Source organism: Desulfatitalea tepidiphila, assembly GCF_001293685.1.
GTDB classification, from domain to species: domain Bacteria; phylum Desulfobacterota; class Desulfobacteria; order Desulfobacterales; family Desulfosarcinaceae; genus Desulfatitalea; species Desulfatitalea tepidiphila.
In genome coordinates, this window is sequence record NZ_BCAG01000003.1 from 1557133 (window position 1) to 1614803 (window position 57671).

Genomic DNA, 57671 nt, shown 5'->3' on the forward strand with positions numbered 1-57671 from the left:
ATGATGATCGCCTGACCGATGGCATTGCAGAACACCTGGTCGGTCGTGAAGTCGTGAATATCCGCCTTGGTGTAGAGGGGACCGCTTTTGAAGGCGATGATCACCTTGTCGCCCTGGGCCACCAGATGGCGAATGACCGCCAGGTCCACGATGGCCTCGCCGGCCTCGTCGGCCAGCCAGAGGATTTTCCGCCGCTTGGGCGGATGTTGCTTGCCAAACCCCAAAAAGGCCAGCAAGGGCTGTAGCCCGTCACCGGTAAAGGGCTTTTCGAAAATGGCAAGATAATCATCGACGCAGCGCTTCAATGCCCCATCGCTCTCCCACAACTCGGGCGTGTTGGACAGACAGATGAGTCTCTGAAATTCGAGTGACGCAATCTGACTCTTGATGTCGTCCAGCGTCCTGGGTGGATTTTTCAGTGCGGCTTCGTCGACATGATTGAGTGCCTTTTTGAGCGCCGGTGAGTCCAAAAGCGCTTGGGCGTTCGCATTGCGTTGGGCCTTCTCGAACATGTAGGGATCTTCTATATGGGTCCGGTTGAGGTAGATGCGCATGAGGCGCTTTTCCAATCGGGATGGAATCATGATTTCGTCGCGGGTCTCATGTTGATATTTGTTGATAATCAACGACTCCAGGTAGGTTTTTTCCCAGGGGTCTTCGATCTGTCTGTCGATCAGGGCCAGCAGGCGCTGCAGGACCTGGTTGTAGGCTTTCTGGATATGGGCCGAATTCTTCCGGTGAATGATGGCATCGAACATCTTGTCAGAACAGGGGTAATAGCGTTCATTGGGTTCGGTGTACACCATGAAACGAACCTGCTCCTCGGTCGCCGCCTTTTCCGGATTGCTGAAATGGTCGAGGTGGTTTTCGATAAAAAACGAGGTAAACCAGGCATCCATCTGGGGGCTTTGGCCGGGAACGTAAACCGGTTGCTTTTCAGGAGCGGCAAATGGGGTGGTTTTCTTGCTGCTGGCGGTCTTGGGCGCGGTCTTGGGCATGGATAGGTTCCTTTCTCAACACGACATCACAGGATAGGATCAAGGAAGGGTATCACTTGAAGCAGATCGGTGACAACCAAATCCGGGTCCGACGTTTCGATTGAATTGGTTTCGCTGTTCAATCTCAACGATCGGGCGTCCCCGGCGAACAATATGGTTTGGAATGCGTTGCGCTTGGCCGGTGCAATATCCTTGCGCATATCGTTTCCCATATACACGGCATGCTCGGGGGCGATCCCCAGTTTTTTTAGTCGATCCGAGGCCATACGAAACAAACCGTCCGCCGGTTTGGCGATACCGTGGCGGTAGGAAAGAAACGTCAGCTCTTTTTTGAAACCGAGTCGGGTCATAGGGCTACCGGTCAACAATTCGAGCAGATGCAGGGTAAAAAACTGGGCGTTGGATATGATGCCAAGTAAAATGTTCCGTTCCCGGCAGGCCGTCAGCAATTCGGACAGGTGTGGCATGGGCCAGACCGGGTTGAGGAGCATTTCGAATTCGACGGCCAATCCGGTGATCTCCTCGCTGCTTTTTAGAGGCAGGAGCGATTGCCAGATGTTTTCAATGCACACCTCCGGACACTCAATTCCCATACTTCTGGCCTTGTGGTGTGCTTCTTTAATCGCGCCATGCAACTCCTCGATCAGTCGTTCTGCTGTCATCGGTATGGCGTAACGTTCGAGCAATCGGGTCATCTGATGGATCGGCCACTTCTGCTGGCTTGACTGCCCCACGTCACCGCTGGCGCTGATCAGCAACGTTCCGTAGATATCGCACAACAAACACCGAATCGGTGGTGTTAGACGCCCCTCCGGTGTCACATTGGTCGGGAGGGGTTCGAGGGGTTTAAGATAGGGCGTGATCAATTGTTTGGGGATCACATTCATCTTCGAATCCACGCCATTTAAGCAGGCTGAAGCGCTCGGCGGCCATAAAGGCCCAGAAGAGGGCAGACTTGTCAATATGTTGCCTGACCGGACGATTGCACACGTTTTGGTACAGTTTCATCAACCGTTTTCCATAGTCTTTCAGGGAAAAATGCGCTGAAATGGCGCTTCTATTATGATCCAATGCATCCCGGATCCTCTGCCGCGAACCAAAATCCTTCAATACAGGATTGATCTCCAGCAACCGTCGGCAACTACCAGCATCCGACAGGAGGTGATCCAGGACCTGGCGTTGAAAGGGCTCCGAAAGCAGACCGAAATCGATTACCCCATTTTTTGTGATTCGCAACCAATCGGACCTAATTTGCTGATCGTCGATCTTCATGCCGAAGTGCGCCGCAGCGTGCCGGCGAACCGTTTGCCACTGCCGCTGGAAATCATCGACAGCTATCCATGCGTCGGGTATTCCCAATTGAGGATAGAGGTGTTCCAGGTGAATACCGAATCCGATGAAATCCTGGCAAATATCGGGCAGCAGACGACCCCATAGCGCCTTGCCCGCGGTCCAGGCCTCGAGAAAAGAAAAGCCGAAGCCTTCATTGATGCTGGTGGTGATCACATAACGCGCTTCGTTCATCAATTGTCGGAAATCGCCTCGGATCCCGGCTTCGAAAACCACGGGCAGGTCTTTATCGGCTGTATAACGGCGCCACATAAGGTAGCTTGTCGCATCCGAAGGGCTGGTCGGCGGTAGGGTGATGACCAAGGGGGAACCAGGAAAAGCGCAATGTTGAAGCAGAATGGATTCCCCGATATTCTTTCTTCGTATCGCGCGCACCGGGTAAAGGACATGGCCGGTGGCACCATCGGGTTGCTGCCCATGCAAAGACCATGGTCGAACGGCGTTGGGCAGATGATGAACACCTTTTTCCGTGAGGCCGCAGGCCATCAATATGCGTCGATCCCGCCCATTGACCACGGCATAATGGCAATCCGACAGATAGGGTTCCTGGAAATAGACATTTGGCCGTCCATCCTCGGCAAAATCGTGGATCTGGCAGAGCAGCGCCAGGCCTGACTGCTGCAACTGCTTGAGGACCGCCTGTAAGCGCCTGTTTTTGGCCAGGGTGGGATTGTGAACATGGATTACATCCGGATGTCCGCCTGGCCATTGATGCCGCAAGCTCGCCAGGATGGCGTCTGTCGTTTCAGAAACACCGGGGGCGGCCTGCGGCAGAGCGGTAGCGTACGCCAAACCCGGCACGACAGACACCGGCACAGGCCATCGAGCTATCGGTTTCTCCCCGCACAGGATCAGGACGTCATGTCCCCGGGCCATCAGGATTTCCGCCTGTTGCCGGAGAACGGTCGTGACCCCGCCGGTGTTAAGATGAAAATGCATCAGGGCGACACGCATGTCCCAAAAAACACCCCTGAAAAAACCTCTCTATAAATTTCTCTATTGATAACGCGTCGGGTCGTCGATACCAGCTTCCTGGAACCCCTTTCTACGCAACAGACAACTGTCGCATCGCCCGCAGGCCAACCCTTCGGGTGACGGATCATAACAGCTGTGCGTGATGCCGTAGTCGACGCCCAATGCGGTTCCCGCCTGGATGATCTGGGCCTTGGTCATGTGGATCAACGGCGCATGGATCGATATGCCCACCCCCTCCTGAACGGCGGACCGGGTGGCAAGATTGGCCATGGTCTGAAAGGCGGCGATAAATTCGGGGCGGCAATCGGGATACCCGCTGTAGTCGACCGCATTGACACCGATGACGATTCGGGTGGCGCCGAGCACCTCGGCCCAGGCCAGTGCGTAAGAAAGAAAAATCGTGTTGCGGGCGGGCACGTAGGTGACAGGAATATCGGCAAGCATCTCATCGGCAGCCCGACCCTTGGGTACCTGGATGTCGCCGGTCAATGCCGAACCGCCGATGGCCGTCATATCCACATGAACCACCAGATGGTGTTCGACATGAAAAAATTCGGCCACCCGCCGGGCGGCCGCAAGTTCGTAGACATGCCGCTGGCCGTAATCGAAACTGAGGCTGTAGAGGCTGAAACCCTCATTCTTGGACAGGGCCAGGGCAGTGGTGGAATCGATGCCTCCACTGGATAAGACGACCGCTTTTTCGGGAGTTTTCATTTTTGCAAAAAATGCTTCCATTCGTGGGCTCATGCGACGGAATAAGGTCACACGCCGCGTTCTATATCCGGCCACAAGTATTTGTGGAGTTGAATCTGCAATCGCGCATCCGTTCCGTGCTTCAGCATCCAATTGGCCAACTGATCCGGGCCGAGCCGTCGGTATGCCGGCGAAAAGAGGATGTTGCCTCTCGGGAAATCTTCGCCCAATCGCTCCATCGCCATACGAGCGAACTCAAAATCGGTCCGATCCGTGATGACAAACTTAACTTGATCGGTTGCTGTAAGATGCGTCAGATTGGACCACAGGTGATGCAAATGCATCCCGCTCGAAGGGCACTTGATGTCCATCACTTTGGTGCAACGCGGATCCAGGCAGGAAACATCGAGACTGCCGTTGGTTTCGATCGAAACGTCATAGCCATTGTCGAGTAGATCGACAATTAAAGCCGGCGTTTCGGCCTGGGTCAGCGGTTCCCCGCCCGTCACGGTGACCCGTCGGCACCCGAATGCGGACGTCCGTTGGACGATGGCGTCGATTTGCATCCAATCACCGTCATCATAGGCATAGCGGGTATCGCAATAACTGCAACGCAAATTGCAGCCGGTCAGGCGTATGAAAATGAATGGAAGGCCCGCGCCGGTGGATTCACCCTGAATGCTGTAAAAAATCTCGTTGATTCGCAAAACCATGCAGTTCACATATTCTGAATAAAATTTGACAATTCCATGCGTTGCGCTAAGGTATAGCATGCTGTTCCGGGCAGGTAAACCGGCTTGTGCAGCGCCCCGTAAATCCCATAGCGGACCCCAAACCCAACACATAAAAGCGACCGACATGTTCAAAGAACCGCTAAAAATGAAAAATGCCATCCAACCCTATGCATGGGGGTCGGTGACCGCCATCGCCGAACTGCTGGGACGGCCCGCGCCTGGCAATGAGCCAGAGGCGGAATTGTGGATGGGGGCCCATCCCAAAGCCCCTTCACAAGTGTGGTATCAAGATCGCTGGCAATATCTGGATGAATTGATACGAAAAGATCCACTGCCCATCCTGGGCCGGATCGCCATCGACCGTTTTGGCCCTCAATTGCCTTTTCTTTTCAAGGTATTGGCCGTGCAGCACCCCTTGTCCATCCAGGCCCATCCCGATAAAGCCACGGCGAAACAGGGGTTTGGCCGCGAGAACCAACTCGGCATCGCCCTGACCGACCCCCGTCGCAATTACCGCGATGTCCAGCACAAACCGGAATGCGTGGTCGCCCTGACGCAATTTACCGCGCTTTGCGGTTTTCGCGATGCAGCGGCCATTCTCGATCTTCTGAACCCGATTTGGCCAAAGCATCGGCAAGACGACCTCGATTCGCTCTATTCGGAAAAAGAAGCAGCCGGCCTGCAGAAATTCTTCAACTACCTGATGACATTGTCAAAAGATCGACAACGAGAACTGGTCGGGGATTTGGTGTCCGCGGCCAAACAACGCCGTTCCACATCCCCGAGTTATCAGTGGATGGTACGGCTCCATACCGCGTACCCGGGCGACATCGGTGTTTTGAGCCCTTGCTATTTGCATCTTGTAACCCTTGAGGCCGGGCAGGCCCTTTTTCTGAAAGCGGGGAAGCTGCACGCCTATCTCAAAGGGGTTGCCATCGAAGTGATGGCCAATTCCGACAATGTGCTTCGAGGCGGACTGACGCCTAAACATGTGGATATCGACGAACTGCTCAATGTCGTCGACTTTACGCCGGAACCCCTGGAGATCCTGACACCGGATCCGATCGGTCCAGCGATCAAGCGTTACCCAGGCTTTGCCGATGAATTCGAACTGGAGACGATGGATATCCGACCTTCAAATCCATACGACAGCGGCCCGCGTGTCGAAGCGCCCGAAATCGTGTTGTGCATCGAAGGCCAAGTCAAGATGCAGTGGGGTGGTAACGGATGCGACACGGCTCTGGCGCGTGGCGAGTCGGTCATCGTGCCTGCCCAGCTCGATCGATACAGGCTGGCGGGAGATGGTAAACTATACAAGGCCGGAATCCATCACCGGCTGTTCGGACAGCAATCATGATCCACTACAATGGTATCAATCATCTGGCTATGGTCACCGGCGATATGACGGCCACGATTCGTTTCTGGCGTGATCTGCTCGAGATGCGCCTGGTTGCGGGCCTTGGGCGTCCCGGATATCGACACTATTTTTTTGAAATATCCCCTTACGATATGATTTCCTTTTTTGAATGGTCCGACGCGCTCCCCATTCCAGAAAGAGATCATGGTGTGCCGGTAAAAGGCCCCGTGGCGTTCGATCATCTATCCATCGGCGTGGACACCGACGATGATCTGTGGACCCTCAAGGAGAGATTGGAGGCCGCCGACATTTGGGTGTCTGAGGTGATCGATCATGGTTTCATCCACTCGATCTATAGTTTCGACCCGAATAACATCCCCATTGAGTTCAGCGCACCGGTGGCATCCGTGAATCTACGCCAAAAACCGCAGATGAGGGACAAAGACCCGCTGCCGGCCGCACGCGAGGGTGCGGATCCCCAAGCCGGGCATTGGTCGGAACAAGCTCAATCTACCCCCCGGGATCAAAGAAGGATGTATCCAGGGGAGGGCACCATATTTGTCGGCCCCCCTCATAAAGCGTAGCCGCTTGCCAGAGCATGAATGTGGACGATCGGTCGATCAGCGGCACCTATTCATCCTTCTGTTGTCCCTTGAGGATGATTCGGGCGTCGACGATCGTGGCGCCTTTCTCGTGCAGAATGATCGGGTTCAGATCCATCTCCTCGATTTCGGGATAAGATTCCACCATATCGGAGACCAGCAGCATCAGGTTCACCAGCGTTTTCTGATCGTATGGGGGCGTACCGCGCACGCCGCGGAGGAGCGGGGCGGACTTGGTATCCTCGATCATGGCTTTGGCGGTAAAACGCGAAATCGGCAGGACCCGGAACGACACATCCTTCAGGATCTCGACCATAATACCGCCCAGACCGTACATGATCACCGGCCCGAATTGTTCGTCGATTTTGGTGCCAATGATGATTTCGATCCCCGTAGCCGCCATGGGCTCGACTAAAACGCCTTTGATTTCGGCGTTGTCATCGAAACGAGCGGCATTTTCCACGAGCCGGGAGAAGGCCTGACGAACCTTGCTTTTGCCTTGGACATTGACGATGACGCCGCCGGCATCGCTTTTGTGCAGGATTTGCGGCGAAACGATCTTCATGGCAACCGGTGCGTCGATCTCGGCTGCCATGGCGGCTGCTTCATCCGCTGTGGTCGCCAAGCGGGCTTCAGCAACCGGTGCGCCGTGCAATTTGAAAAGCCGTTTGGCTTCGTGTTCCAACAGACCCTGTCGCCCCTCGTTGAGAGCGTTTGAAATGATCTTGCGGCCTTCGGGTTTAGCCTTTACACCCGTTTTAAATACGAAATTGGTCTTAGCGTGATAACTTTTCAGATAGTTGCCATATTCGGCCAGAACAGCGATGCATTTACTCGCCACATCGAGTGAATCGTAAACCGGTAGGTTGTAATACCGACAAAGATTCAGTGAATGCGGTTTCTCGGAATTAAACAGGCTATGGATGACGATGGGTTTGTTTCGCTTGGCGGAGATCTTGCCCATCTGGTGCGCGGCATCCTCCTCCTTGAGGGAGAGAGATTCGGCAAACCGTATGCCATATCCCCCAAAAAGACCGACCAGCAGCAATCCACCGACCTGGGGATCGTTGAGAATGATGCGGGCACAATCGGCGAACAGGGAGGGGTCTGAATCGGTGCCGCCGGCTACGTCCACCGGATTGGTCACCGCGGCAGCGGCGGGAAGTATCTTGCGCAGATTTCGCTGGGTTTTTTCCTCCAAGGTGGGGAGCTCGATGCCGAAATCGGTCAAAATATCGGCGGCGATGGTGGCATGACCGCCGCCGTCGGCAAGAATGGCCACCTTGTTGTTGCGAATGGGGGGACAACTGGAGAGGGTTTCAGCGGCAGGGAAGAGTTCGTCCGAATTTTCGATGACGATAATGCCGGCCCGTTTGAATGCTCCCATGGCCACCTCGGACATGCCTGCCAGGGAACCGGTGTGAGAACCGGCCGAACGTTTGCCAGTAACCGAGCGTCCGCTTTTCAACAGAATGATCGGTTTTCCCTGGGTGGTCAGGTAGGCCTGTTGTAGAAAAGCACGCCCCTCGCGCATTCCTTCCACATACATGATAATGGCTCGGGTGTGGGGGTCCTCCCTGAAAAACTCCAGATACTCGTGAAAACGAATATCCGCTTCGTTGCCGACGCCCACATAATAGGAGAGTCCTTTGCGGCTTTTGAGTTTCGCCTCGGTGATGATGCTCAAAGCCATGTTCCCGCTCTGACTCAACAGGGCGATGTCTCCCTTGGGGACATCGCGCATGCCGACCAGGTTCAAATTGTCGACCAGATTCATCATTCCGGACGTGTTGGGGCCGATCAGACGAATGTTATGCCGTCTGGCCACCGCCACCATGGCATTTTCGAGCTGACGGCCTGCGTGACCGGTTTCCCTGAAACCACCGGCAAGAATGACAGCCCCGGCAACCCCTTTTTGCCCGCACTCCTCCAGAATTTTGGGGACCGTGGCGGCCGGTGTCGCAATCAGCGCCACATCCACGGGTTCCTGGATTTCTGAAATATCCTTATAACAATGAATCCCCAGGATGTTGGTCTCTTTGGGGTTGATGGGATAAATTTGTCCTTCGTATTTCTCGTTTAGCAGGGATCGAATTGTTTGATAGCCGCGCTTGGTTTCGAGTTTTGAGGCCCCCACCACGGCCACCGATCGGGGGCGCATGACCTTTTCAAGTCCCATTGTGTATCATTCCTTTTCTTTCCGCTTTTCAAACCGTTCCAGTGCCTCGCCGCGTGAGCTGGAAGAGACACATGCCAGGCAACCTTCCACTTCGAAATCCATCAATCCTTCCAGACTGATTTCCCCCTGGGCCAGATGCAAACCGCGTTTGATCATTTTAAGCGAGAAGGCGGCGTTCTGAGCGATTCGGCCTGCCATTTCATAAGTTTTCTCCATCAATTGATCTGCTGGAACGGCCTTGTTGACCAGTCCGATGCGTTCGGCTTCGCGACCGTCGATGGATTCTGCGGTGAATAATAGCTCTTTTGCTTTTCCCGGCCCTATCAGGTCTTGAATTAAACGGAAAGCACCTCCGGTGATCGATGATGCCACGCGTGCTTCGGGAGAACCGATCGAGGCTGTCTCGGCGGCAATCCGAATATCGCAGGCCAGGGCCAGTTCATAGCCAGAGCCGAGGGCATAGCCATTGATTGCGGCAATCGTGGGCTTGTCGAAGCGAATGATTTGTCTCGACACCTCTTGAAGCGCTTCCAGATAGTCCCGATACTGCTCGATGGTCCGGTTTTTTGAATCTTTAAGATCGGCGCCGGTGGAAAAGGCGCGGCCCTCCCCGGTGATCACCACCACCTTGATGCCACTATCCTGGCGCGCATCGCTTAAAGCGGCTTGCAAATCGAGCCAAAGCTGCTTGTTCATCGCATTGAGCACTTTGGGTCGGTTCAAAATGATGGTGGCGATCCCCTCAGACTTCAGGTAGCGGACGGTTTCAAAATCCACGAGTCTCTCCTTCTTGTCGATGGATTAATTGTGATAAAAACCGTAAAAAGTCCCAGAGGCGTCATGCCGGTGTACGCCGGCATCCAGAACATATTGAAAATACTGGACCCCGGTTTCCGCCGAGATGATGGGAAACGCACAAACCGGACTTTTTACATAGTCGTCAATAATCACAACGCACTAGTTCGAATTTTCAATCGCATAATTATCCAAGTTGCTCACAAAACCATCAAAATCATGTACTTTTAGAAAGCGCGTGACCATTTCGCTGACCTTGTCGGCCGTATCGATGTGGTAAGATCCATTCGCAGCCCTGGGCGCCAGGCGTTTGGCGTTGGCGACAATTGTTTTCAAAGCATAGGAAGAGATTTCAATGTTGACATGAATACGAAGCGTTTCTTTTTCCTGGCTGGGCATGGTCATACTCCTTGATCAATTTGATCAACTGGCTTGATCAATAGACGTGAAGATCGGCAGACGTGAGGATCGGCCTCTGAGCAAAAAAATCATAATTGTCGATGTGTCTGAGCACCACAAGTGACAGCACTCTATCAAGCCGTGAAATTGAGGTCAAGAAGGGGCGGCCGCATAAGGCCAATCATTCGCTGGCGGTATTCTTGAAACAGGTTCGCACATTTGCTACAAGACATGACCGATCCATTTTTCAGGATGACATGTCATCCCAAGCCTAAAGAAAACGGCCGGAAGGCCGAAAAGTCCTTGTGACGCATTGCATTTGCATTTTCATGAAAAGGCACACCGATGGAGACCGCTTTTCCCATACTGGTTGTCGACGACGATGTTGTATCGCGTTCCCTGGTGGAAAGATACCTCAAGAAGTCTGGCTTTGATGTGTCCTGTGCCTCCAACGGCAAAGAGGCGCTTCATCTGCTCAGCAACCAGTTCTACCCGATCGTCGTGACGGATTGGATGATGCCTGAGATGGACGGCCCCGAGCTCTGCCACATGATTCGGGACCAGAAAACCGAAGGATATGTGTACATCCTGATCGTCACCGCCCGTGGCTCAAAGAGCGATATCGTATCCGGGTTGGAAGCCGGCGCCGACGATTACCTGACCAAACCGATTCATTCGGCCGAATTGCTTGCCAGAATCAACACGGGTATCCGTATTCTCAATCTGGAACAATCGCTCAAAAGCGCCAATGAAGAGATCCGGCTGCTTTCGATTACCGATCCGTTGACCGGATGTTTCAACCGGGCTTATCTGAATGAACGATTTCCACAGGAGTTCACTCGAGCCCAGCGCTACAGGCACGCCTTATCCGTGTTGATCGCCGACATCGATCACTTTAAGAAAATCAATGACTCCTATGGCCATCAGGTGGGTGATCTGGTTCTGAAAAGGGTGTCGCGTTGCCTGATGGAGCAGGTCAGGGAAAAAATAGATTGGGTCGTCCGCTATGGTGGTGAGGAGTTTCTCTTCGTACTGCCCGAAACGGATTGTAACGGCATGCGAATCCTGTCCGAGCGACTGCGTCAATCCGTATCACAACTCAGCATCCAACACGAAAACCACACCCTGCATGTCACGGCCAGTTTCGGAGGCGCTTGTAAACCTGTGTGCCCGCCGGGCAATGGAGGTGGTTTCCAGAACATCTCGATTGACCATCTGATCAATAAGGCCGACGCCCAACTCTACCGATCCAAAAGAGGAGGCCGCAATCGTGTCAGTGTCGAGGAGATCTCTTTGGAAAAGGTTTAGCCGGACGATACAGCTTCTTTTCCTCTCAGTCGCCCACCTGCCTGTCGAATATCTGGGTCACCGCTTGTGAAGCAAGGGCCGTTGTAGAAGGCTTGACAGGCCCTTCGAAAACCGACAGATCCTTGATCTGCGAAAAGCATCGAGAGATGAAAATTTTTCGTTGGCTTTCAGATCGCAAAACACCGAATCGAAGTCGCTCGAGATCCTTTTGCGGCAGGCGCTGAACGAACTCTTTCGTGGCCCATATCTGTCCGTCCATGCCGATGTTTGAAAGTTGGCTGGCCACCTCAACCGTTTTTCCGAGTGTCAGGAGGTGGTTTCCGGCCGCCGAAGCCACCGAGGCAATGAATTCGGTCCCGAAATGAATCCCGATATTGAGCGCGATATTGTGCAGCCAACCTTTTCGAATTTTCCACTCCCGCCCCAGATGAGACATCCGTTGCTTCAATTCCAACGCACATCGAATGGCACTCGATGGCGCTTGGGCGCACGCGTCATCGGCCAAAAAGTATCCAAGGAACATCATCGTGCCAAATTGGCCGATAAAGCCGCCGTTTTCATCCAACGTTTCCGAACTGATTTGCCAGACGCGCAGCGCCAGTTCACTGAACTCTTCATCGAGCATCTCGGTGCGCAGGGTTTCGGCGTCATCGAGCGTTGCCGACAAAACACAGACGGCTCTTTTCGCGGGTTCAAGCTGTTGAAGCGCCACCTCCCTTAAATTGCCGGATGAAGAAAATTTTAGAAGCGGTATGGAGGTCACGGCCGCCTGGCCACCATTTTTTTCTTCTGCTGAATCATTCTGTTCTGGGATATAAAAATCTTCACCCGACTCAGATTCGGTCGGCCGGAATTGATCGGCAATGGCATTTAGGGGATGGATCGGGGCGTTGGCACGTTCATTCATGAGTTTCTCCCGAATTCAAGGGCAGTGTGAATTTTGAAAACAGAGCGGGGCAGATCGATTGCTTTTGAAACCCACCGTCTTGATTCAATTGCGTCTCGTAGCGGCAAGCATCAAAAGTGTCGGGAATGGGATCTTTGTAACAGGCCGACTTTGATTGTCAAGGGAAATCCAAGGGGAGGCAAAAACCCATTGAAAAGATGAAATATTTTTTCTATACGAGACAAAATGATTCACAAGGGGTCAAACATATGAACGATTATCAGCAAGAACAGTGGGATGCCTTGCAAATGGCCGTCGAGCAACTGAGCTTGTTGAAAACAGGCGAGCGCCAGGAGTTATTCCAGGAGTTGGTGCCATACCTTGCATTTCGATCAGAAGTGGATCGTTTTCTGGACCTTCACTTCAGTGCCCATTGTACCCGCAGCTGCTATTCCAATCAGCTCAGTGCGTGTTGCAGCAAAGATGGCATCGTCGCTTTCTGGGCAGATATGGTCGTCAATGTGTGCTGTTCGAGCGAAGCGGCGATTGAAAAGATGTTTGAAGCGTTGCGGTCTCCCTTCAATGATCGCAAGTGCACCTATCTGCAGGCCGATGGCTGCTGTTGGCAGGTCAGGCCCCTGATGTGCGCCATGTTCCTCTGCGAACCGGCGCAGGAGAAGGTGTTCACCCATGACGAGTCGTGTAAGATCCAATGGGATACTTTGAGAAGCAGGGCCAAGGCATTCCGATGGCCCACGCGTCCCGTTTTGTTCGATCGGCTGGAAACCTTTTTTTTGGACCGCGGATGCCGGTCGTCCCTGATGTTTATCAACACCAGTCCGGCGCTTTTGCGCATAAAACAGAAAGCCCGTATCAAGGAATCTGGAACCCTCAGGCGGCTTTGACCCCAAAAGCCTTGAACAGATTCTGGTCCATGACCGCTTCGTAGCCGGTCATGCAAGCGATGACCTTTTTTTCCTCATCCAGAAATGTAAAATCGGCCGTCAATTTTCGGTCGGTCGTCCTGACGACTTCCATGACCGCGGTGACCCCCTGTGAGGGGAAACGATCACGATATTGGCGATATGTCGCCGCATAACTCGGCAATGAGACCAATTGCTGATGCTCGTAACACCAGATGATGGCCATTTGAAACGCGCAATCCATTACCAGCGGGTCTGCGATCCAGCGACTGCGCATGGGATCCTGAAGCCACTGTTGCGGTGCCGGGGCGGAACGTACCCTTGCCGTCAATCCCTTGCCCGAAAAATGGATGATTTTTTCAATGCCTCGCAGGGCCTCTCCGTGAAACAGGATATGCTCATAAATCTCGCCGAGGCTTCGCTGGTACGCCGTGGCCTTGAAGTGCCCGTTCTCCTCGAACGAGGGCGGGGCAGGCAAACGATCGGCCAGCAGGGCGGTGGCACTCGAATGAATCTGGCAGGAACCGTTTTGCTGCCCGTCACGCACTTCAACATCCACTGCGTACATCCCATCTTTGCGTTTGGCGGCAGCAGCCATCAACCGGATGCTTCTGCTTTGGTCGTCCAGGACAATGCCTTTGAACAACCTCAGATTGTCGATTCCGTATAAACACAACCCTGGATTGGCGTGCAGTGCGCCATGGGCCAACCACTCGGTCATGAGCGCAAACGGCACGACCGGTCGGCCGTCCAGGCGGTGGGACTCCAGTATGGGATATCGATGAAGGTCGATATCCCGTTTGGCCGCCAGTGACATGCCTTCGTCTCTATTGCAGGTGGCCGCTACATCTTGGCCATCATCCGGCTGTTTCGAGGCCGATGGCAACGGTCCGCCGATGACAATCTCAACCGATGCGTCGAGCGGTTGGCCCATCTCGGCCACCATGGCCCTTGCCCCGGCTTCGACGGGAATCAAAGAAATGCCTGCGCATTCGAATACCCGTTTCAAGGAGGGGGTGACCATGCCACCGTCCCAAGGTCCCCAGTTTATAGCAAGGACCTTGCATCCCGGCCTATGGTGGGCTTGTTGTACCGCGATTTTGTTGAGCGCTTCGTTGGCCATGGCGTAGTCGGCCTGACCGGTGTTGCCCATTCTGGCGCTGATCGATGAAAAGAGCACCAGATATTTGAGTTCATCGTTATCAGTGGCCTCCAACAGTGTATTCAAACCTTTTACTTTTGTGTCATAAACCACTGAGAATTGGTTTAATTTTTTATCTACGATCAGCCGATCTTCGAGGATGCCGGCCCCATGAATGATGGCTTTGATCGGCCCGTGCTCCCTGCGCAGTTTCGACATCACGACACCGACGGCTTTATCGTCACACACATCGACGCTGAAATAGAGCACATCGATTTTAAGACTACGTAAACGCTCGACCGTGGACAGGACTTCCCGGTTGGCCATCCATTGACGATAGATTTTTTCAAGGTCCCGGGGCGCGAGCGCCTTGCCTGCGGTGGAATGGGTCAGGATCGCTTTTTTGATGGCAGACTCTTCGGAAATCCCGTGCAGCCATTCAGGTTCGCGCGTCGGTTGCGGTGATCTTCCCAGCAGAACCAGACGACACGGCGCCTCCATCGCCAGGGCCGTTGCGGCCGCAGCCGTCACACCGCGTGCGCCGCCGCTCACGACAACCACGTCATCGCGATTCAGACTGAGCGTCGTCCCCGAGACGGGTGCTTCGGCAACCATTTGAAGGCCTACCCGACGCCGGGGACCAAGTCCGATTTCGATTCCATCGGCCGGGTCTAGAAAAGCCACCTCTTCGATCACGGCACCTGCGGCCGCACCGACATCATGCCATTGTGGATCGACATCCAAGGCCAAACAACGAATCTCGGGCCATTCGATGGCCGCGGTTTTCACCAAACCGGCCAGGGAACCCTGTTCAGGGTCGGACAATGGCTTTTGAGCGAATCCGAAGGCGCCATCCAGCCGACTGACCGTGCAAAAAAAAGCGTCACAACCTGCCTTCACGGCCTCTTGCAAGGCGGGGTGGCAAATTTGCGCCCATCGGAAGGCGTCGCTCGGTTCCTGCGGGGCCGATAGGACGAGTCCTGCCAGTTTGGTTTCTGGTGTGATTTGCGCATGTTCGGTCAAGCGGAGGACGGACCAACCGGCCGATGTCATGGCCTTCTCCAATGCATCCCCAAACTCGCCTTGCCGAGCTGCCAGTCCGATGGTGAATGGTGCGCCTGATCGAATCGGATGCGCACCACGCGCCTTAGGGGTTGCGGGCAGATCCACCACATCGATCCGATACCGAGGGACGGATTGGGAAGCCTCCTCCTCGACTCGCGACCGGGCGCAGGCCTGCGCCCGGGGCGGGTTCGATGCTGGTTCATCATCAGACAAGGATGATCCCGATGGCGGCGATGCGTCTGCGCAGCAGGTGCCGCACAGATACTCACAGATCTGTCCGAGTGTCTTCAAGGTTCCGACCATATCGGGCGTCACCTTGGGAAGGTTGGGCATCTGATCTTCCATGGCCGAGAGAATTTCGACGCGTTTGATCGAATCGATGCCCAGATCGGATTCGATATCCATATCCAGACCCAACATCTCCTCCGGGTATCCGGTCAAGGCCGCAACGACTTTCAACAGCGCTGTTTGCACTGCACCCTGATCCCCCCCTTTGGGTGTTGCCTGAGGTGGGGCAGCGGGGGTGGAAGATTGGGCCGATGCCTGCAAATTGGACGATTGTGAAACGCCTGATCCCAGGTAGTCACAAATCTGGCCCAAGGTTTTCAAGGTCCCCATCAGGTCAGGCGTTACCCTGGGCAGGTCCGGCATTTGCTCCTCGAGCGCAGACAATATTTCCACCCGTTTGATCGAATCGATCCCCAGATCGGACTCGATGTCCATATCCATGGCCAGCATGTCATCAGGATATCCAGTCAGTTGACTGACGATCGCCACCAACGCTTTTTGGATCGCTTCAAGCTGACCACCGGAATGGCTTTCGGTGGTCAGGGGTTCTTTGACGTCCTCCTGGCGGGATGCCGGCTGCACGGACGCGTCCGGAACCGCCTGGCTTTGGTCGACGATACTGCGGGCCGGGGGGGCAGGGGGAGACAAGCTGATAGCGGGCGCACTCTTGGGCGGCTGCATCGCCGGCATCGTGCCGTCATCGCGGTCGTAGATCCCAGCGGTGAACCCACCCATGCCGGCATCGACCAGTTGCTGTGTGCTGCGCAGCATCTGTTGAAGCGTTCGACTGGCTTCGGCCTGGGCCTCCAGATATTTTTGATGCGTTTCCGATGTCTGGGACTGAAGCGCCTGCATGGAAGCGAGTCCTTTTTGGACGGTGGTCAAGGCGTGATTCAAATACTCTCTTTTTGAAGGATCCATTGTGTTGATCTCGTGCCTGATGTCATTTTGGCGACCGCTGGGCATGTCGATCGCTCGTTGTCGTGAGGGTTCAAGCCGGGTAAGGGAGGGTCCAGGTTGTTCGGGCACCGTTTTGACGGGGTGAGACGAGGTCGCCGGTGCCACCTTTCGATCCGTATGGTCCTGTTTTTCTATTCGTGCCACCGGTGGCCTCGCAGGTCTCGATGCTCTGTAGTTGGCACCGGACAGAGGAATTCGCATGCGCTTGGGCGTTTGTACCGGAAGGGGTTTTTCCCACTTCTGCAACAAAACGGGATACCCCAAGGCGGCCAACCTGGCCAGTGAATGGGCCAGATCGCCAACGCCGGTTGCACGACCTCCTGAACGATCCAGTGCCATTGCGTGGAAAAAACGGCCATTTAAAATTTTCTCGACCAAACGCGTCAAAACGGCCTTGGGCCCTACCTCGACAAACGTACGCACACCATCCGCATAGAGATGCTCAATGTTGGCGATAAAATCCACCGGCAAGGCCAGTTGCTCACCCAGTACTTGTTTGGCCTGGTCGATGGCATCGGGATACGCACCGCCCAGGGAGTTGCTCATGACTTCAATCGAACGGCCCGATCGCCAGTGCACCTGATCCACCATTTTTTGAAAAGGGATCTGGGCGTCGGAAACCAGCTTACTGTGGAACGCCGCGGCCACGGGCAATTTAATTGTTTGATACCCTTTTGTTTTACAAATTTTTTCCGCGGCTTCGATGGCTGCGGCAGGTCCGGAAAGAACCCCTTGTTCAGGACTGTTTCGATTGGCCAGAACAACGCCTTCGGGCAATTCCGCAACGAGGTGATCCAATTCCGCGATGGGGCCGCGAACCGCGAGCATGCAGCCCGGATCCGCATCTTTGCCTTGGATGCCGGCCGCTGCCATAAATCGGCCCCGCGCTTCCGATAGCTGCCACAAGGCCTCTCGATCCAGACGACCGGCGGCGTACAAGGCCACCAACTCGCCATAACTGTGACCACAGGTTCCATCCGGCACGATCCCGAAGGTGTTGAGTGCAGCCAGCATGGCGGTACTGATGGCGCCGATGGCCGGTTGTGCGATATCGGTCCGTCTGAGCAGGTTTTCGGCTTCTGCAGGGTCGTCGAGCAGCTTTGGATAGATCGAATCGGAGAGGCGGATTCTGCCGTTCATGGCCGCCTCGGCCTCTTGAAGGGCCTGTATCGCCTCGGGAAAACAGCAGAGTAGATCTCGGCCCATGCCGACGTACTGGCTGCCTTGTCCCGGAAAAAGAAAGCCCATTTTGCCCGGTGGATCGCCAAAGCCGATAAAAATACCGTCTGCGACGGGCCTCGCGTGATCGTGCCGGGTCGCCAGCTTCTCCATGGCGGCATCGCAGCGCTGCATGACATGCGTGAGGTCGTTTGCAGAATCAAGGACCATCAAGAGGCGGTAAGGATCCTTCGAGTCGAATCTCATCCGGCTTTGGGCCGCCCATGGGCCCACGTTGTTCTCTTCACTGCTTTGGGCCACATTGGCGCGCCACTCTTCGACCATTTGGGCCAGCGATTCCTCGCTTTGTGCAGAAAATGCGGCGATTTCGACACTCCCGTCCCAGGAGGGTTCCTTTTTATCGGGGTCGAACTCTTCGAGAATCGTGTGGAAATTACTGCCTCCAAAACCAAAGGCGCTGATGCCGGCGCGACGCACACCGTCTTTTCCTGGAATCCAGGGCTTCAGGTCCTGATTGATGTAAAACGGGCTATTGGCGACATCCAGATTGGGATCCGGCGGATCTGCTTTCAAGGTCGGAATCAATACCTTGTGATAGAGGCAAAAGGCCGCTTTGATCAAACCTGCGGTCCCGGCTGCCGCTTTGGTGTGACCGATATTGGACTTCACCGAACCGAGGGCGCATCGGTCGCCTTTGGATGCGACCGAACCGAATACATCGCAAAGGGCTTTGAACTCGACCTGGTCGCCGACGCGCGTGCCCGTGCCATGGGCTTCGACCAGCCCGATATGGTCCGGGGTGATGCCTGCGCTCTGAAAAGCCCGCCTGAGGGCCGCGACTTGCCCACTCTGACGCGGTGCGTAGATGCTTTGGGATTTGCCGTCGCTGGCCGTCCCCAAGCCTTTGATAACGGCGTAGATACGGTCGCCGTCACGTCGGGCGTCATCCAATCGCTTCAATACCAGCATACCGACGCCTTCACCCAGGACCGTGCCATCGGCATGTTTTGAAAAAGGCCGTATATTCCCGCTCTTGGAAAGAATTTGAGTTCTGGAAAAGCACATATGCATAAATGCGTCGTTGATGGTATCCACGCCGCCCGTGATCGCCATATCCGACCGGCCGGTGACAAGTTCCATCAGCGCCAGGTGAATGGCGCTCATGGAGCTGGCGCAGGCCGCGTCCACTACACAGTTTGTGCCTCCCAAATCCAACCGATTGGCGATACGACCGGCCACCACATTGCCCAAAAGACCGGGAAATGAACTTTCCTGCCAGGAGACGTAGCCCTCTGCAATTCTTTGAATAACATCATCCGCCGTCGTTTCGGTCACGCCGGCGTCGGTCAGGGCGCGCCGCCAAAGCGGGTGGCCAAGTCTGGCGCCCAAAGGAATGACCAGCTCCTGCGTGCCGGTAACGCCGAGAATAACGCTTGTTCGTTCGCGATCGAAAGTGCGTCCGTTGTTTATGCCGTATCCTGCGTCATCGAGGGCTTGCTTGGCTACGACGAGCCCTAAAAGCTGAGAGGTGTCGGTCGCCTCGAGAGCCGTGGGCGGGATTCCAAATTCGGAAGGGTCAAAATCGACCAGCGGCAGATAACCACCACGATTGCAGTAGATGTGATCCGGTTTCTTGGGATCGGAATCAAAATAATCATTTAGATAACGGTGGGTTTCGGGAGGATCGGTGATGGCATCCACACCTCGCATCAACAATCTCAGGAAAGACTTTTGATTGGCTGATTTTGCAAACATGCAACCGATCCCGATGATGGCCACCGGAACCTGAAACGGGTCATTGTTTTTCATATCGAATCAAACCACTGAATAAAAAGTTGGCTGCCTGGTCGGACAAACATCCGAACTCGGCACAAATTAAAAACCAGCCATCGCAACCGATTGCCGGAGCACAAAGCCGTCAATGTCATGCAAAAACTATACATAATCCATCGGTCGTTAATTTGCAACACTTGACGATCGATTCATAAGTTGTTAATCAGATACAACAACCAAACAACCTGGAGTTCAAATGATTTATTATAATAGTAGGTACTTGTCCAGTAAGTTGCAGATTAATTTGGCAAGATGGAAACGGTGGGCAAGGGAATTTTTACCGCCGGATCCACTAGGCGGCATTCAATCCGGGGTAACGCGTCAATTCAATGCCAAAGAAGCTTTCAAGGTGTATTTGGCCGGACATCTGGTGGGCGCACTAAAGCTGACCATTCCGGATGCCGCTAAAATCCTTAATGATTTGAAGCCCTGGCTTAAATCGCAGGGTTTTTTTCAGATCCATGCACGCCCCACTTTGAATGGCGCCAGAAATATGCCGCAACATTTTCTATTCATTCATCCAGAAAACGAACAACAATTCAGCTATTGCATTCGAACCGTGATCCAGACTGAAACCGTTGAAAATGACATATCGGTCAAACGAACCACCTTTTCGGAAACCCATATGGGACCGTCGAAGTCCAACGGAGATGAGGGTCACCCCGTTTATGGTCACGTGATTGCGGTCACCCGGCTCTACACTGATTTTCTAAATAAAATCGAAGTGGTTTAGCAAGACGTCCGGCGTTGGATCTCCGCCGGTTCCATGGGTCGGAATACAGCCGCCTGGGATGGGACGATGATTCCCTGACTGCGCAACCAATTGCATCGCATGAGACCGGCCGCGCCGTAAAGCAGATTCATGCCGATGGTGGCAACATGACGGTTTTGGGGCGGCTCGAGAATGGACCCCTTGGCCCACGCGTTGAACGCTCCCATGGCAGGCCCGCACCAGATTTGATAGTCGATTTTGCGCGCCGGATCACCGCTTTTGGCCCATAACGACGCCCTGCCCAGGTAGGATCGAAACACCAGGGCCATTTTGTGTTTCGGATCACGTTCCGCACGGTCGATTTGCACTCTGTCGCGCTGTTCGAAAAATTGACGCGTCTGCCCCCAGGCCTCTTCAAAAGAGGCTTGAAGAAAATCTTTCTCGACGGTGGCGCGAACGGTGTCGGGGATCTGTTCGTAGCGGTCGTAGGTGCGATATAGCTCGTAGAGGCGCGCCGCCCGCATGGCAAACATCGTCCCCCGTTTGAGCACCTGCACTTTCACCCCCATTTCGAACATATCGGCGGAAGGCGCCATGATGACGTCGGCCTGCTGGGCCTGGGCGAGCATCTCGCGTACCGCATCGGAGGTGTCCGCTTCCACGCATGCCTGATTGATGGATCCGGTCAACACATACGCCGCACCCATGGCAAAAGCCGCGGCGGCGGAATCCGGCGTCGCGATGCCACCGCCTAAACCGACCCTCAGTGGCGATGGGAACCGGTACCGTTGCATGGCCTCATCCCTCAGGGCCATAAACGTGGGTAACATGGTCAGGGCTGGGCGGTTATCCGTATGTCCGCCCGAGTCCGCTTCGGCGGTCAAGTCCTGGGCCAGAGGGATACGCTCGGCCAGGAGCGCTTCCCGCTCGGTGATCCTGCCTTGCTCGACAAGCGTTTTTAGAAATTTTTCGGGTGGTGGTGCAAAAAATTTGCTTGCTACCTCGATGCGCGACACCTTAGCGACGATATGGTTGGGACAAACAATATGGCCGTCTTGCGCCTGGTGAATGCCTTTGATGCGATAATACACCAGGGAAAGGGTCAACCCCAGGTAGGCCGAAGCGCTGACCAGACGGATCTTTTTACGCAGGTACAGGTTGACGACCGCCTCTTCCAGTTGGGGATCGTTGGGACTATGGATCAGGTTGAAGCCGAATGGAACGCCATCCCTTCCGGAGGTGAGACGATCGATGGCAGATTCGATTTGTCCGAGGGAAAGCCCGCCTGCACCGAAAAAACCGATCATACCAGCTTCGCCTGCCGCCCGGACCATCTCCACGGAGGTAATGCCGTTGGCCATGGCGCCGATCACATAGGCATATCGGATGCTTAGATCCCGTTTAAAAAGAGGATCCCCAAGGTTCATCGGTTGGACAGGCGGCGCAAAACCCAACAGCGGCCTTCCTTGAAGCACGATGTCAGGAGCCGATCCCCATATCATCGTACCGTTATGGGTCACGGCAGATGCGTCGGATGGCCCGACGACAAAAACAGGACGGCCGACGTTGGCCACAGCCTCTTTGAATGCCGTTACACCGGTGCGAAGCTCCTTGTCATTTCCGATCCAGCGGGCCGACGAAGCGCTTGAGGCAGATTTTTCCACGATCGAGATCCTTTGTGTCACTTTTTTCCAAGGTCGTTGCCGTTTTCGGTACCAAAACCAGCCGCAGCAAGAGAAAGTATTGAACCATTGCCCCAAGGTGCGGTGGCACCCCTTTGAATGGCGCTTTTTAAACATTATGAAGAGGACTGTCAAACGGGATATCTTTAGGTCTGGGATTCCCACTGAATGCGATTCATTAAACCCGGCGTGGGTGGAGCAGGTGGCCGATGCCACGCGCCAAGCGGTCAAGTGCCGCTAAGAATGCACGGCGGGCGGCCCAGAAACTCGCTGCGCTCAAACAGTCTGGGCCGCTTGTCCGCCGTTTGCATTCTAGCGGCACTAAGACCGCAGGCGCACGTGGCCCTGGTCACCTGTTCCACCCACGCCTGTCATGCCCGTTACGATTCGAAGCTTAATATTAAAATATTATTGGGACACGAGCTATTCAGGGTGAATCACGTTCAGTTAAAATTGCTTCCTTTGGGTCTTAAGGTTCATCCCCGTGGATGGTAATGCCGATGAATCTCGATCAGTCGCTGCTGGGCCACGTGAGTATAAATCTGCGTTGTGCCGATATCCACATGACCGAGCATCATCTGCACCGCACGCAAATCGGCGCCGCCTTCAAGTAAATGACTTGCAAAAGAGTGACGCAAACTGTGAGGCGTGACGCGTTTGGTGATACCGACTTGAAGGGCGTAACGCCGGAGCAGTTTCCAGAAACCCTGACGGGTCATGGGCTTGCCGGCCCTGGCGACAAAGAGAAAACGGCTGCTCATGTTTTTGAGCAGCAAGGGGCGCCCATGGTCCAAATAGTCTTGAAGACACGTAATGGCTTTGCCGCCAATCGGTACGATTCGTTCCTTGCTGCCCTTGCCCAGGACGCGCACGAATCCAGCTTCCAGATTGACGGACCCCACGGGCAAGTCGATGAGTTCGGACACGCGCAGGCCGGCGGCATAAATCATCTCCAACATGGCTGCATCACGCAGTCCCAAGGGTTTTTCACGATCCGGCGCCGCGATGAGGTCGGTGACCTCTTCCTGACTGAGCACGTCGGGCAATTTGAGGCCGCTCTTGGGCAGCTCGACCATTTTGGCAATGTTTTCGGCTAAAAGGCCATTTTGGGTCAAAAATTGGAAAAATCCACGAATGGTAACGAGATGCCGTGCACGTGTCCGCGCACCGCGGCCAGTTTTCCTGAGATCGATGACGTATTTCAAGATAGCGGTCGGATCCGCATCTTCGAGGTGCTCAATGTTTTCTGATTTGAGAAATTTCAGAAAAGAGGCCAGGTCCGCACTGTAGGCCTCGATGGTTTTGGCCGCCAAACCCTTCTCGACAATCAGGTGATTGATGTATTGATCGACCCATCGGTCAAATAAGGGCTCAATTGGCTGCATAAATCGATATTGACCTCTTTAAATCACAATGCCTTTAACTGGCGCGGATCTTACGGGCGGGCGTAAAGCCCGCCCCTACGATATTTGATTGGTGATACAGTTTCTTGCCATACACGGGCGCGTAGGGGACGGAGTTTATCCCCGCCCGTGTGAAAACCTGAACGCCTCGAGATAACGACACTGCGGCCAATATAACAATTAAATCCGGTCGATTTGATAGGTCGTGCTCAACCGGCTCAACACATCGGCACCGTCGGCGGTGACCGCCACTTGATTCTCGATGCGCACACCGCCCCATTCGGGAAGATAAATGCCAGGCTCCACGGTGACGATCATGCCGCTACGCAAAACAGACTCTCTCAGCGGGCTCAAACGCGGCGCTTCGTGAACGGCCAATCCAGTGCCGTGGCCCAATCCATGACCAAATTTGCCTTCGAATCCCTTGGCATGAATATGATTTCGGGCAACGGCATCGACCGCCTTGGTGCTGGCCCCCTCCTTGATCGCCGCTATGGCCTTTTGTTGCGCTTCCAGAACAGTGTGAAATACGGTGAGAAAGGTGTCATCCGGCTTTCCAAGTATCAGCGTGCGCGAGGAATCCGAGCAGTAACCATTCAACCTGGCCCCCCAGTCGAACAGGATCGGCTCACCGGACTGGATGGGACGATCGGTGGGAATGGCGTGGGGCAGGGCGCTGTTGGGTCCGGCCGCCAAGATGACAGGGAAAGAGAGGCTTTGGGCGCCGGCGTGTCGCATGCCAGATTCCATGGCCCAGGCCACCGCCTTTTCACTCATGCCCGGCTTCAGTTTCTTGGCCACATGACGAAAAACATCTTCAGCCAGCAACAAAGCTTTTCGGGTCTTTTCGATTTCGTCTCCGGACTTGATCTCGCGTAGGGCCTCCACAAAAGTCTCCAATGGGATCAGGTCCAGCTGGTTTGCGGCTTTCTCCAATTCTTTTTTTATATTCAGGTGCTGCTGGACCGACACGCGATTGCTTTCGAACCCGAGGCGTTTGATGCCCAACGTTTGAGAAATTTTTGCAAGCTCTTTGGCCAACCCGTTCGGATAGATCAGAATCTCGTACGCCGGTGCTTCATGGTTTGCCTGAATCTGAAAGCGGGAATCGGTCAGCAGGACCTGGGACCTATTGGTGATCAACAAGCCACCGGCGGATTCGTCAAATTGGTGGTCCTCTCCGGTGAACCCACTGAGATAACGACGGTTTTCCTCTACCAGGACGAGCAATCCATCGAGCCCCTGTTCATGCATCCGCCTGCGGATTTCTGCCAGGCGATGCTGAATAAGATCTGTCATTTCCATATTTCTCCAGTTGCTCCTGTTATGGATCTTGTGCGATGAATGTTTCGTTTGAGATCTATTTGACTTCTTAAAAGGCCTTTGCCTATAATTGCGGCTGACCATTTCGAGCGCTCTTTTATCACGGAATATATTGGTTTTCCATTAAATTCAAATCGTTTTCTCGAATATTGCCGTCTCAGCCTCAGGTTTTGGGACCATCGTCCAGCATTGCCTTTAAAGAAAACCGGAAAGGATGCAAATGATGGATATCATCACCCACCAAGCCATTGACCCTGGTCTTTGCGGGCACCCCCTCGATGTGAAGGAGGGCTACAGTCGGGTGCGTCTCGAAACCCTGTCGTCCATGGCGGCCGATAAAACCGGGTTGGTCCACGGCGGTTTTATTTTCGGGTTGGCTGATTATGCCGCCATGATCGCCGTCAACCATCCCAATGTCGTCCTGGGTGCAGCGGATGTCAAGTTCCTGAAGCCGGTTCGCGTCGGGGAACAGGTGGTTGCCACCGCACGGGTCGAAGAGATCCAAGGGAAAAAACATTGGGTGGCGGTATCTGTTTCATCGGGTGAAGAGACGCTGTTCCAAGGCATGTTTACGTGCTTTGTGCTCGATAAGCACGTCCTGGCATGATCAGTGTCCATCCACAAATGACTAATTGGCCCGATATCGGCGTTGAGCGAAAAATTTAATCTTCGGAATATCGACCATATGCCTGCGGTTAAATTTTTCGCGCGCCTTGATCTCGACCCAATTTGCCTATTTGTGGACGGGCACTTGTTAAAATCAGTCTTTGAAAAAGGAGTTTGCCCATGGCCAAAAAAATAGGTGTGCTCTTGTCCGGATGTGGGGTTTTCGATGGATCTGAAATTCACGAAGCCGTTTTGACGCTGCTCTTTCTGGATCAAGCCGGCGCAGAGATCGTTTGTATGGCGCCCGACAGCGGCCAAATGCACGTGATCGATCACACCGATCAGTCGGTCGCCGACCAGCAAAGAAATGTTCTGGTGGAGTCCGCGCGAATCGCCCGGGGAAATATCGTGGACCTTGCAACGGTTCGGGCAGATCAGATCGACGGCTTGATCCTGCCGGGCGGATTCGGCGCGGCCAAAAATTTAAGCGATTTCGCTGTGAAAGGTCCGAACGCCTCCGTACATCCACAGGTTCAAAGAATTCTCGATGAAATGGTGGCTGCGCAAAAACCAATCGGCGCCCTGTGCATTGCACCGGCAACGGTTGCGCGCGCGCTGGGGCGTCTCAAACCCGAAGTCACCATCGGTTCGGATGTCGGCACGGCCGCCGCGATTGAAACCATGGGCGCGAAGCACATGAATTGCCAGGTCGATCAGATTCATGTGGACCAGAAACATAAAATTGTCACCACACCGGCCTACATGCTGGGACCGGGCATCAAAGATATTGCCGTGGGCATTGAAAAACTCGTTAAAAAAGTCGTTGAATGGGCCTGATCCTTATGGCCGGTGGCGTTGCTTTGAAACGGTCGACAAGGCAATAGGGTGCCGGGATGCCCAGCGAATTGCACATCATCTCCGGCAATCATATGGAAATGCTGGTCAGGGGGTTGGCTGAGGTACTGGCCGCACCCGTCGAAGCGAATCCGCATTTGGTGTTGCAGCCCGACGTGGTGCTGGTACAAAGCAGGGGCATGCAACGCTGGATATCCCTGCAAGTCGCCAGCATCAACGGGGTTTGCGCCAACATAGAGTTCCCTTTTCCCAATGCCTTTATCGACCGGCTATGCGGCCTCGAGGATGCCGCCTTTGGAATGACCGGGGCCTACGACAAACCCACCCTGGCCTTTCGCATCTGCCGTCTCTTGCCAGACCTCTTGGCGCATTCTGTTTTCGAGCCTTTACAGCGCTATCTGGCCCAGGATACCAACCCCCTCAAACGATTTCTGTTAAGCCGCAAGATCGCCGACACCTTCGATCAATACGCCGTGTTCCGGCCGGATTGGCTCGTGGGTTGGGAGACGGGCAGAGCGGGCACCGAACAAATGCCTCCGTCGCACCAATGGCAAGCCTGCTTGTGGCGGGCCCTCGGAGCGCAACAAAACGGCTTACACCGTTCCGCTCTCCAAAAAGAGCTGGTGGAAAGACTTCGGCAAAACGACCGTGCATGGCGTGGATTACCCTCCAGGATCTCCGTCTTTGGTGTGTCCCACTTGCCGCCGTTCCACCTGGAGGTACTCGAGGCACTTGCCCAGAGAATTCCGGTCTTTCTGTTTCTGCTGAATCCCTGCCGTCACTATTGGGCCGATATCCTTTCGGATCAACAAATGGTCCGCTTGCGATCCCGCATTCCGGGCACACCAGACAACGGCGCATTGTATTTTCAGAGCGGTAACCGTCTCCTGGCGTCCTTGGGCGTGCAGGGGAAAGAATTTTTCGACCTGATCCATCAATGCGAGGCCCATCACCACGAATTGTTCCAGGACAACCGGAACGGTCTGTTGTTGGGGGGGATCCAGCAGGACATTCTGGATCTGGTCGACCGCCGTCGGTCGGACGAGGAACCCACAGATGAGGTCGTGCACGCCGACGGGAGCTTGCGGGTGCATAGCTGTCACAGCCCCATGCGGGAAGTTGAGGTGCTGTACGACCAGTTGCTGGACATGCTGGATCATACCCCGGGTCTTGAACCGCGGGACATCCTGGTCATGGCGCCGGATATCGCTGTTTATGCGCCGTTCATTCATGCCGTGTTCGGAAATCCCGCTGACCCAGCACACCAAATGCCCTACAGCGTGGCCGATCAAGACCTCTTGGCATCAAATTCGACGATCGATACCTTTATTCAGCTTCTGGATCTGGTCGACGGTCGGATGGAAGCCTCGCGAGTCTTGAGTCTTCTTTCATGTCCGAGTGTCCAATCGCGCTTCGGATTGTTCGAATCCGACCTGCAACTGATTCACCGTTTGGTAAAAGAGGCCGGCATCCGCTGGGGATGGGACAGGGCTGATCGCAGACGCCATGGTTTGCCCGGATTCAGGGAGAACACTTGGCAGGAAGGCCTGGATCGATTGGTCCTCGGATGGAGCATGGACAGCCGGGAATCCAGGCTCTTCAGTGAAGTTTTGCCACTCCAATCCATTGCTTCCGGAGATGGTGACATTCTGGGACGCGTCATTGCCTATGCCGATGCCATCCATGAGAGCATGACCCAACTCGATGCCTGCGTCGATTCCCTCGAGGGTTGGCAGGTCAGGCTCAACGCGCTGTTCGAGCGTTTTTTCCAGCTGGGACCTTCTGAGATATCCCATTCACAGCCGTTAAAGACCACGATCCATCGACTCAAGGAAATCGGATTGCAACTCGATGAAAAAGCGACCTTTTCCTTCGACATCATCCGGCAGTATCTGAAGGACACCCTCAAACAGACTTCCCGTGAGGCAGGTTTCATGACGGGCGGCATCACCTTCTGTGCCATGCTCCCGATGCGCAGCATCCCTTCCAGGATCATTTGCTTGCTCGGCATGAATCACGAAACCTTTCCGCGTGAAAATCATGAACCGGGATTCAATTTGATGGCGGCCGAACCCCGGCCAGGCGACCGCTCCAGAAGAAACGATGATCGCTATCTTTTCCTGGAAGCCCTTATCTCTGCCAGGGACATTTTTTATCTGAGCTACATCGGTCAGAATATTCAGGACAATTCAACCATGGCGCCTTCAATGGTTGTCGATGAACTCCTCGAATATGTGGCCGAAGGTTTGGGGGTTCCGGCCGAGAAGCTCGTCGTCCGTCATCCGTTGCATGCCTTTTCGACCCTTTATTTCAGCGGCCTTGACACACAGGTGTTCACGTACAGTGCCGAAAATCGAAAAGCCGCCGAGGCCCTGATCACCCCGCCTGAAACAGAACCATTCTTCACCGGGGCGCTTCCATCTCCAGATGATCACTGGCGTCAGTGCGACTGGAGGGATTTGGGAGTGTTCTGGGTGCATCCCATACGTTTTCTCATCGAAAATCGCCTGGGGGTTTATTTAAAACCAACTGCAGATGTGGTTGAAGACAGGGAGATTTTCAAATTAGATGCCTTGAGTCGCTATATGGTCAATCAGGATCTGCTCAAGGCGCTTGCCGGAGGCACTTCGAAACAGGAGGCCTACCGTATTGTTCGGGCCGCAAATATGTTGCCCCATGGCACTGTCGGACGTGTTGAATGCGAGCAACTGGTGGATCACGTCGAAACGTTTTTAGATACATTGAAGGCGATTGTGCCGAACGAAAAACCGCGTTCTGTCCGGGTGGACAAGGCACTTTCGCCATTCGCGGCGCATGGCGAGATCGATCGGGTCTATCCACAGGGCCGCATCGTTTACCGCATGGGCAAAACGCGTCCAAAAGACCTGTTGGGGGTGTTCATACACCATCTGGCCCTGCAATTTTGCCCGGAAAAGCATGTGGTTCCGATGAGTATATTGATCTGTACCGACCAAATCTGGCAGTTGTCACCTCTACAAAACCCTGAAGATGTCCTGGCGCGGTACCTGGACTATTACTGGGAGGGACTTCGGGCGCCATTGCCTTTTTATTGCCGGTCCAGCCACGCCTACGCCCATCAACTCCTCGTGAATGGCCGCACCTCCAAAGAGGCGCTCGCTTTCGCCCAGCGCACTTGGCTCGGAAACGACTTTTCACCCGGTGAGGTATCGGACCCCTATTATCAGCTCTGTTTCCGCGAAGGTGCACCATTCCATGAGGATTTTGAAAGGATTGCGATTGACCTGTTCGGACCCTTGATAGCGGTCTCCCATTCGATCACACCGGAAAATCTGCAGGATGCCTCCTTTTTGGAATGAAACCGCTCAAAAGCGCATGGCCAATCCCAGTCGAAAAGCATCTTCCTCCAGGTCCCAATCTCCTGGTCCGGATTCCATATCTATACGGTAGTGGGTGTAAGAAGCGCGGATAGAGGCATTGCGAAGGATCCGCAACCCCACGCCGGCATTGAATTCCAGATAGTTGTCCGTATCTGCGAAAGACAGAGGGCTGGGGGCCCAGGTCAGCCCGCCGAAAACCTCCAACGGCACAGGTATCCGATCGGTCGGGAAGAGGTAGCCGGCTTCACCGGTAAACCCAAGCGCGCCCACATCTCCGGAATATCCACCATTGTCTGCGGTTCCGTAAATTCCTCTCACACCCACCTCGCATGTGAAACCCGGCGCCAATGTATCGCTGCCAACCGTCAGGTTCAAAGAGCCCAACGTATACTCGACATCGTCGTCATCGGTGTGAACCACTGATCCGCCGATGCGATAGTAACCCGATTCGATATAGTCTTTGTAGTGAATGCCGCCGGATATGGATTCCGTTCCGGCCATCAGATCCAATTCAAGGGAATTTGCCCAGCAAACACCGTTTAACATGACCCACACCCAAAGGGCCCCCACTATTTTATGCATCATTGTTCTCTCCCTCCCGCATGGTTTTGGCCAGGAATCGGACCGGCCTGAGCTGCAACCCTCTTACGACAAATTACCAATAATTTCAAATCATGAAACAATGTTGAGGGCTCCGGAGATCGAATTGCCATGCTTGACTTGACAATCCCGAAGCATATGGTAAATAGCCTCAGGTTTCTTTCCCCGGACTGATCCATTCAATACTTAGGACAATACTCGGGGCAATGGAAACAATTGCCTGGATGGCGGAATAGGTAGACGCAAGGGACTTAAAATCCCTCGAAACTTAGTTTCGTGCCGGTTCGATTCCGGCTCCAGGCACCAAGCCTCCCGACGGATCCCGTGGGTTCAACAACGCATTGTCCTTCATCGATATTTAGGGCGAATTCCTTTCGGAAAAAATGAACTGAAGGTTCAGGCCGAGTTGACAAGTGCCCCGAGTACCTATATGATGTTGATTTAATTGAAATTAGGGAGGCAACAATGAACAAGGCCGATCTTGTCAAAGAGCTGAAAAACCAAAACGGATTTACCAGACAACAAGCTGAAAATGTTGTAGATATTTTTTTCAATACCATGGCCGATGCCCTCGCCAAAGGAGAAAGAGTGGAAATTCGAGGCCTGGGCAGTATATTTGTCAAAGAGTACAAATCCTACACCGGTCGAAACCCCAAATCGGGCGAACCCGTGAAAGTCAAACCCAAGAAGTTACCCTTTTTCCGTTGCGGCAAGGAGCTAAAGGAACGCGTTGACTTTAATTAAACGCTCCACCAACACACCCTCCGGCCAGGCCCATTACCAATCCTGAGCTGATCATTCGGGTGATAGGCAAGGATTCATGCTTTTCTTCAAAAACGATGCCTTGAGGCCTCAATACCCCGGGGCTTCCGTTCATCCAGCGGACCATGTCAACGCAACTGATGAAGAAAAGTGGTATGTCTGCAATCAATGCCATCAAAAAATCACTCAACCCGGCTTCCGTCTGAACGTTCAAGGACGTCATGAACACACCTATGCCAATCCAAGCGGAATCGTTTACAATATCAAATGCTTTTCAAATGCCCAGGGATACAGTTTCCTTGGACCGGCATCGACGGAGTTCACCTGGTTTTCAGGCCATTCCTGGCGGATCATTATTTGTACCGCGTGCCTGACCCATATCGGCTGGCACTTTAAAAGCAATGGAGGCGCCAACTTTTTTGGTTTCATCTCGGATCGACTGCTGTTCAAATCGACTTCCTCCGAATAAAGAGGATTGTATTTTCACAAAACCACGGATCTCATCGGGGATATGGCGCCATGCCAGGTTAAGAGTCTATGGGTTGTGGATTTTTCTACCTGGAAATACTACAAAATGTGTTTTCACGTGAAACGTCGAGGCCGTTAGCGTCTTAGAATCCCTTTGACACTCGGTTCCGTTTTTTTCTATACTCCAGACCGTTTTATGGTATCAGGACAATGGTTTTCCATGTCATAGTGGACAGTTGATTCAAGATGATGAGGTAGTGACGTTGACATGCCGCTAAAACGTATCATTGAACAGTTCGGTGGGCTCGAAGTGGTCGAAAGTCGATGTGTCACTGATGAATTTGTCGACCTTGTTTTTTCAAACAGAGACCTTCCTTCGTGGTACAACATCCTCGCGGAACAGTTAGGGGACCCGATCAAGCCCCAAGGGCAGGCTCCCAGCACGAAGGATCTCGAATTGACGTCGAAGACGGGCGGCATCAGAATTGAACAAACGCTCTTCGAAAAGCAATTGGATTCAGGGACGGTCATTGCCAAGTTTTGGCCCTGGAAAGACAATCGACATACCACCTTGCGCATGGCATTGCTGCTGAAAGGTTAGGTTGGAGTTCATGCAAGCGTTCATCATGCTCTTTCAGGCTTTATGTATTTTAATAGCGGCTGCCATCCTCGGCAACTGGTATCTCAAGGAAGCCCAACGCACCAAAATAGCTGGAAGACCCTGGTATGCTGTATATTTTTCACTCCCCGGCCTTCTCATTATCGCACTGCTGTTCTTGTTGCCTTTGGTGATGTATCTAAAGAGATAAATTTATTCCTAACACTCCGGTCATTGCTCAACTTCGAGATCCGGACCCCAGGCGACCTCTGATTATGCCCATTGAAAAACTCTATGTGGACGCTTCGGTGGCCAACTTGCCCTTGGTCGACCGGTTCGTTCAATCATTAAGGTTGCCACCTGTTTTCGTTGAAAATCGTCAGCAGGTGTTTGATATCCTCAAAGGGGAGAAGGACCCCTGCCTGAGGGGAAAACAACTATTACTGTTGACGCGCCTTCAGGGACCCTTTGTGCGCAAGTGCCCGGGCACCCGGGAATATACCTGTTGCGATTATCAAATTTTGAATATTGGCACTTTTTGTACCATGGATTGTGCTTACTGCATCCTGCAAACCTATTTCCACCCACCCTTGCTTCAATATTTTGTTAATCAGGACAGATTGTTAGATGAGCTCTCGGAGTACTTTGAGCGGCCCAAGGGTCTACGTCTCGGCACGGGTGAATTTACCGATAGCCTGATTTGGGAACCCTGGTCTGACCTCACTCCAAAACTGGTGGAACGCTTTGCACATCAGAAAAAAACGGTTCTTGAACTCAAAACCAAAACGACCGCGATACAGCAGTTAAAGGGATTGGACCACCAGCGCAAGACTATTGTTTCTTGGTCGCTCAACACCCCCCGCGTCATCGCGCATCAAGAGCGGGGGACCGCTTCTTTGAAAGCGCGGCTTGCTGCTGCGGCGGCATGTCGATCCCAAGGATATCCACTGGCATTCCATTTCGATCCTATTTTCGTCTATCCTGAATGGGAAAACGAATATCACGATGTGATTCAGACCCTATTCGACAATATTCCGCAGGATGAAATTGTCTGGATCAGTATGGGAACGTTTCGATTTATGCCGGCCCTGCAATCGGTCGTGCGCCAGCGTTTCCCCCAATCCGACATCATTTATGGAGAATTCATCCCCGGATTGGATGGCAAGATGCGCTATTTCAAACCATTGCGTATCAAGGTGTATCAAAAGATTGCACGTTGGATAAAAGAACGGGCACCGCGCGTCACGCTCTACTTTTGCATGGAAGATGACCAGGTATGGACCCAATGCCTGGGATTTTCCCCCCAGTCAAAGGGGGGATTGCCAGCCATGCTCGACCAGAGTGCCCGCATCCATTGCGGCATAATATAGGGCCAATGGATCACAACTCTCCAAAAACAAAAAACCGAATGGCCTGGTTCGGCGATTCGGTTTTTTGATAGTTGCGGATAACGTTCCAAGCGCTCGTCAATTGCTTGACGAACGCAATTCGTTATTCACTCTCTTTGCTTCTCAGTTCGGCCAGTAGCTTTTCGGCCAACTGCGCCGGAACTTCATCGTACCGTTCGAATTCCATAGAAAAAATCCCACGCCCACCGGTCATGGAGCGCAGATCGGGAGCATAGGTGAGAAATTCCGCCATGGGCACTTCGGCGTTGATCACCTGGTACTTGCCAGCGCTGTCCATCCCAAGAACGCGACCGCGCCGGCTGTTCAGATCGCCCATAATGTCGCCCATGAATTCATCCGGAGTGGTGATCTTCACCTTCATGATGGGTTCTAAAAGAACCGGTCCGGCCTGCTCGGCGGCCTTTTTAAACGCCAGGCTGCCGGCGACCTTGAACGCCATTTCAGAGCTGTCCACGGCATGGTATGAACCGTCATCCAAGATCACTTTGAAATCAACGGTCGGAAAACCAGCCAGAACACCTTTCTTGGCAGATTCGACAATACCTTTTTCAACGGCCGGAATATAAGTTTTGGGAATCACGCCACCGACAATGCCGTCGACGAATTCAAATCCGCCGCCCCGCGGCATCGGTTCGAGTTGAATCCAACAATCGCCGAACTGGCCATGACCACCGGTTTGTTTTTTGTGACGACCTTGTACGCGAACCTTTTTCTTAAAGGTCTCGCGGTAGGGAACTTTGGGCGCCTTGAGGTTGACTTCCACATTGTATTTGCGTTTCAGCTTCTCGATGGTCGCTTCGATGTGCACCTGGCCTGAACCCGACAGCAGGATCTCTTTGGTTTCCGCATTCCGGTCAACCTTCAGCCCCTGGTCTTCCTCGAGCAGCCTGTTCAATGAAGAAAAGATTTTGTCCTCATCCCCTTTTGACTTGGGCTCCAAGGCAAAGGTAATCAAAGTGGGGATGGATGTGGCCAGCTCGAACTTGACCTTTTTGTTGTCCGCGCACAGGGTGTCTCCGGTGGTGGTCTCCTTTAGTTTGGCAACCGCCACGATGGATCCAGGACCCGCTTCGTTGACCGGCCTTTGTTCCTTGCCCATAATGGTCAACAGCTGATTGTATCTTTCCTTGGTCTCTTTGGTCGAATTGTAAAAAGTGCCATCACCGGCCAGAGTACCGCTGACCACCCGGAAGATCGTCAATCGGCCCGCATAGGGGTCGGCTACTGTTTTGAATACGAATCCCGAAAAAGGAACGGATGGATCGGGTGAGATTTCACCGGCGCTCTTATCCGAGAGGTTGATACACTTCCGGGAGGCCGAATCCAGCGGGGAGGGCATGGCGGCGACGATGGTATCCATCAAGAGATCGATACCGATGTTTTTTGTCGCCGAACCGCACAATACTGGAATAAAGGTGCGTGACAACACGCCCTTGCGCAAGGTCGCCTTGATCTCGTCATCACTGATCGCTTCGCCTTCCAGATATTTTTCAATCAGGCTGTCGTCGGCCTCGGCGATGTTTTCAATCATGGCTTCGCGTTCGGTTTCAGCTTCATCCTTAATCTCTTCCGGAACGTCCGCAACGGACACAATGCCTTTATCGTCATAGAGATAAGCCTTCATCGCCACGAGATCGACGACGCCGTTGAATCCCGCCTCCTTGCCGATGGGCAACTGGATGATGATCGGCTTGGGGGTTTCAAACGATTCCTTGGCGTCCTGAAAGGCCCGCTGGAAATCGGCGCGCTCACGATCCAATTTATTGATGAAGATAACGGCCGGTTGATTGTAATCTGTGGCAAACTCGAATGCCTGCTCGGTTTGAACCTTGACTCCGTCGACCGCGTCGACCACGATGACCACCGCATCGGCCGCCTGCATGCACAATTTGGTGTCCGTGAAAAAATTCTGGTCGCCGGGTGTATCGATAAGGGTAATGGCGTGCTTTTTCCAAGGAATCTGGGCAAAGCTGGTGCTGATGCTGGCTTGACGCTTCAGCTCCTCAGGCTCAAAGTCCATGAATGTGTTGCCATCTTCGGTACGACCCTGACGGGTGATAATGCCCGTTTTAAAGAGCATAGCCTCTGCAATCGATGTTTTGCCCGCACCGCCATGGGCGACAAGGGCGATATTTCTCAGCTTATCTGCCATTTTCGATCACTCTTGCTCCTCTCTAAGAAAGAATATGGGGTTTGAATACCGACGCCATGAAAATTTTTATTGATATACAGGCACCCTGAAAAAATCAAGGGCAAAAACCTGATTATAAAACGGAATCATCGTTGGCGAGCAGAATGATAAACTCCAGGTTTCCCTTGGGGCCCCGGATGGGGGAGGGGATCACCGGACCGGGTACCAGGCCGATTTCTTTGAAATAGTCGATCAGCTCCTGTATGACACGATCGTGCTGACGCGGATCGCGCACCACCCCGCCTTTGCCGACTTGACCCTTTCCGACTTCAAACTGCGGCTTGATCAAAGCCAATATACGACCGTTTGGTTTCAAGAACGGTTGGACGGCCGGAACAACGATTCTGAGGGAAATAAAGGAGGTATCAATGGTCGCCAGATCCACTTTTTCGGGCAGGCGTTCGGGGGCAAGGTGCCGAATGTTAGTCCTTTCTATGGAAACGACACGCGGATCCCGGCGTAATTGCCAGGCCAGCTGACCGTATCCGACATCCACGGCATACACACGGCGGGCGCCATGTTGCAGCAGGCAGTCGGTAAATCCGCCTGTAGAGGCGCCCACATCAAGACATACCCCATCATCGAGTCGAAGTGACAGCGCCTCGATGGCAGCCGCCAGTTTCAACCCTCCCCGACTCACATAGGGCAATTCTTCGCCCTTCAAGCTGATCGACGCATCCATGGGGATGGCTGTGCCGGGTTTGTCGCTGAGCTGTCCATCGACCAGCACTTTACCTGCCATGATCAGGGCCTTGGCCCTGGGGCGGCTGGCTGCCAGACCTCTATCAACCAATAAGATATCCAGACGCTGCTTATTGGGCATGCCACATTGCGTTTACTGATTCTGGACAAGCACGTTGAGGTTTTGGCTTGGTGCATGCCGTTCGAACAGTTCATGCACCGCCTCCACGACACTTTTGACATTGAGGCCGCAATTCGACCGCAGCAGGTTTGCCGAACCATGCTCGATGAATCGATCGGGCAAACCGATTCTTTTGACGAACGCCGGATTGACACCATGGTCGAACAGCGCTTCGATCACGGCGCTGCCGAAACCACCGGAGAGGGCGTTCTCTTCGAGAGTGACGACGAAAGGTACTTTTTGTGCCAGTCGGCAAATGGTGTCACTATCCAAGGGCTTGACGAAACGGCAGTTGACAACTGTGGCATGGATTCCCTCTGCCGACAGTTTTGTCTTGGCCCCCATGGCGACTGAAACCATATTGCCGATGGCCAGCAGGAGCACATCATTGCCCTGAGCCAGGATTTCCGCCCGGCCGATGGGTATCGCCGCAGGCTCATCGTCCAATGGGACCCCAAATCCCATACCCCGCGGGTATCGGACGGCAACGGGTCCATCATGGGACAAGGCCGTTATCATCATTCGACATAATTCGTTCTCGTCCTTGGGCGCCATGACGATCATATTGGGCAGGCTTCTCAAGTAGGAAAGATCGAATTGGCCGTGGTGAGTCGGGCCATCTTCGCCGACCAGCCCGCCGCGGTCGATGGCAAACACCACTGGCAGACGCTCGATACAGACATCGTGGACAACCTGATCGAAGGCGCGTTGTAAAAAGGTGGAATAGATGGCGACGACCGGACGAAATCCCTCGGCGGCCATTCCCGCCGCAAAGGTCACGCCATGCTGTTCGGCGATCCCCACATCGAAAAAACGATCCGGAAAATGTTCGGCGAATTTACTCAGACCCGTGCCCTCAGGCATGGCTGCGGTCACGGCCACTAACTTTTCGTTCGTCTTGGCCACCTCGACCATGAAATCGCCAAAGACCGATGTGTAGGTGGGCACCGTGCAGGCCGGGGCGGTGCTGTTGCCCGTGGCGACGTCGAAGCAGCCCACGCCATGGAAATAGACCGGGTTGTTTTCCGCCTGGGCGTATCCCTTGCCCTTGGTCGTGGTCACGTGCAGCAGCACGGGGTCTTTTAGCGTCTTGATATTCGTGAGTATGGATATCAGATGGTTCAAATTGTGGCCGTTGATCGGACCGAAGTAGTCGAAGTTAAATGCCTCGAACAGCATGCCAGGCGTGATGAAGGTCTTGAACGACTCTTCGGACCGTTTGGCCCAGTTATAGATATTGTCACCGATTTTGGGCAAGGACTTAAGAAACTCGCCGAACTCCTTGCGCCACGCCTGGAGCCGTTGGTCCGAGAGGGTACGGCTCAGCAAAGATGACAAGGCCCCAACATTTCGCGAAATGGACATGTCGTTGTCGTTGAGAATCACGATCAGATCTTTATGCAGATCTCCGGCCTGGTTGAGGGCTTCGTACGCCAGACCCGCGGTCAACGAGCCATCTCCGATCACCGCCAACACTTTGGATCTTTTATCCTTTAGACGATTGGCGCATACCATGCCCAAGGCTGCTGAAATGGAGGTGGAGCTGTGCCCGGTGGTGAAATTGTCATAGATACTCTCGCTGCTCCTGGTAAAACCAGACAGCCCGCCATGCTTTCTCAGGGTATGAAACCGGTCGCGTCGACCGGTCAGCAACTTGTGGGCATAGGCTTGATGTCCGACATCCCAGATTACTTTGTCGTCGGGGGTATCGAACACATAATGAATGGCAATGGCAAGCTCGACCGCGCCGAGGCTCGATGCCAGGTGGCCGCCGTTTTTAGAGACGACATCGACAATGACCCGGCGGATTTCACTCGCCAGTTCCGGTAACAGGTTGCGCGGCAGCTTTTTCAAATCGGCCGGTGATTCGATATGTTCGAGCAATCCCAATGTGCGTGACTCCTGAATCGCTATCGTTTTCGATCCACGATGTACTGTGCAATGGCCCGCAAGGGGTCTGCCTTGTTATCAAAAATATCAAGTGCCCGCAAGGCGTCCCCGATCAGCTGATCGGCATAGGCGCGCGAGGGTTCGAGTCCCAAAAGGGCAGGGTAGGTGTTTTTTTGCCGCGATGCATCGGTTCCCACCGCTTTGCCCAGAACAGAGGGATCTCCTTGGATATTGAGAATGTCGTCGATCACCTGGAATGCGAGTCCGATATTATCCGCATATCGCTTCAAACGATCGATCTGATCATCGCTCGCTCCGCCCAACACAGCACCGACATGAACGGCCGCCCGAATCAGCGCGCCTGTCTTCAACCGGTGCATGTTTTCGAGCGCTTCTTGATTCAGTTTAACCCCCTCGAAGGAGAGGTCCCGGGCCTGTCCCTCGATCATCCCCAGGCAACCCGAGGCATTCGATATGATGGCAACCACCCGCAACCATCGCGACGCGTTGTCCGGTCCTGACTTGCAACCCGCTTCGGACAGCACCTCGAAAGCCATGTTGAGCAAGGCATCGCCCGTCAATATGGCGGTCGCCTCATCGAACTGAACATGGCACGTGGGCTTGCCGCGCCGCAGATCGTCATCATCCAGGGCAGGGAGGTCATCGTGGATCAAGGAATAGGTGTGAATCATCTCCAGTGCGCAAGCGGCCGGCAGGGCAATCTCCGGTTCTACGCCGACTGCGGTGCAGGCGGCCAGGCACAGAATAGGGCGCAGCCGCTTTCCGCCGGTGGAAAGCGCATAAACCACCGGTTCCCGCATCGTCAGTTCCAACGGTAAGGATTTCAGATGCTCATCCAAAGCCGTGTTGACGATTTGCCGTTGCAGAGCCAGGTAAGTTTTGAGTTCGAAGCCGGGGGAGGTGTGCTCAAGCATCCAGATCGTCCTGATCGGTATCGCCAAAAGGTGTTTCCGTTAGCGAGCCGTCGCCTTGTTCCATCAAAAGCGCAATCTTCTTTTCGGTTTCGTTGAGCTTCTGAGTACAAAGTTGACTCAGCTTGACGCCCTCTTCAAATTTTTTCAAGGCATTTTCAAGCGATAATTCACCGGACTCCATCTCCTGCACGAGCGTCTCCAGGCGTTCGAGCGCCTTTTCAAAAGAGAGTTTGGTCATTTCTGATAAATCCTGAATGTCGGGAAGATGCCGATGTGTATTCGTACGTTGTTATGCGTTAAATGTAAACTACCCATCGACCGTGGATTGAATTTTTCCTCTGGCCAGCAAGATTTCAAGCCGTTGGCCTTTGTGCACCTCAACGGCATCCATCACCACTTTCAGGTCGGGTAAAGTCCGCGTGATGCTGTACCCCCGCTGTAAAACCGCCTTGGGGCTCAGCGCTTCGAGCTTGACGTTCGCGCCATGAACACGATCTCGATACTTTGCAATTAACTTCTCATTTGATTTTAAAAGTCTGAAGTACAACATCTCAATCACTGGACGAACGTGTCTCTCGCGGATGACAGGGCTTTGGTTGGTCAACCGAAAGTGAACCTTCATTAAATGGACTTGACGATGTCGCACCAGTTCTAGACCCGCTCGAAAGAGACGTCCCTGAAGGTCATCGACACGCTGTTGATATGCCTGCAGTTTCTTGAGGGGATGGACGACCGCCCGGCCTAATCGATGAATGTGCTCACGGGAGACCAAAACCATTCGCGACATGGACCTTAAACACCGGTGCCTCAATTCAGAGCATCGGGAGAGCAACTCGATTTTCACCGGCACGACGATCTCGGCGGCGGCTGATGGGGTGGGCGCCCTCACATCGGCCACAAAATCGGCGATGGTAAAATCGATTTCATGGCCGACGGCCGACACCACCGGTGTCTCACAGGCATAGATGGCCCGGGCAACGGATTCCGCATTAAAAGCTGCCAGGTCCTCCATGGAGCCGCCCCCTCTGGCCAGGATAATCACGTCTGGCCTCACGATTTGATCGGCCAGCCTCAAAGCGTTTACGATCTCTTCAGAAGCGCCGTGGCCTTGAACCCGAACCGGCAGAATTTTGAGCTGCAGGGTGGGAAAACGGCGAAAGGTAATATTGATAATATCCTGTATGGCCGCCCCCGTAGGCGATGTGATGACACAGATGGTCCGTGGCAGAAAAGGCAATGGTATTTTATGCTCGGGACTGAATAGACCTTCCTCGGTGAGCCGTTGTTTGGTCTGTTCGAATGCCAATTGCAGCGCACCAGCCCCCATGGGCTCGACGTATTCAAGAATGATCTGATAATTGCCACGCGGTTCATAAACGCTGACGCGACCCAGGCCGACGATCGCCAATCCATCGTCCAAGTCGAACCTGAGCTGACGCATTTGACCGCGAAACATCACCGCAATGATCTGGGCTTTGTCATCCTTTAACGAAAAATAGGCGTGACCTGAATTTGGGATTCTAAGGTTGGATATTTCTCCTGATATCCATATCATGGAAAACTTTTGTTCAAGCAGAGATTTAATATTTTTTGTGAGCTGCGATACGGTGAATATCTGTCTCGTCGCTTGCTGGGTGGCTTCGTTCAATAGGTGGGCTCCAATTTATCCCATTGTATCGCTGATCCGGAATGGCAGTTCAATGAATTCGGGAGAGTGCAAAAAAATATAAGTGCTCTCATCCGATATCCTGCAGTTCTCGTCCCCCGATAGTTCACCTATAATGTCTGATAAGATATATTATGTAAACTTTTAGATGTCCACACACTATCCATTTTTAACCCCGCCGGGTATGGCTGTTAACTATCTTTTTCATTGTTGTTAAAATTGAAACGCTCAAGGTATTCCCTGACGGCTGGCATCACGTAGACCGACTCGTGTGGCTGGCCGCTTAGCCATTCAGAAAGAGTTTCGAGCTTTTGATTTATTCGTAGGTGTTTATCGATAATAAAATGATCTTTATTTTTAACTTTACAATACCCGCTTTTCACATGAATTCCGGTCGTACGAAAATTGTGTTCCGCCACCTGCACACCGAGTTTTTCGGCCAGATGCCTCAACTCCTGATAAAGCTGTTCGGGTTTCATATGGCTCATTTACCCCCAAACATGAATCGTCGTCATGACTCCGTTAGTTACTGCCTGGTCCCGATCCAGTCCAGACCTTGCGATTATCGGCTGCTACAACTGCTTTCCCCTTGAAATGAAAGGCAGTTGTGTTTATATTAGCGCCAATCGTGAATTGACACAATAGGAGGAACCTGTATGCAGCCCCAACCGTATTCCATGAGTCAAACCCAAGTTCAAGCGCGCGTCAACGAATTCGTTCGCGGCGTCTACAACTGGATGGCGCTCGGCTTGGCTTTAACCGGCGTTGTGGCCTATTTCGTCACCCACAACGAACCGGCCCTCAAATTCGTGTATCAGGCCAGATGGCTTTTTTTCATTGGCGAACTGGCGTTGGTCTTCATCATTTCTGCCAGAATTCAAAAAATTCAGGCATCGACCGCCACAGGCATGTTCATGGCCTACAGCGCTCTAAACGGCGCGACACTGGCCCTTCTGTTGATCATGTTCACCGGCGAAACCATTGCATCCACCTTTTTTATCTGCGCCGCCATGTTCCTGGCGTTGAGCATCTATGGATGGACCACGAAACGGGACCTGACCGGGTTGGGCAGCTTCCTTTTCATGGGGGTGATCGGCATTCTCATCGCCTCGGTGGTCAATATTTTCATCGGCTCCTATGGCATGCAGATGATCATCAGCTACATCGGGGTGCTGGTGTTCGCCGGCCTGACCGCCTATGACACCCAGCAGATCAAGGCGATGGCCCTGAGCCAGCCGGCCGGACTGAATGCCGGCGCGGTGCGCAAAGGCGCCATCATCGGCGCGTTGAAACTCTACCTGGACTTCATCCTCATGTTCCAGTACCTGCTGATGATTTTGGGCGGTAATCGAAGGTAATTCAATTTTTAATTTATTCCAATGAGTTAAAAAACAAAAAAAGCCTCTGATGAAAAGATCGTCAGAGGCTTTTTCGTGTCAAAACAATAACTTTGGTTTTACCCGATGGCCCGCGCCACCGCATCGGCAATTTGGCGGCAATGCAGGTGTGTGATTTTCTTTGTCGGCCCTTCGACCATGACCCTACACTTTTTCTGGGTTCCCGAGTAGCGCACCAGAACCCTACCCTGATCCCCCAAATCCGCTTCTGCCCGCTGAATCGCACTTACGATGCCGGGAACCGATTCGAGCTCGGGCTTGGATGTCACATCCACGTTGATCAATTCCTGGGGATAGACGGTCATCACCCTGGCAAGTTCCGATAGGGGGCGATCAACCGACTGCATGGCCTGCAACAACCTCAGTCCGGCCAACAACCCGTCGCCGGTGGTATGGGCATCCAAAAAAATCATATGCCCGGAGTCTTCCCCGCCCAAAACCGCACCTTGAGCCCGCATCAACTCCATGACATAGCGATCACCGACCTGGGCCGTCTCCATCCGGATATCCATTTGTTTCAGGGCCAGCTTCAATCCCATATTGCTCATCACCGTGCTGACCACCACATCGTTCTTCAATATGCCTTTGGCTTTCATATCCTTGGCGCAGATGGCCAGGATCTGATCGCCGCTCAGGACTTTGCCCTTTTCATCCACCGCGATGAGGCGATCCCCGTCACCATCGAAGGCAAGGCCGATGTCCGCATTTTGATCGAGAACGGTCTGGACCAGAACTTCTGGATGCTGCGATCCGCAACCGGTGTTGATGTTCATCCCGTTAGGTGCACAAAATAAAGGAATCACATGTGCGCCCAACTGTTGAAACAGAGCCGGCGCCACCTTATAGGTCGCACCATTTGCGCAGTCGAGAACGATGCTCATGTCATTCAGGTCAGGATGGTTCACGGCGGATTTTAAGAAATCGAGGTAAAAACCTGCGGGTTCCGATGTGTTCCGGACCCTGCCGATGTTTTCGCTGCAAGCCTTTACGGCTGTCTCTCCATTCAACACGCGGCGCTCAATCTGCGTTTCTGCTTCATCCGACAGCTTGAATCCCTGGTCGTCGAATACCTTTATCCCATTGTCTTCATATGGGTTGTGCGATGCCGATATTACGATGCCGGCCGCGGCGTCCGTGGCTGATGTCATATGGGCAATACCCGGCGTCGGCAAGACCCCCAGCAGCGATACATCAACCCCTGCCGAACAAACGCCGGCCGCCACCGCCTGGGCGATCATGTCACCGGAAAGCCGTGTATCCTGGCCGATGACGATATGGGCCCGTGTTGGATGTTGATGCCCGTTGAACAGCCCACCCACCGCGCTACCCACCGATAAGGCTGTTTCGATATCCATCGGATATCGATTGGCCACGCCCCGAATACCGTCTGTACCGAACAACTTCCCCATGGATCGCCATTCCCGCACAACGCAATTGAGTTCAAACGGTTAGATCAAAGCCGGCACACACCTTGAGGTATCCGCGACTACCCGTTCCACGATACGGTCGAGCCACGCGGTGCCCGATTCGGTTTGCGCCATCTCCAGGCTTTTTATCACACGCAAATAGTCCTGGCCATTTCTCTTTATAAGCTGATCGATATCCTTCAAAAAGACCTCGGTGCCGTCATCCATCCCGTCAAAAGCCAACAGATTGTCCAATATAGAACGAATATCTTTCCACGCCATCGGGAAATCATATTGAATCCCCTCCCTGGCGCCTGTTTCAGTCAATTTGTCACTCAGCCGTTCCAGCTGTTTTAACCGCTCACAGACTCCGGACATGACAGTCACCTGGAGCCCCTCAAGCAACTCCGCAGGGAAATCCGGTCCCACAAAGCGAGAACGCACGTTCCCGTACCACTGCCGCAAGGCGTACAAGTTGCCGATATAAATAATATTGTTTCGAATGATGCGTTTCAGGCTAAAAAAAGTCCCCGTTGTATAAGGCACAGTGCCGCTGCGCGCCTTTTCCCCCAGCACCAGATGGTTCTCCTTGAGCTGATCCTTGCGGCAGATGGTGCCCGCGGCCACCACCGTGCCGAAAGCCAAACGCGAAGGCCCTACCAACCCTCCCTGCCCTCCCAGAAAAATAGGGGAGTGGTTAAGCATGACCCCGCGCGGCACATCGCCGATCAAGGAAGGCGTGGCCTTGTCCTGGTTGGGCGTGAAGTTGAAATGAATATACGAACTGCCCACCTCGCTGTGGTTGTCCCGGCCCGTGCCGCCAGCCATCAGGCAGTCGCAGAAATTGATCAGGCTGCCCAAAGTCACATAAGGAAAAAGAATGGTTTGCTTCAGCCCCACCGTGTGGGCGATGCTGGCCTGCTCTTCAAGTATGGTGCCCTTGCGGACATGGGATCCCAAGCCGCAACTGGCATTATTCAAAAACACGGCGGCACTGAAATAGCCACCATTCAAGGATACTCCGGGGCCGATATAACAATTATCGACGGTTACAGGTCCCTCAACGCCAATTCGGGCATTATTCGCAATGAACGTGTGCTCACCAAGGATTTTGGTGCCAGGATAGAGGATCACCCCTTCAGCGGCAATTCGGTCGATGTTGACCTCTTCACCAACGAAAGTGCCTTCGGGTGCAAGTACCCTCACACCCCTCTTTTTTAACTCCTCTATTTTAGCCATGATTACAGATCCTTAACATGGATTTCCTCTTTCGCCTGCTGGGAAGCCTCCACCACTTTTCGAAAGAACTCAGCGATAAAGGCCCCCATAATGCCAAGCATCGCCCCCAGAACGACGGATAGGCTGACAATTAGTTGCTTGCCAGGACCCACCAGGGATTTTGACTGTACTGCCAGATAGAGGAGGCGCGAACCCTGATTTGCGTCCAGGATGGCCTTAACTTTACTTTCCGCATCTGCCAATGCCAACCTGGTTTGTGCCAGCTCTCTTCGCAATTCTCCAGCTTGTTGGGCAATAATAAATTCTCTATTGACGCTATTGTCCAGGTTATATTCAGCCAACCTCTCTATCTCTGCTTCAAAAGCCTGAATCTGTCCACGCAATATTTCGGCGCGTGCATGGAGAGGATTAATTTGAATACCAAGAATTTTTTTCAATTCCTGGTCTTGTGTCTTTGAAAAAGCAGCCGCAACAGCTTGATGCACCTGTTGCACGCTTGCTGCTATTTCTGGCTTTGATACGGTCGAAAGCGTAATATTGTAGGTACCCTCCTTATTCTCGACCTTGATTCGAGGACCTCGAGTCACCTCGCCAAACAGCGCTCTTTGTTCTTCGGGAATGATAACGTTTTCAAGTAAGTCGATGTTTTGTTCTATTGGCATCAACAGGTTTATAGCACCAGATAGTGTATTGGGTGAACGCTTTCCAGCCTTTTTCCCGATCACAGATTCATCTATTGTGTCAAAATCGGTCACCCGCGCAAGTTCGATACCAGTCCGGTATTCATAACGATCAGGGCGGGTAAATGCATATACAATCCCTAAAACCAGACACAGGAAAAACACTGAGAGAATGATTAACTTCCTGCGCACGAGCACCAGCCAAAGATCGATCAGGCTGATTTCATCATCATAAGCGTTGTCTCCGGGTATGATCTGGGGCCGGCTGTTGGGATTCACCATCTCTCCTTCATAGGCTTTTTTGTCTCACACGCAAGGATTGTAGACAACCTTCGAAACTTGAAAAAAAGTGTAAAAAGTCGCAGAAGCCTCATGCCGGCGAACGTCGGCATCCAGAACATATTGAAAATAATGGATATCGGTTTCCATCGGGATGACGGAAAAGGGAATTCCGGACTTTTGGCAGTGCCGTCAAACTTTATTCAGCATCTGTTTCCAAAGGCCGGGCAACGCCTGCTTTTTCCTCCGAAACCGTTTTAGGCCGTGGAAGCTTATCAAAAGCCATCAGAGTATTTTCACAACGCTCGCATTCAAGCACCGCTTCGGTCGTCTGGGGGGTATATTCGGGTATGATACTCTTCAAGGTGTCTTTGATACCCTGCGCGTCATGAAGGGATGCATACCTTTTGAGTCGATCCAACGCCAGACGCAAAAGCTTCATGTCCTCGCCCCGCCCCTTGAGCACCATGATCTTCTGGTGGCTGGTCGGCACAATTCCTTCGCCTTCGGTAATCAATTCCTCATAAAGCTTTTCTCCGGGACGCAATCCCACATACTTGATCTCGATCTCCGTATCGGGCTCCTTTCCGCACAAGCGTATAAAATCCCGGGCCATCTGGTCGATACGCACAGGCGTGCCCATCTCCAGAATAAAGATCTCGCCCCCCTCTCCCATGGAAGCGGCCTGCAAAATCAACTGGGCCGCCTCCTCGATGGACATAAAATATCGCGTGATTTCCGGATGGGTCACCGTGACCGGCCCCCCTTTCTCCACCTGCCGCCGAAACAAAGGAATCACCGATCCGGAGGACCCCAATACATTTCCGAAGCGAACTGCCATGAACTTGGTCGGCGAGTTCAAGCAGTGAGCCTCCATCAGCATTTCGGTCAACCGCTTGCTTGCTCCCATCACATTGGTGGGGCGGACGGCCTTGTCGGTGGATACCAGAATAAAACGCCCCACCTCGTAACGGATACTGGCCTGAATCAGCCGATGGCTGGCAAAAATGTTATTGTACACCGCTTCCCAGGGATTTTTCTCAACCAATGGCACATGCTTGTAAGCGGCTGCATGAAAGACCATGGATGGCCGGTACTGGTAGAATACACTTTCCAGCAACTCTCTGTCCTGCACCTTGCCCAGCACGGTGACATAATTCTTGAATCCTCGTTCGTGCAGTACCTCCATCTCAATGCGATAGAGATTCTCTTCACTCGAATCCATGAACAACATCAACCCCGGTTCGAAACGCAGGATCTGCCGACACAGCTCGGATCCGATGGAGCCGCCGGCACCAGTCACCAGTATGGTCCTGCCTTTGATCAGCCCCCTGATGCGATCGTTTTCAAGCCTTACTGGCGGCCGTCCCAAGAGATCTTTGTAGGACACCTCCCGGATGGAACGAATGCTCACCTTGTTGTCGATAATCTCCCCCATGCCGGGTAACGTTTTGAACACTACGCCACTGTTGCGACACAATTCTACAACCCGATTAATCTGCTCCCTGCCGGCGGAAGGTATGGCGATCAACAACTCCTGGGCATCTATCCGTCCCGCGACATCACAAACATCCTCGATAGCTCCAAGCACCGGCAAGCCATGCATGCGCCTACCAATCTTGCCCGGATCGTCATCTAAAAACCCTACAATCTGATAGGGCAACGCTTGGTTATCCAATACCTCCCGGGCAACCTTCTCACCTGCATCCCCGGCGCCCAGGATCAGGATCCGTTTTTTGGCGCTGGCTGGCAATGCACACTGTTTCCGGCTTTCGCCGAGGGAATACTTCTGGTGCAGCATGCGCACCGAAAACCGGAGACCGCACGCAAATAGGAAAGTAAAAACGCCATCCAACACGAACACAGACCGGGAAAAGCCTTGGAAACGGTTCATCATCAACATGGCACTGACGGCCAAAACTGACACCAATACTGCCGCCTTGAAAACCGCAATCATATCCACAATCCCGGAATACCGCCACATGCCCTGGTATAAACCGAACCAGTAAAAAACCACCAGTTTGCCTGCCACCAACCATGGCACAACAGTCCAAATCCTGTACCAATTGCCTGTCGTGATGGTGCCTTCGAAGCGCACCAGGTAGGCAAAGACATGTGCACATAGAAATAGTGCCACGTCGGCAAACAAAATCATCCAGAAGTTGATGTTGCGAATATTACGAAGCATCAGAAAGACCTTGCTCTATTTTACCCTTCGGATACGCTCGCACCCGCGGAAGGCGTTTGGCGCTTCTCCAAACATTGCAGATCAGCGACGCATCCTCCGGATGACCGCAACCACCCGCTCCAGATCCTCCTCGCTCATGGCGGTACCCGAGGGCAGGCACAATCCTCGCGAGAACAAATCTTCGGCCACATGCCCACCAACCACCCGGCATGCACATCGTCGCTTGCCTCCTATCCGGTGCTTTATCTCCCTGCCGGCCAGCACGATAGCAGATGGGTCTGCGTCATCGCCATTGGCTGCCACGAACACCGGTTGCAAGTGCATCGGCTTCCAGACCGGACGCGACTCGATGTTCTCCGCCTCCAGCGCCAACCGAACCGTCTCGCGGTCCACCCCGAACTGCCTCGGCGTGATCAGGATCACGGTCAACCATCGGTTGCAGCGTCCAAAAGGCGCCTCCGCCATGAACTCGATCCCCGGCAAATCTTTAAGCGAATTATAGTAGTAGTCGAAAATTTCCCGCTTGCGCAATACCCGTTCATCCAGCACCGCCAACTGCCCTCGTCCGATCCCAGCCAGCACATTACTCATTCGGTAATTGTACCCGATCTCGGTATGCTCGTAATGGGGAAATGGATCCCTTGCCTGCTGGGACAAAAAACGTGCGTGGGCAATTAAATCCCTATCTTCCGAAGCCAGCATGCCGCCACCCGAAGTGGTCATGATCTTGTTCCCGTTAAAGGAAAAAACCGCCGCACGGGCATTGGCGCCGGCATGCCACCGACTCTCACTCCACCAATACCATGCCCCCATGGCTTCGGCCGCATCCACCACCACCGGTACATTGAATCTCCCACAGATCTCATAAATACGCCCATAATCCGCGCACTGCCCATACAGATCAGTGGGCACCACCGCTTTGGGCAATCGCCCTCTCCGGGCACAGGCCTCAAGCTCCGCTTTCAGCAGGTCTGGGTCCATATTCCATGACGTCAAATCGGAGTCGATGAACACCGGGGTCGCCCCCTCGAAGAAGATTGGCGATACGCTGCCGATAAAGGTCAGGGTCGAAGCGAACACCTCATCCCCAAAGCCAACCCCCAAATGTCGTAACGCCAGATGCATAGCTGCTGTCCCGCTGGACAAGGCAAGACAATGGGGAATGCCGGTGTATTCGGAAAAGGCTTTTTCAAAAGCATCCACTTGGGGGCCCAGTGGGGCGATGTAGTTGCTTTCGAAGGCTTGGTGGACAAATTCGAGCTCCTTATCGCCGAGATGTGGGGGGGAAAGGAAAATTCGGGCATGTGTCATGAAATGCGAAACTCCTCAAATGATTCTTTTGGCTGGAACACCCACGACTACTGCATTGCCTGGCACATTACGATTAACAAAGCTGTGCGCACCAACGACCGCATTTTCTCCGACCGTCACCCCCGGCATAATGGTCGAATGGCTTCCAATTCGGCAGTTCTTTTTCAGCACTACTGGGCCAGTCTTGTTATCAATCGTAGACACAGAATATACAGAGCAATGAGACCCTATTTGGGCATAATCCTCTATAACGACACCATATTTGGCATTGATATAACTGAACGCACCAATGTCCGTCCTATATCCAAGCTTGAAGTTCTCCCTGTGTTGAACCACCCAGTTATATTTGGTCGGTATGCCTTCCTCGATCTCTGGATACTGCCACTCGGAAAAACGGTCTAAGGGCTGTAAGGAAGTACCCTCCGAGTTGATAGTTTTTATGGAAGGACCTTGCTCAATCTGTGCAACCGGCGGAGTATTCGGGCATGGTTCAGAGGCCAGCGCTTGAGGGGGGTTGCGCAGCCCCCCCCACGTTCCGGAACTGATCGATTTAGTCACACATGCACCGGCACCGATCACCACATCATCTCCGATCACCAGGGGGTTTTCTACCGTGCCGTTAATGAAAACCGCGCCCGTGCCCACATAAACCCGTTTGCCGAAGTTTACCCATCCGGAAACATGCACTCCCGGCGCCAAGGTGGTGTAATCATCCATCACCACATCGTGACCGATAGTGCAATCCAGATTAATCTGAACATGTCGTTTAAGGTGAATATTTGTGGTGAGGATGCATCCCGCACAAATAATAGTCCCCTCTTCCATCTTTACCCATCGAGACTTCTCGGTGCGGGGATGTACCAAAGACCCAATTGGAAAACCAGCCCTACCCAACTTATCTACAACGGTTTGCCGGACCGATGGCGAACCGATTGCCACCATTACGGCTATCCCTGGGAACCGGTTTTGTAGTCCATTGAAATCGTACACCGGAATGTCATTTACTGTTTTCCCTATCGAATTCGGTTCATCATCTATGAAGCAGACCACTTCATTGGCGTTATCACAGGATTCGGCCAACCATGCCACTTCCCTACCATAACCACCGGCTCCATATATTGCGATTTTTTTCATATGACCTTTTATGCCAAAAGGACTAAGGTGCAAGTCTATCTATCAATGAGAGACTGATAGGGATGCCAACTTTTATAAATCCTTATCAATATCAACCCGAAACGCTTGCGGATTGAATTCGGCAGCCGTCGCCATGCTTCGCTGGCTAATGCCCTCTCTCTTCAACACCTTTAACACTGTCATACAAATAATCTTAACATCCAACACAAATGAATAGTTATCCACATACCAAATATCCATTTTAAATTTCTCTTCCCAGGATATATTGTTTCGCCCGTTAACCTGCGCCCACCCCGTCACGCCTGGCTTAACCTCATGCCTCCTGGCCTGTTCAGCAGAGTATCGGTTAAGATATTGCATTAAAAGGGGGCGTGGCCCCACAAGGCTCATATCCCCTTTTAGCACATTGACGAGTTCCGGCAATTCATCAATGGACGTCGCCCGCAAGAGACGCCCGAAGCGCGTCAATCGTTCATTATCGGGCAGGAGATTTCCTTTAGCATCCTTCGCATCGGTCATGGTTCGAAATTTATATATCCTGAAAGGTTGTCCCATAAACCCTGGACGCAATTGTCGAAAAAGTACCGGTGTTCCCAACTTTAATCCAACTAATAAGGCTACAAAAGCCAAAATCGGTGCTAATACGACTATGGCAGGAAGAGCGATGGCTATATCAAAAATTCGCTTTCCCAAACTGGCGTAGGACTCAGCCATTGCACGATTGCCTTCTTTGAGGGATTTCGCCTGTGCTTGGTTTTTTGGGGAATTGATCGGACACCAGCGCTTGAACAATCCTTGCGGCCGTTTTTCCGTCCCACAATTCAGGTCTGGATGGAGCCCGATTTTCTTGCCGCATTTGAGAATATCCGATTCTAATATGGCCGACATCATTGCCGACTAGCACGCTAGCCCCCCCGTGTTCTCTCAGGGTAATAGGTCTTTCAGTATTCCATCGAAAGGTCAGGCAAGGCGTACCTAGTACACAGCACTCCTCCTGCAGCCCCCCGCTATCGGTGAGAACTATCTTCGCCGCCATGTTTAATCGCAACAATTCATGATATCCTAACGGATTTAACAAAATCAAACCATCCGCCGACAACACCTTGTGCCAAAGTCCAAAAGCCTTGAGTTGCTTTTCCGTGCGAGGATGGACCGTCCATATTAACTTCATATCTTTGGTCAGTTCATTGGTCAAAAAGTGGACAATATCTGTCAGTACCGCCGGGTCATCCACGTTGGAAGGCCTATGCAGGGTTAAGAGTGCAAAATCGCTGGATAACCCTATGGAGCGCACATCGATGTGCCCCTCCATGCAGTTTGTCCGAAGAATGTCTTCAATGGTTAATTCGGCTGCTTTTTTCCTCTGGGCTTCCAGCGTATCGATCATGATATTGCCGACAAACTTTATTTTCTCCCCAGAAATCCCCTCATCCAGCAAATTTTCACCGGAAAGTCGGTCGGGAGTAAATAGCAGATCCGATAGACGGTCCGTCACCAATCGGTTAACTTCCTCAGGCATGGTCATATCCCGGGAACGGAGTCCTGCCTCGATGTGGGCCAGGCGCACATTCTCCTTTTTGGCGGTGATGGAACAGGCGCAGGTGGCGTTTACATCGCCCACCACCACAATCCAGTCGGGTTTTTCCTGCCAAACCACCTTTTCAAATGCGATCATGGTCTGGCCCACCTGTTCAGCATGCGTTCCAGATCCAATGCCCAAATTGATATCGGCCTCTGGTATGTTCAATGCCTCGAAAAACGCTTTGGACATGTTGTCATCATAATGCTGGCCGGTATGAACGAGCACATGCTCAATTTTGACCTGACCGTTCTGATTGTATTCTTCGATTGCCCGAATAAAAGGGGCGATTTTCATGAAATTGGGGCGGGCGCCCACAATGGACACTATTTTCATTTTTTCAGCAGAATTCATATGTTGTTTCTGTTCATCTCCAGGAAATCAGCAAATTGGTTGGACAGTTTTTCGCGTGAGAACGCTTGCTCTGCAAGGCGGCGAGCATTTTTTCCAAACTCTCGTCGCAATTCCGGATTGTCAGCCAACCTGCACATAGCATCGGCAAATGCCACGGGATCGCGGGGTGGTACGGCCAAACCGCATTGGTGTTCCCTGATCATATCGGCAAGCCAGCCGGGATAGTTGTTTATCACGGGCAGGCCTGAAGAAATATAATCGAAAAACTTGTTTGGAGAAGTGCCGTAGTAAAAAGACGGCACATCATCCAAAATCATCATGCCTACATCACAACTGCTCACCACGCGATTGAGTCGGTTCTTGGGCATGGAATCGTAAAAACGGCAATTATTCAACCCCTCGATTCGTGCTCGTTTCATCAAATGTGGTTTACGCTTGCCGTCACCGATGAAAACCAGCACGATATCGTTCCTCCCCCTTTCCTGCAAAACACGGGCGGCATCAAGAACCGCATCCAGACCGTTGGCAATGCCATGGGCTCCTGTAAAAACCGCCACACAGTTATCAGGCCTTCCCCCCGGAAGATCAAGATCCTTTCGCTGGGCTGGCTGAAAAAGGGTCAAATCGCATCCATTGGGAATCATGGCGATCGGCAGCCCTTTTGGACTGCGCTTGGAAATACCCTTCTTGATGCCAGGGGCGAGGGCTATGCAAGCGGTGGCAGACCAATAGCTCAGCCATTCCAGCAAGGACATAACTGCAAGTACCACCGGATTTTTTACCACCCCCATGGCCCTGGGTAATTCGGGCCACAAATCCCTGACTTCGAAGACGAAGGGCTTGCCCCTGAACCATCGGGCAAATATCCCCGGAATTCCTGCCGTAAGCGGAGTGGAAGTGGCGAACACCAAATCATAATCCATGCGCAGGGCCACTTTCACACTCTTAAAGGCATACCGCAGAAAAACCAATGCACGCCGGGGCAGGCTCAAATAGTTACTGTATTGAAGGTTGAACTGAATCACTCGAATCTCGTCGATCATCCCGGTGCGCAACGGATCACCGGAAGAACCTGAAAGCGGCAGCTCTCCTCTGCCGCTATGGGCGCAAATCATAGTCACCTGATGTCCGCGCTCAATCAACTTCCGGGCCATTTCATAGGACCGGGTTCCGCCGGCTGAAGAAGGGGTGTTAAAATACTGATGAAAATAAAGAACGTGCATGATTATTAGGAGCTTGAAGGGCTATATTAAGAGTTAATTCGTTTGATTTGCCAGCTTATTGTAAAGAAAACTTGGTTTTGATTTGTTGTCTGCCCCTGCCGATACTGATCACCAAAACATCCACCGGACTTTTTTCCTGGTAATACAAAGACTCCATGCCTATTTCCAAGCACATTCGGCAATCAGAGGCGTAAACCTCCACCCACCCCCACGGGCCGATCAACCTGTTGCCTTCAAGCCGGTATTCCCCGGGGGCCAGCCGAAACCGGATCTCAGCATTGTTAAAAGGCCCAGCAAGGTCATCTTCAACAACCCACTGATCGTCACTCCAAAACACTGCCCGTCGATGTTTGTTGCCCCGCCAATCCGTGTAAACGCCAGACCATCGGCGACAACCATCCCGGGCTGCTTCAATTTTGCCTACATGATCGGCCTGAATCCACCGGCCAAGCAGGAACCTGCCAAGGCGGGGCATTTGATCCTGGCCGTCAAAGCAAACCGTGTTGTGCGCCCGCACGGACTTGAAATAGATATCATCATCCTCCTCATCCGGATTATAGGAGAAAGATCCCGCATCCCGACAAATATTTTGCCCTTGATACCATAAATCAAAATGAAAAACGTCATTGTGCGACGGCCTGAAACGATACATCGGAAAACGAAGCAAAGCCCATGACGCCTCCGCGGCCATGATCACGTAACCGCCGGCAAACACTTTGTTCTGCTTTGCCAACTCAGACTTCACCGCATCGCTGGCATCAATGCCGAGCCAGAACAGGGGCTCATCCCAAGGGCCAGCATCAAAAAATTTTCGCCCACAAAACAATACTGATGCTGTTTGCAGCGTCGGCCGGAAATCCCGGTAATTACATGCATGCATATTCAAAAGCATGGCCCCGTCATTGGCCCCAAGGTTCGGCGCGTCGCCGTTAACAGGATCAATAATCGCCGCCATCCAGTCGAGAGCAGCGGCCGAGCGTTCATAAAACAGTACTGAAAAAGGTTTAGCATTAAGCTTTTTTCGCCAGTATTCAGCATAAATCAACGTGTCAAGGAGCACCCTGTGATAGGTGACAGAGTGTTGGGAAAAGCTACCATCAGCCTCCACCAGCTTTTCAACCCGGTTTTCAAGCCATTTTTTCCCCGAACGGGCATAAAGTTCGCTTTTCCGGGCAACAGCCTTATCACCCGAAACCCGAGCAAGCCAGTTCCCACCGATAAATAAAGCCGCTGCCTCACTGGTGCCGTGATTATTATCCTGGGATACAGCATAGCGGATGTTGCCATGGATTCTTTCAAGATGATGGAAAATGAATTCCATCAAGGCTGGGCTTGGTTGATCCCACTGTTGCAAGACCAGAGCAGCATTCACAAGGTTGAAAACCCGAATGGATGCTTCCTGGCCGCATTTCCAGTTGGGCCCGGCATTGACCGGGTTTTCATCCGTCCAGTTTTGAAGCCATTCATTTAGAATCTGCAAGTGGTGCGGTTCGCCGGATACGGCATAAGCTCGGGCTAGGGCAAGTACCCATTCAAACCTGGAAGCCTCCCAGATATTTTTGATATCGCCGAGATCAACGTCAAATTCATTCAGGGCGGTCCAGTGCCTGCCGGGAGTCGTATTGCGGGCACCGTTAAAAGGGTTTAAAAACCAGTCAGGCGGGCTGCCTGTAAACCACCAACGCCTGGAATAGTAACGCAGATGACCCCCGGCAATTTGTTCTGCATCAGCTATCAGAGCGTGATTCCATTCATCCGGGCGATCCAACCGATTTTGCAAAGGCCGGAAAAAATCTCCCCTATTGTTAAAACCCAGCAGCGGGAAAAACCAGCGCCTCATTCCTGTCTTCAGGCTGAAACGGTACCAGGAAACGTAGGCTACGTTTCGCAAGTCAAGGCGATGGATAAGATCAGCATACAATATTGTTTTTTTCAGGATAGAGATTTCTGTGCAGTTCCTTATCATTTCTGCAGCCTCGATACTCGCTCTGGCCACCTTAAAGTTTTACGTCTGGAATGGCAAATGGGATTTTATAAGTGGCTTTCTTCATAACGCTGAAGCCTTCACTCGCTCAAAAACCCTGAAATGGGCCTCAGCCATGTATTCGATTGTGTATTTTTCTTTGGCCACATCCTGTAGCTGTCTACCCCAGTTCCGCAATTTCCAGCGATTATCCAAAACATCATCGATGAACCGTTCAACCTCCTGCTGATCACCAAAAGAAATAAAAGGCTGTCCAGCTTCCTTTGCCAGCCAGTATTCTGGACCATGGTAGCTATTATTGTCTATAACTATACCTTTACCGTGCCTTGCAGCATTCATAACCAAAAGGCCTACGTTACCAGGACTCACTACTAAATCGGACCAGTCAAAATGGGGGTTCAAATCTTTTCCGTTTAACCTTCCAAACACTTTCAATCTTTCGTTGTTTTCCAAACCAGATGGAATCTCAAGTTTTTCCATACCAGGTCCGATTATCCTGATTCTAACATCCGTTCTGGTTTGAGCAAGCCGAACCAAACGTTCAAGTTTTTTCCTCGGCTTAAAAGTGCCCACAAAAACAAAACGAAGCTCCTCATTTTCAGTGTTGAAGTAACCGGTCCGAAACTCATCCCTTCTAACTTCTGTATTATTAAAACTTATTGCCGAAGCACCATATTCTTTTTTTACCCGCCGGGCTACCTCTTCGCTATAAACAAGACATCCTGCGGCCCGCTTAAATAGAAATCTTCGAATCATTACAAGAACGTTTAGTTTACTTTGTCCAAAGATTAACCCTCGCCACACCCATCTATTCCAATATTGTTTGTTTTCTAAAAACAGAAAAAGCCTTGCCAGTTGCCGCAGGTTGATATCACAGCAAATCACGTCCCATGTTTCTTGGTTAAGCAGCTTTTTAAGGCCAAGTTGCCAGTAAAACCCGTTGCATCGCTTGGCAGGAACCTCAATGTATCTGTAACCGATCCTCATGTCCGGAGGCGCCAGCCCGGCAATTTGGCAAGGCTGAGCCGCAACAGTCAAATCGACTTTTCCGCTCAGTTCCCGGAAAAAGGATTCCCGATAATCTGGGGCGTGATCAATAATAAGTAATACCTTCAAAAATCATCCTAACAAAGTAGCTGAAATAATTTATTCTCTGTAACCGTAAAACCTTAAAAGCGGCCAGCAAATAATTTTTGCCATCAGGCGGTACCGCCGGGGAAGGCCGCTCCGACTAGATTTATTAGGATCAAAAACAAAGCTCCCGGCCATACGCATTTGATTGCCGCCAATATTGTGTCCCATGAAAAAAGGCTCTCTTCGCATTATCTTTTCTTTAACCCTACATAGATTGATCCCGGCAAACGCCTCAATTCGTCCCATCTCTTGGACCGGGGAAAAAATGATATCCTCGTAGCGTACCCGAAGAAATCGTTCCTTCCCGAATCTTCTTGTCACTTCCGCAAATAGGTTACCAATTATCCAACTCACACAGCTTAATAATAAAAATAACCAGAAAAAGCGCTTTGGCTGAAATCGTCGCCGAAGAAACTTAAATCCGTGACCTATAGTTAGCCGGTGGTAGTTGCTTTCCAGTATTCGGGCCGGATGCCGAACGAGGTGGATAACCCTGCTCGATGGAACAAAACGTAGTAAAAACAGAGCACGAGTGATTTCCTTGGAGGAATCTACGATGACACATTTACCATCTAAGCATACCGCTTCAGCGATATATTCCGAAATTTCCGCCAGATTGTTTACCCATTTTTGACCGCGCTTTGCCATGATTGTCCAAAGCAGATTCCTGATATGCGCTTGCTTGACCGAAGCCCGAACGGCATCATCCCATGCATTTCCGGAAATCATCTCATACCGTCGCCGAACTCCCGACCAGAAAGGACAATCACTAAATGC

The 57671-nt window shown here is 52.8% G+C and carries 47 protein-coding genes and 1 tRNA gene (2 of these 48 only partly in view); 14 read left to right on the forward strand and 34 right to left on the reverse strand.

Annotation, left to right across the window (positions count from 1 at the left end; all coding sequences use genetic code 11):
• The 5 genes in view from DFT_RS11645 to DFT_RS11665 are tightly spaced (at most 57 nt apart) and all read right to left on the reverse strand, a layout consistent with a single transcriptional unit that may run on beyond the window.
• Positions 1-998, reverse strand: partial view of an ARMT1-like domain-containing protein gene (locus tag DFT_RS11645; protein ID WP_161807133.1) — the 5' portion only. It extends 829 nt beyond the left edge of the window; 998 of the gene's 1827 nt are visible here — the first part of the coding sequence; the start codon lies at positions 996-998; its stop codon lies off the left edge, out of view.
• A 26-nt stretch (positions 999-1024) separates the two neighbouring features.
• Complete coding sequence (locus DFT_RS11650) at positions 1025-1885, reverse strand: HAD family hydrolase (protein ID WP_076750521.1); 861 nt, start codon at positions 1883-1885, stop codon at positions 1025-1027.
• Positions 1845-3287 (reverse strand): glycosyltransferase, encoded by a 1443-nt coding sequence (locus tag DFT_RS11655; protein ID WP_161807134.1) that lies wholly within the window; start codon positions 3285-3287, stop codon positions 1845-1847. The genes DFT_RS11650 and DFT_RS11655 overlap by 41 nt, the downstream gene beginning before the upstream one ends.
• A gap of 57 nt (positions 3288-3344) precedes the next feature.
• Complete coding sequence (queC, locus tag DFT_RS11660) at positions 3345-4037, reverse strand: 7-cyano-7-deazaguanine synthase QueC (RefSeq protein ID WP_054032438.1); 693 nt, start codon at positions 4035-4037, stop codon at positions 3345-3347.
• A gap of 47 nt (positions 4038-4084) precedes the next feature.
• Entirely contained in the window at positions 4085-4909 is an 825-nt protein-coding gene (locus DFT_RS11665) for a radical SAM protein (protein WP_235506211.1), read from the reverse strand.
• Here DFT_RS11665 and manA point away from each other — a divergent pair.
• Both manA and DFT_RS11675 read left to right on the forward strand, forming a co-directional pair.
• Positions 4896-6107 carry a mannose-6-phosphate isomerase, class I gene (gene manA, locus DFT_RS11670; RefSeq protein ID WP_076750703.1) on the forward strand — a complete coding sequence of 404 codons (1212 nt, stop codon included), beginning with the start codon at positions 4896-4898 and terminating at the stop codon, positions 6105-6107. The genes DFT_RS11665 and manA overlap by 14 nt on opposite strands.
• Positions 6104-6691, forward strand: coding sequence for a VOC family protein (locus tag DFT_RS11675; RefSeq protein ID WP_054031365.1), 588 nt, complete (start codon positions 6104-6106; stop codon positions 6689-6691). The genes manA and DFT_RS11675 overlap by 4 nt, the downstream gene beginning before the upstream one ends.
• Positions 6692-6737: 46 nt before the next feature.
• On the opposite strand, the gene DFT_RS11680 is transcribed toward DFT_RS11675, so the two are convergent.
• The 3 genes from DFT_RS11680 to DFT_RS11690 all read right to left on the reverse strand — a co-directional run bounded on the left by DFT_RS11680 (position 6738) and on the right by DFT_RS11690 (position 10082).
• Positions 6738-8888: an acetate--CoA ligase family protein gene (locus tag DFT_RS11680; protein ID WP_054031366.1), complete on the reverse strand. Its 2151-nt coding sequence runs from the start codon at positions 8886-8888 to the stop codon at positions 6738-6740.
• A gap of 6 nt (positions 8889-8894) precedes the next feature.
• Positions 8895-9665 (reverse strand): enoyl-CoA hydratase/isomerase family protein, encoded by a 771-nt coding sequence (locus DFT_RS11685; protein ID WP_054031367.1) that lies wholly within the window; start codon positions 9663-9665, stop codon positions 8895-8897.
• Between the two features lie 180 nt (positions 9666-9845).
• Complete coding sequence (locus DFT_RS11690) at positions 9846-10082, reverse strand: hypothetical protein (protein WP_054031368.1); 237 nt, start codon at positions 10080-10082, stop codon at positions 9846-9848.
• Positions 10083-10427: 345 nt separating this feature from the next.
• Here DFT_RS11690 and DFT_RS11695 point away from each other — a divergent pair, with 345 nt between their 5' ends.
• Positions 10428-11390: a diguanylate cyclase gene (locus DFT_RS11695; RefSeq protein WP_054031369.1), complete on the forward strand. Its 963-nt coding sequence runs from the start codon at positions 10428-10430 to the stop codon at positions 11388-11390.
• Positions 11391-11415: 25 nt separating this feature from the next.
• On the opposite strand, the gene DFT_RS11700 is transcribed toward DFT_RS11695, so the two are convergent.
• Positions 11416-12297 carry an adenylate/guanylate cyclase domain-containing protein gene (locus DFT_RS11700; protein ID WP_054031370.1) on the reverse strand — a complete coding sequence of 294 codons (882 nt, stop codon included), beginning with the start codon at positions 12295-12297 and terminating at the stop codon, positions 11416-11418.
• A 248-nt stretch (positions 12298-12545) separates the two neighbouring features.
• On the opposite strand from DFT_RS11700, the gene DFT_RS11705 reads away from it, so the two are divergent.
• Entirely contained in the window at positions 12546-13181 is a 636-nt protein-coding gene (locus DFT_RS11705; protein ID WP_054031371.1) for a hypothetical protein, read from the forward strand.
• Here the strand turns inward: DFT_RS11705 and DFT_RS11710 are convergent.
• On the reverse strand, positions 13168-19641 hold the full coding sequence (locus DFT_RS11710) for a type I polyketide synthase (protein ID WP_054031372.1): 6474 nt from the start codon (positions 19639-19641) through the stop codon (positions 13168-13170). The two genes, DFT_RS11705 and DFT_RS11710, sit on opposite strands and share 14 nt — an antisense overlap.
• Positions 19642-19909: 268 nt before the next feature.
• Between DFT_RS11710 and DFT_RS11715 the strand changes: the two genes are divergently transcribed.
• Positions 19910-20398: a hypothetical protein gene (locus DFT_RS11715; RefSeq protein ID WP_235506212.1), complete on the forward strand. Its 489-nt coding sequence runs from the start codon at positions 19910-19912 to the stop codon at positions 20396-20398.
• On the opposite strand, the gene DFT_RS11720 is transcribed toward DFT_RS11715, so the two are convergent.
• The 3 genes from DFT_RS11720 to DFT_RS11730 form a co-directional block, all read right to left on the reverse strand.
• Positions 20395-22041 (reverse strand): PfaD family polyunsaturated fatty acid/polyketide biosynthesis protein, encoded by a 1647-nt coding sequence (locus tag DFT_RS11720; RefSeq protein ID WP_235506213.1) that lies wholly within the window; start codon positions 22039-22041, stop codon positions 20395-20397. The genes DFT_RS11715 and DFT_RS11720 overlap by 4 nt on opposite strands.
• A 494-nt stretch (positions 22042-22535) precedes the next feature.
• Entirely contained in the window at positions 22536-23444 is a 909-nt protein-coding gene (xerD, locus tag DFT_RS11725; protein WP_054031374.1) for a site-specific tyrosine recombinase XerD, read from the reverse strand.
• 198 nt (positions 23445-23642) lie between these two features.
• Complete coding sequence (locus DFT_RS11730) at positions 23643-24761, reverse strand: M24 family metallopeptidase (RefSeq protein WP_076750705.1); 1119 nt, start codon at positions 24759-24761, stop codon at positions 23643-23645.
• Positions 24762-25008: 247 nt separating this feature from the next.
• On the opposite strand from DFT_RS11730, the gene DFT_RS11735 reads away from it, so the two are divergent.
• The 3 genes from DFT_RS11735 to recC all read left to right on the forward strand — a co-directional run bounded on the left by DFT_RS11735 (position 25009) and on the right by recC (position 29584).
• Positions 25009-25392 carry a thioesterase, FlK family gene (locus tag DFT_RS11735; RefSeq protein WP_054031376.1) on the forward strand — a complete coding sequence of 128 codons (384 nt, stop codon included), beginning with the start codon at positions 25009-25011 and terminating at the stop codon, positions 25390-25392.
• A gap of 179 nt (positions 25393-25571) precedes the next feature.
• Positions 25572-26228 carry an isoprenoid biosynthesis glyoxalase ElbB gene (gene elbB, locus DFT_RS11740; RefSeq protein ID WP_054031377.1) on the forward strand — a complete coding sequence of 219 codons (657 nt, stop codon included), beginning with the start codon at positions 25572-25574 and terminating at the stop codon, positions 26226-26228.
• A gap of 56 nt (positions 26229-26284) precedes the next feature.
• Positions 26285-29584 carry an exodeoxyribonuclease V subunit gamma gene (recC, locus tag DFT_RS11745; protein ID WP_054031378.1) on the forward strand — a complete coding sequence of 1100 codons (3300 nt, stop codon included), beginning with the start codon at positions 26285-26287 and terminating at the stop codon, positions 29582-29584.
• Positions 29585-29590: 6 nt separating this feature from the next.
• On the opposite strand, the gene DFT_RS11750 is transcribed toward recC, so the two are convergent.
• A complete protein-coding gene (locus tag DFT_RS11750; protein WP_054031379.1) occupies positions 29591-30190 on the reverse strand; it encodes a YfaZ family outer membrane protein in 600 nt (199 codons plus the stop codon).
• A 233-nt stretch (positions 30191-30423) separates the two neighbouring features.
• Here DFT_RS11750 and DFT_RS11755 point away from each other — a divergent pair.
• Together DFT_RS11755 and DFT_RS11760 are read left to right on the forward strand one after the other, a co-directional pair.
• Positions 30424-30511, forward strand: a tRNA-Leu gene (locus DFT_RS11755).
• Positions 30512-30670: 159 nt separating this feature from the next.
• Entirely contained in the window at positions 30671-30949 is a 279-nt protein-coding gene (locus DFT_RS11760) for an HU family DNA-binding protein (RefSeq protein ID WP_054031380.1), read from the forward strand.
• Here DFT_RS11760 and DFT_RS25840 read toward each other — a convergent pair.
• Positions 30942-31190 carry a hypothetical protein gene (locus tag DFT_RS25840; RefSeq protein WP_152971959.1) on the reverse strand — a complete coding sequence of 83 codons (249 nt, stop codon included), beginning with the start codon at positions 31188-31190 and terminating at the stop codon, positions 30942-30944. The genes DFT_RS11760 and DFT_RS25840 overlap by 8 nt on opposite strands.
• Positions 31191-31703: 513 nt before the next feature.
• On the opposite strand from DFT_RS25840, the gene DFT_RS11770 reads away from it, so the two are divergent.
• From DFT_RS11770 to DFT_RS11780, 3 genes are all read left to right on the forward strand, one after another.
• Positions 31704-32036: a hypothetical protein gene (locus DFT_RS11770; protein WP_054031382.1), complete on the forward strand. Its 333-nt coding sequence runs from the start codon at positions 31704-31706 to the stop codon at positions 32034-32036.
• A gap of 10 nt (positions 32037-32046) precedes the next feature.
• Positions 32047-32244 carry a hypothetical protein gene (locus DFT_RS11775; protein WP_152971960.1) on the forward strand — a complete coding sequence of 66 codons (198 nt, stop codon included), beginning with the start codon at positions 32047-32049 and terminating at the stop codon, positions 32242-32244.
• Between the two features lie 64 nt (positions 32245-32308).
• The gene (locus DFT_RS11780) at positions 32309-33403 is read left to right on the forward strand and encodes an SPL family radical SAM protein (protein ID WP_054031384.1); all 1095 of its coding nucleotides are present in this window, start codon (positions 32309-32311) and stop codon (positions 33401-33403) included.
• Positions 33404-33524: 121 nt separating this feature from the next.
• Here DFT_RS11780 and fusA read toward each other — a convergent pair whose 3' ends face one another.
• From fusA to DFT_RS11815, 7 genes are all read right to left on the reverse strand, one after another.
• Complete coding sequence (gene fusA, locus DFT_RS11785; protein ID WP_054031385.1) at positions 33525-35594, reverse strand: elongation factor G; 2070 nt, start codon at positions 35592-35594, stop codon at positions 33525-33527.
• A 112-nt stretch (positions 35595-35706) separates the two neighbouring features.
• Positions 35707-36456, reverse strand: a complete 750-nt coding sequence (locus tag DFT_RS11790) for a TlyA family RNA methyltransferase (protein WP_054031386.1) — start codon at positions 36454-36456, stop codon at positions 35707-35709.
• 12 nt (positions 36457-36468) lie between these two features.
• Positions 36469-38385, reverse strand: coding sequence for a 1-deoxy-D-xylulose-5-phosphate synthase (gene dxs, locus DFT_RS11795; RefSeq protein ID WP_054031387.1), 1917 nt, complete (start codon positions 38383-38385; stop codon positions 36469-36471).
• A 20-nt stretch (positions 38386-38405) separates the two neighbouring features.
• Positions 38406-39320 (reverse strand): polyprenyl synthetase family protein, encoded by a 915-nt coding sequence (locus tag DFT_RS11800; protein ID WP_054031388.1) that lies wholly within the window; start codon positions 39318-39320, stop codon positions 38406-38408.
• Complete coding sequence (locus DFT_RS11805) at positions 39313-39558, reverse strand: exodeoxyribonuclease VII small subunit (protein ID WP_054031389.1); 246 nt, start codon at positions 39556-39558, stop codon at positions 39313-39315. The genes DFT_RS11800 and DFT_RS11805 overlap by 8 nt, the downstream gene beginning before the upstream one ends.
• A gap of 69 nt (positions 39559-39627) precedes the next feature.
• Positions 39628-40968, reverse strand: coding sequence for an exodeoxyribonuclease VII large subunit (gene xseA, locus DFT_RS11810; protein WP_076750523.1), 1341 nt, complete (start codon positions 40966-40968; stop codon positions 39628-39630).
• Positions 40969-41177: 209 nt separating this feature from the next.
• A complete protein-coding gene (locus DFT_RS11815) occupies positions 41178-41465 on the reverse strand; it encodes a hypothetical protein (RefSeq protein WP_054031391.1) in 288 nt (95 codons plus the stop codon).
• Between the two features lie 177 nt (positions 41466-41642).
• On the opposite strand from DFT_RS11815, the gene DFT_RS11820 reads away from it, so the two are divergent.
• A complete protein-coding gene (locus DFT_RS11820; protein WP_054031392.1) occupies positions 41643-42344 on the forward strand; it encodes a Bax inhibitor-1/YccA family protein in 702 nt (233 codons plus the stop codon).
• Positions 42345-42442: 98 nt separating this feature from the next.
• Here DFT_RS11820 and glmM read toward each other — a convergent pair whose 3' ends face one another.
• The 12 genes from glmM to DFT_RS11880 all read right to left on the reverse strand — a co-directional run.
• Positions 42443-43792, reverse strand: a complete 1350-nt coding sequence (gene glmM / locus DFT_RS11825; RefSeq protein WP_054031393.1) for a phosphoglucosamine mutase — start codon at positions 43790-43792, stop codon at positions 42443-42445.
• 39 nt (positions 43793-43831) lie between these two features.
• Complete coding sequence (locus DFT_RS11830) at positions 43832-45028, reverse strand: hypothetical protein (RefSeq protein ID WP_054031394.1); 1197 nt, start codon at positions 45026-45028, stop codon at positions 43832-43834.
• 2 nt (positions 45029-45030) lie between these two features.
• Entirely contained in the window at positions 45031-45987 is a 957-nt protein-coding gene (locus DFT_RS11835) for a Wzz/FepE/Etk N-terminal domain-containing protein (protein ID WP_161807136.1), read from the reverse strand.
• Positions 45988-46186: 199 nt separating this feature from the next.
• The gene (locus DFT_RS11840) at positions 46187-48175 is read right to left on the reverse strand and encodes a polysaccharide biosynthesis protein (protein WP_076750524.1); all 1989 of its coding nucleotides are present in this window, start codon (positions 48173-48175) and stop codon (positions 46187-46189) included.
• Positions 48176-48256: 81 nt separating this feature from the next.
• The gene (locus tag DFT_RS11845; RefSeq protein ID WP_054031396.1) at positions 48257-49486 is read right to left on the reverse strand and encodes a DegT/DnrJ/EryC1/StrS family aminotransferase; all 1230 of its coding nucleotides are present in this window, start codon (positions 49484-49486) and stop codon (positions 48257-48259) included.
• A 15-nt stretch (positions 49487-49501) separates the two neighbouring features.
• Entirely contained in the window at positions 49502-50620 is a 1119-nt protein-coding gene (locus DFT_RS25495; RefSeq protein ID WP_083453459.1) for a NeuD/PglB/VioB family sugar acetyltransferase, read from the reverse strand.
• Between the two features lie 72 nt (positions 50621-50692).
• A complete protein-coding gene (locus tag DFT_RS11855; RefSeq protein WP_054031397.1) occupies positions 50693-51334 on the reverse strand; it encodes a sugar transferase in 642 nt (213 codons plus the stop codon).
• Positions 51327-52553 (reverse strand): non-hydrolyzing UDP-N-acetylglucosamine 2-epimerase, encoded by a 1227-nt coding sequence (gene wecB, locus DFT_RS11860; RefSeq protein ID WP_235506215.1) that lies wholly within the window; start codon positions 52551-52553, stop codon positions 51327-51329. Before wecB ends, DFT_RS11855 begins: the two co-directional genes overlap by 8 nt.
• On the reverse strand, positions 52550-53776 hold the full coding sequence (locus DFT_RS11865) for a glycosyltransferase family 4 protein (protein ID WP_054031398.1): 1227 nt from the start codon (positions 53774-53776) through the stop codon (positions 52550-52552). The genes wecB and DFT_RS11865 overlap by 4 nt, the downstream gene beginning before the upstream one ends.
• A gap of 55 nt (positions 53777-53831) precedes the next feature.
• On the reverse strand, positions 53832-55742 hold the full coding sequence (locus DFT_RS11870; protein ID WP_054031399.1) for a heparinase II/III family protein: 1911 nt from the start codon (positions 55740-55742) through the stop codon (positions 53832-53834).
• An 81-nt stretch (positions 55743-55823) separates the two neighbouring features.
• Complete coding sequence (locus tag DFT_RS11875) at positions 55824-56876, reverse strand: glycosyltransferase (protein ID WP_054031400.1); 1053 nt, start codon at positions 56874-56876, stop codon at positions 55824-55826.
• Positions 56877-56906: 30 nt separating this feature from the next.
• A protein-coding gene (locus DFT_RS11880) for a sulfotransferase family protein (RefSeq protein ID WP_054031401.1) crosses the window boundary here: on the reverse strand, positions 56907-57671 show its 3' portion. It continues 147 nt past the right edge of the window; 765 of the gene's 912 nt are visible here — the last part of the coding sequence; the start codon falls outside the window, past its right edge — the gene reads right to left on this strand; it ends in the stop codon at positions 56907-56909.

Bases quoted from the DNA above. Each gene is read 5' to 3' on its own strand.
- DFT_RS11840 (WP_076750524.1), bottom strand. From the start codon at position 48,175: ATGCTTCGTAATATTCGCAACATCAACTTCTGGATGATTTTGTTTGCC.
- DFT_RS11790 (WP_054031386.1), bottom strand. From the start codon at position 36,456: ATGCCCAATAAGCAGCGTCTGGATATCTTATTGGTTGATAGAGGTCTG.
- DFT_RS11700 (WP_054031370.1), bottom strand. From the start codon at position 12,297: ATGAATGAACGTGCCAACGCCCCGATCCATCCCCTAAATGCCATTGCC.
- DFT_RS11680 (WP_054031366.1), bottom strand. From the start codon at position 8,888: ATGGGACTTGAAAAGGTCATGCGCCCCCGATCGGTGGCCGTGGTGGGG.
- DFT_RS11805 (WP_054031389.1), bottom strand. From the start codon at position 39,558: ATGACCAAACTCTCTTTTGAAAAGGCGCTCGAACGCCTGGAGACGCTC.
- DFT_RS11845 (WP_054031396.1), bottom strand. From the start codon at position 49,486: ATGACACATGCCCGAATTTTCCTTTCCCCCCCACATCTCGGCGATAAG.
- DFT_RS11730 (WP_076750705.1), bottom strand. From the start codon at position 24,761: ATGACAGATCTTATTCAGCATCGCCTGGCAGAAATCCGCAGGCGGATG.
- DFT_RS11735 (WP_054031376.1), top strand. From the start codon at position 25,009: ATGGATATCATCACCCACCAAGCCATTGACCCTGGTCTTTGCGGGCAC.
- DFT_RS11705 (WP_054031371.1), top strand. From the start codon at position 12,546: ATGAACGATTATCAGCAAGAACAGTGGGATGCCTTGCAAATGGCCGTC.
- DFT_RS25495 (WP_083453459.1), bottom strand. From the start codon at position 50,620: ATGAAAAAAATCGCAATATATGGAGCCGGTGGTTATGGTAGGGAAGTG.
- DFT_RS11690 (WP_054031368.1), bottom strand. From the start codon at position 10,082: ATGCCCAGCCAGGAAAAAGAAACGCTTCGTATTCATGTCAACATTGAA.
- DFT_RS11855 (WP_054031397.1), bottom strand. From the start codon at position 51,334: ATGGCTGAGTCCTACGCCAGTTTGGGAAAGCGAATTTTTGATATAGCC.
- elbB (WP_054031377.1), top strand. From the start codon at position 25,572: ATGGCCAAAAAAATAGGTGTGCTCTTGTCCGGATGTGGGGTTTTCGAT.
- DFT_RS11650 (WP_076750521.1), bottom strand. From the start codon at position 1,885: ATGAATGTGATCCCCAAACAATTGATCACGCCCTATCTTAAACCCCTC.
- DFT_RS11695 (WP_054031369.1), top strand. From the start codon at position 10,428: ATGGAGACCGCTTTTCCCATACTGGTTGTCGACGACGATGTTGTATCG.
- queC (WP_054032438.1), bottom strand. From the start codon at position 4,037: ATGAAAACTCCCGAAAAAGCGGTCGTCTTATCCAGTGGAGGCATCGAT.
- DFT_RS11775 (WP_152971960.1), top strand. From the start codon at position 32,047: ATGCAAGCGTTCATCATGCTCTTTCAGGCTTTATGTATTTTAATAGCG.
- fusA (WP_054031385.1), bottom strand. From the start codon at position 35,594: ATGGCAGATAAGCTGAGAAATATCGCCCTTGTCGCCCATGGCGGTGCG.
- wecB (WP_235506215.1), bottom strand. From the start codon at position 52,553: ATGAATTCTGCTGAAAAAATGAAAATAGTGTCCATTGTGGGCGCCCGC.
- DFT_RS11655 (WP_161807134.1), bottom strand. From the start codon at position 3,287: ATGCATTTTCATCTTAACACCGGCGGGGTCACGACCGTTCTCCGGCAA.
- DFT_RS11865 (WP_054031398.1), bottom strand. From the start codon at position 53,776: ATGCACGTTCTTTATTTTCATCAGTATTTTAACACCCCTTCTTCAGCC.
- DFT_RS11750 (WP_054031379.1), bottom strand. From the start codon at position 30,190: ATGATGCATAAAATAGTGGGGGCCCTTTGGGTGTGGGTCATGTTAAAC.
- DFT_RS11830 (WP_054031394.1), bottom strand. From the start codon at position 45,028: ATGGCTAAAATAGAGGAGTTAAAAAAGAGGGGTGTGAGGGTACTTGCA.
- DFT_RS11800 (WP_054031388.1), bottom strand. From the start codon at position 39,320: ATGCTTGAGCACACCTCCCCCGGCTTCGAACTCAAAACTTACCTGGCT.
- DFT_RS11760 (WP_054031380.1), top strand. From the start codon at position 30,671: ATGAACAAGGCCGATCTTGTCAAAGAGCTGAAAAACCAAAACGGATTT.
- xerD (WP_054031374.1), bottom strand. From the start codon at position 23,444: ATGCAGCCAATTGAGCCCTTATTTGACCGATGGGTCGATCAATACATC.
- recC (WP_054031378.1), top strand. From the start codon at position 26,285: ATGCCCAGCGAATTGCACATCATCTCCGGCAATCATATGGAAATGCTG.
- DFT_RS25840 (WP_152971959.1), bottom strand. From the start codon at position 31,190: ATGACGTCCTTGAACGTTCAGACGGAAGCCGGGTTGAGTGATTTTTTG.
- glmM (WP_054031393.1), bottom strand. From the start codon at position 43,792: ATGGGGAAGTTGTTCGGTACAGACGGTATTCGGGGCGTGGCCAATCGA.
- DFT_RS11770 (WP_054031382.1), top strand. From the start codon at position 31,704: ATGCCGCTAAAACGTATCATTGAACAGTTCGGTGGGCTCGAAGTGGTC.
- DFT_RS11820 (WP_054031392.1), top strand. From the start codon at position 41,643: ATGCAGCCCCAACCGTATTCCATGAGTCAAACCCAAGTTCAAGCGCGC.
- DFT_RS11870 (WP_054031399.1), bottom strand. From the start codon at position 55,742: ATGATAAGGAACTGCACAGAAATCTCTATCCTGAAAAAAACAATATTG.
- DFT_RS11665 (WP_235506211.1), bottom strand. From the start codon at position 4,909: ATGGCATTTTTCATTTTTAGCGGTTCTTTGAACATGTCGGTCGCTTTT.
- DFT_RS11780 (WP_054031384.1), top strand. From the start codon at position 32,309: ATGCCCATTGAAAAACTCTATGTGGACGCTTCGGTGGCCAACTTGCCC.
- DFT_RS11675 (WP_054031365.1), top strand. From the start codon at position 6,104: ATGATCCACTACAATGGTATCAATCATCTGGCTATGGTCACCGGCGAT.
- DFT_RS11710 (WP_054031372.1), bottom strand. From the start codon at position 19,641: ATGAAAAACAATGACCCGTTTCAGGTTCCGGTGGCCATCATCGGGATC.
- DFT_RS11815 (WP_054031391.1), bottom strand. From the start codon at position 41,465: ATGAAACCCGAACAGCTTTATCAGGAGTTGAGGCATCTGGCCGAAAAA.
- manA (WP_076750703.1), top strand. From the start codon at position 4,896: ATGAAAAATGCCATCCAACCCTATGCATGGGGGTCGGTGACCGCCATC.